Genomic DNA, 57,342 nt, shown 5'->3' on the forward strand with positions numbered 1-57,342 from the left:
GGGGTCGGCATTGATGCGAATGCGCTCGATCCGGCTGCCGTATGGCCCCTTGCAGTCGAAGCCAATCCTTAGCGCAGATAGACGCGCCGGCTTGACGATCGCCGAGGTCGGGATGGGCAACGAGACGCCCGCTTCCCGACACTGTGCCGGGGTCCGCCTTCCAACCTTTGCCGAAGCTGGACACGTCCGCTTCCAGGCAACTCGGCTGACGATGGCCTACGACTGGGTTGGGTGGATTTCCGCCGGTCCGCTTCGGGGATGCAAGCCAGCCGAAGCGGACATGCTACAACAAATGTAGCGAGACTAGATTTGGCGCATTCCGCCATCGACGCACAACTCGGCCCCCGCGACGAAGCTCGCTTCGTCACTCAGCAGGAACAGCGTGGCCGCCGCCACCTCTTCCGGACGCGCCATGCGGCCGAGCGGGATCGGCGCGATTAGCGCGGCTCGACCTTCCTCCGGCACGCTCGCCATCATGGCGGTGTCGGTCGGGCCAGGGGCCACCACGTTCACGCGGATGCCCTGCGGAGCGAGTTCCGCTGTCCACGTGCGCGCGTAGGAACGCAGCGCCGCCTTCGTGGCAGCGTAGGTACCGTAGGGCGTGAAGCCTGCAGCGTCAGCGATCGACCCCATCAGCACGACGGACCCGCCTCGCCCCATCGCGCCAAGAGCCGCCTGCAACCCGAAGACAGCCCCACGGACGTTGACTGCGAAGTGCCGGTCGAAATGCTCGTGCGTCCCGTCCCGCAGGGTCGCGGGTTCCGAGATGCCCGCGTTGAGGACCAATGCATCGATCCGGCCATGCGTCTCCCGCACTGTCGCCACGACGCGGTACAAATCTTCTTGGAGGGCTGCGTCTGCGACGAGACCCCGCGCCCCGCGGCCGATCCTCGCAGCGGCTGCCTCGACCTCTTCGGCGCGACGTCCGGTGAGGACGACCGACGCGCCCTCGATCGCCAGCCGCTCGGCGACCGCAAGGCCGATGCCCTTCGCTCCGCCGACGACGAGCGCAACCTTGTCCATCATCCTAGCCATCGCGGCTTCCTTCATCTGCAACATCTCACGAGGTACACGTCTTATATCTGCTATCAAGAACGCACTTAGGTTAGCCTAGATATGGCCGATGATACCGATGCAGCGTCCGCGTGCGCGCTCGCCAACATGGCGCGGGTCCGCCCGGTGTTGGACAAGATCGCCGACAAGTGGACGATCCTGATCCTCACGGTGCTGTGCCCGCGGCCGGCGCGGTTCAACGCGATCAAACGGCGGCTCGATGGCATCACGCACAAGGCGCTGGCGGACGCGCTGAAGCGGCTGGAGCGCAACGGCTTAGTGACCCGGACGGTGCTGCCGACCGCACCGATCGGCGTCGAGTATGCGATCACCCCGCTTGGCCATTCGCTGCGCCAGCCCTTCGAGGCGCTCTGCGCTTGGGCCCTCCACAACGGTGCGGCGATCGAGGCAGCCAACCACGAGCACGACAACACTCGGACGAAGCCGTGAGCGCAGCCCTCACACGGCTCATCGCATCACGTAACGCGCGCCAGTTCGCGGACTGTCTGAGCGTTCTCCACGTTGCCCGTATTGAGCGTGGTGTTGGGCTCCAGCAGTATGACGTGGCACTCGTCACCGAGCGCCTCGGGCAGATGCTCCACGCCGTGGGGCACGATGATGAACTCGCCGGGGTCGAGCTCCACCGCTGGCCGATCACGGAAGCCCATACGAAGACGACCTTTTACGACGAAGAATAGTTCATCTTCTCGATCATGATGATGCCAGTGGAATGCACCTTTGAACTTGGCGAGTTTGACCTGTAAGTAGCCTACATCGCCGGCCACCTTGGGGTTCCAGTGGTCCGAGAATTTCAAAAATGCGTCCGCCAGGTTGACCTTCTTCATCCCCGTGGTCCTCTTCTATCCGGTGCCGCGGCGCTCGCCGCCACTCCTATTCGCCCTATGTGGCGTCGGCCGGATGACCCAACCTGGTCGTGAAGTCGGATGGCCTTCTCGACCAGAGCCGCACTCGCTGGACGACTGACGGACTATCGCTTCGGGAAAGCCCCCGACGCATTTGGCACGGTCGCCTTTGACCGAAAACGGCATGGGCTGCGAGCCGAGTGGCTGCGACCATGTCCAACGCCACTGAGTTAGATAGAGAGAGCGGACATCGGCCCCGTGCCGCTACCATCCGAGCCATTGATAATGGGACGTCCTCCCTGCGGGACTCAATGCATGGGCCACGTATCACCAGTCGAGCGGGTATCGACCCGTGGCGCCGTGAAGACGTCCTCGATCAACCGAGTGAGACGCACGGCATGCTCGAAGTCCGTGACGTTCGAAGTGCCGTGTCCGATGTCGTCTCGCAAGGCAGCGTAGACGCCCGCGACATTGATTGCGGCATCCGACAGTACCGCGAACGGCCCCTCGTCGACGGCTTGCCGTTCGCCGTTCCGGATCAATCCGATCCGACCCGACTGAACGCCGCGCGTCGCGCCGCCATCGAGGCGCAGGCGCCCCTTCTCGCCTACGAGATCGAGATGGAACGGCGTCGCGCCCGTCCGTCCGCCCGCGACTTCCAACCCGAACGGCGCGCCCGTAACGTGACGGCCCTGCATGAGTAGGTGGTCGAAGGTGATGCGCTCGCGTGGCTGGCGTGGCTCCCCGACGTGGATCAGCGGAAACTGGCGCGAGCCGAGTGCGGTCATCAACTCCAGGGGGCCGGCCAGGGCGATGAGCAGGTCGACGGTGTGCGCGCCCTGGATCGTCACCATGTTGGCGAAGGTGGCCGGATCCTCCAGATAGGCGAACTGAGACGGAACGTCCGGCCCGAAGCCGGCGGTGGTCGACGACACGCTGACGCTCAGAACTCGGCCCAGTGCGCCCGAGCCCAGGATGTCCCGCGCCATCCGCACGGCGGGGCTCTCGCGCAACTGCAAGCCTATGGCGTGCCTGACCCCAGCTGACCGGGCTGCGTCGGCGATCTCGCGGGCTTGTCGCGTGCCCGCCCCGAGCGGCCACTCGCTGTAGACATGCTTGCCGGCGGCCAGAGCGGCCAGCAGCAAATCCCGGTGGCCCGGCACGCGCGTCGCCACCGTCACCACGTCGATGTCGGGATCGGCGATCAAGGCGAGGCCGTCTCCATACGCCTTCTCCACGCCGAAGGCTTGCGCGGCGGCGTCGGCGGCGGCTTTTGAGCCCGCCGCGATTGCCGTCAGACGGAGCCCGTCCACAGCCTGCACGGCGGGGACGTGGGCCTCGGCCGCCCAGCCACCTGAGGTGTTGACGCCGATGATGCCGGCCCTGAGTTCCGCAGCCATCGCTTCGATTTCCTGTCCATGCGCCTTCGCTGCCTCCCTGCGCTGGACGTAGTCGCAATCAGCCCCATCATTAAGCCGTATGCGTTTCCATCAGTCGAAACACCGAGTTTCGAATGACCGACCGCCTGACAAGCATGGCCGTATTCGTGAGGGCGACTGACCTGGGATCGCTGACGGCAGCGGCGACAGCCCTCGGGATGTCATCGCAGATGGCCGGCAAGCACGTCAGGGCCTTGGAGGACCGGCTCGGTACGCCGCTGATGCACCGGTCCACCCGGCGCCAGAGCCTCACCGACGCTGGACGGCTCTACTACGAGCGTTGTCGTCGCGTGCTGGCCGAGGTCGAGGCGGCGGAAGCGGTGATTGAGGATATCAGCGCCACGCCACGCGGCCGCCTACGCATCAGTGCCCCCGTAGGCTTCGGCGCGAGCCGCCTCGCGTCCGTGCTGATCGACTTCATGGCGCGCTACGACGGAATTGAGATCGAGTTGGTCCTGACGGATCGCTACGTCGACCTGGTAGACGAAGGCTACGACGCAGTGGTCCGGCTCGGCCCGATCGCGGAGACATCCCTAGTTGCGCGTGAACTCGTCTCCCATCGGCAGGTCGTCTGCGCGTCGCCCGCCTATCTCGCCGAGCATGGAGCGCCCGAGACACCGGAAAACCTCACCGATCACGCCTGCCTCGGCTTCGTCAATGCTTCGGGCCTGCCCTACGCGGTCTGGCGGTTCACAAAGAACGGCGCGGATCACACGGTCAGGATCCGAAGCCGCTTCCAAGTGAATGATGGCCGGGTGCTGTCCGCTGCGGCGGCAGCCGGCCACGGCATCATCCTACAGCCGGAGGCTGTTCTGCGGGATGCTATTGAGCGAGGATTTCTCGTGCCTGTACTCACGGACTATCAGGCGCCTAGCCGATCGATGTTCCTGATGTTCTTGGCTCGTCGACCTCAGCCCCCTAAGCTGCGCGCCCTCATCGATGATGTGGTCAAAGCGTTTCCCGCCAACGATGGCACGTCCGCTTTAGGGAAGAGCCGCACATGACCCATGTGTCCGAGTTGGGCGCGTCACTGCCAGAATAGCGATGGAATATACGTCCGCTTCCGGGAGCCACACGGCTGCGTGTGAACGACTGTGTTGGGTCGAGGGTGTGTAAAAACGCAGGCGCGTTCCGAAATTGCAGAACAATCTTCTCTGCACGAGAAATTCCCGCCCTCCAAATGGCGGCCCCGAGGCCAGTGGGGTGCTCTCTTCGACATCGGCCAGGGAGTTCGAGAGAAGGGCCTTCTACCGCCTCCGCGTTTTGACACAGCGTCGGCCCATTTCGGTCATTCGGAGTAACAGGGCAAGATCCCCGAAGCCGACATGAAGACCTCAGTCGCTTGCCATGGCTGTTCGCGCGGAAACGCAAATCCACTGGGGCCCTGCGCCTCCAGAGAGACCAGGAATCGGCAAGCACCTGCTGTATCGGTCTGGCCGCTCTCTCACTGGACTGCGACTAGCGTCGGCGTAGGCTTTGGCCCAGTGCTCGGCCCTGTCTGCGGACCCAGAGTCGCCTTCCGGCTATCAAGGGCGTGCCTCGCATGTGAAAGCGCGGTCGAGAACGCCGACAGCCGCTCGGCCCCAACAACCCCAGGCTGTCTGCCAAGCACGGACGAGGCGATCGTCTGGGTTTCACGCTCAAGGGCTTCCAATGCGAGCCGCTCCGCGCCGGGCGCCTCATCCGCGATCTCGACGAGCCTCCTGATCGGCCGCCAATCATCGTCGCATCGCCGCCGGCTCCAGTAGCTCGAAATTAGCGCGAACACCGATCCCATGATGCTGGTGCCGATACCGATCACGTAGAAATACTGCTGGAACTGATCGAGGAAGCTCTGGTCCCCGCCGCTCAGGTAGGCCGCCACGCCGGGGTGAACCGGCAGGATGGGGCTTTTGTCGTCAGGATCAGGGGCTTCGATCTGGTTGGCCAGCGGTGTTGCCGCCATGAGCTTGGTTTTCGTGGTCAGGATTGAACGCGCGATGGCAGCCGCCACGACGTTGGTCATCAGCTCCGAAGCGGCGAAGCGATAGGTGACGGCGAGGGTTGTGACGGTGTCGCTCGGCGTGGCTGGTCGGGCTCGAAACGCGCCAACGGGAACGTCGATCGACTCAAAGCCGGGGAAGCGTTTGCCAATGGCCTCCGCATCGTCGATCGCCAGGATCCCTGGCGTCCCCTTTGTCGCGCGCGCGAGGGCGGCCACAACGTCCACAACCTCACCCGGCGCCATAGGACCGACAGCGAGCACCGCCTCGATCTTCTTCTCCTGCACGGCCTGCCCGAGCTCCGCCACGGGTAGGAAAATCCGATGCACGTCCTTTGCTGGGACGTTGAAGAAGCTCAGAAGCGTGTCGAGAGCCTGGGCATTGTTCACCTGGACCGGACCAGCCACGATCCCGACCGTCTTGCCTGCCAAGCCTGCCACGGAGCTGATCTTGCTGTGGGGCGGCAGGACGAGGGCCACCACATCCCGGCGCAGGATTACAATGGTCTGGGCGTTCGACGGCGCGGCCGCATCGCTACGCACGATGGCCAGATCCGTCCGGCCGTCTTCCAGGGCCTTGGCACCCGCAGTGAGGTCAGGAACCTGCAAAAGTTCCAGGTGAACGCGGGGATGCTGGATCGCGGACACGGAGACGAAAGCTGCCATGAACCGCTGAAGAGCTCCGCCCTCCGGACCCGTGGTCACCCGGAGATTGGCATGCGGCGACCAAAAGTGGGCGAGCGCGAACCCGGCGGCGAGCAGGAGCAGCACTCCGACGCCAACGAGGAGGCGACCCCGTCGTCTGTGGCGCGGCTTGCGGGTTGTGGGGGGTACCGGACTTTTCAGCTCATGCTGAAGATCGATGGGTGTGGCGTTCGACATAATCGCAGCCCTCCCGCCGTTTCGGTCTCACAATGCTCGTCATCCCGCCAGTGCAGCTTTGTGTATTCGCGCCAAGTGCTCGTGGTCACCCGCGCACACCCCAATCCGGCTACGCATTGGCACCACCTACTCGGCGCTCGGGCTCAGTCCTGGCTTCAAGCCACCTCCTTCACGCCGTTCCTCTCATTGCTCCGGCCTGGAGCCGCTTCGCCAGCCTCTCCTAACAATGTGCTATATTGCTAAGCTTAAAAAGTTCTGGAATGCCATCCGGGGTAAGTAAGCGTTCATATTGATCCCGGCAGTATCACAATTGACAGCTTAAGTCACTGCGCCTACCGTAAACCAGCGCGCAGGATTCGAATCGCCACATTCGTATCTCGACGTTCGTAGGATTGTCTTGATCGCGCATATCTGAGCTCGAATCGTGGCGGAATTTGTTGCGCCACAACGATTTTGCGAGCCGGTATTGAAGTATGAGGTGTTAGCTGCTGTTCCGGATCGAATTCGATCATGACGGTAGCATGCCATGAGACACGTCACGGCCCTACGTCATACCTTTATCCTGCTCAGCATCCTCGCTGGCCTCGTTACCTTATCCGCAAGTCCGGCGAGCGCATTCGTCTGCGCCCGCGGCTTTTACCGGGCCGGCTGCGTCGGACCTTGGGGAGAGTCACCGTACGGCGAGGCTTCAATGGCCGACGTGCGGCCTTCGTGCGGCGAGGTTTCTATGGCCAGCGTGCGGTCGTCTACCGGCGTGGCGTCCGCCGCTGGTAGCCCACAGTCTGCGGAGCGGTGATCCTCCACGCCGCTGTCTGGTCAAGTACCATGCTGGAGGCCTGATAACTTGCGCGGGCGCCCCATGGCGGTCCGGCTGAGCAGGCCAGTTCCAGGAGGCAGGCATGGATGTCAGCAGACGGATCTTCGCAGCGGGAGCCGCCACGATCCCTTTCATTGGCATGAGCCGGCCGTCGGCGTGGGCGCAAAGTACGGCCCAGGATGCGCCGATCATCAGCAACACGGTGGCGGCCGATCCGCTGACATTGGCTACGGACGCCTACATCTACGGCTACCCGCTCGTCACCATGGAGATGACGCGGCGCGTGCTCACTAACGTCGCCGTGCCCGAGGGCAAGAACGCCCCGATGGGCCAGTTTGCTAATCTACGCGAATATCCAGATGCGAAGTTCCGTGCCGTCACCGCACCCAACGCCGACACGCTCTACTCCAGCGCCTTCATCGATGTCGGAGCTGAGCCGCACATTCTCAGCCTCCCGGAGGAGGACGGCCGTTACTACCTCATGCCGATGCTGAGCGCCTGGACGAACGTCTTCGCCGTCCCAGGCAAGCGCACGACGGGGACCGGGCCGCAGATCTACTTCATCGTCGGACCCGGCTGGAGCGGCAGCGTGCCGTCCGGCGCCAAGCTGATCCAGGCGCCGACCAACCTGGTCTGGATCCTCGGCCGGACCTACTGCACCGGCACACCTGAAGACTACAGGGCCGTGCACGCGCTTCAGGACCAGTACCGGCTCGTCCCGGCGAGCGCGGCCGGCAAGCCGTACACGCCGCCTCCGACCCGGGTCGATCCGAGCGTCGACACGAAGACGGCCGTGCGCGAGCAGGTCAACCGCATGGATGCGACGACCTACTTCAAACTGCTTGCTGCCCTGATGAAAAACAATCCACCGGCGCTCGCCGATGGAGTTCCGGTGGCCAAGATGGCCTCGCTCGGCGTCGTTCCTGGCCAGCCCTTCAATCCGGCAAATCAGTCGCTGGCGATCCAGGAGGCGATTGAGCGTGCGCCGAGGGAGGCCATCACGCGCATCATGGGCCACCTCAAAACGGCGGGCGCGGACGTGAACGGCTGGACCTTCACCACCAATGGCGGCGATTACGGCAAGGACTACCTGCAGCGCGCGCTCGTCACGGCGGTGGGGCTCGGCTGCAATCTGCCGCAGGATGCCGTCTATCCGCTGACCACCGTTGATGCTGCGGGCCGGCGCCTGTCCGGCGCCTCGAAGTACGTGATGCGGTTCCCGGCCGGCGAGCTTCCGCCTGTCGACGGTTTCTGGTCGCTGACGATGTATGATGCGGACTACTTCTTCGTCGAGAACCCGCTCAACCGCTACACGGTGAGCCCGCGCGACGACCTCAAGGCCAACCCGGACGGCTCGATTGATCTTCTGATCCAGCACGGGAGCCCCGGAGCGGAGCGCGAGTCGAACTGGCTTCCGGCCCCGGCCGGCCCTTTCATCCTGATGCTGCGCACCTACTGGCCGCAGGACGCCCTTCTGAGTGGTTCCTGGGCGCCGCCGCCAGTCAACCGAAGCTCCAGCGCCATGCCTTAGGATGCCTGACGGAATCCGTCCGGGTCAGGTGACGGGCGTCAGAACTTGGTGACGATCGCCTTTGGCTCGGGCGTGGACTTCGGTGGCGCAACCCAGAGCGGTGCCGAGAGGGTCAGGTATGTCGCTGTGCCTTGGAAGCGGTTCTTGACGTCGAACTCGCGGTAAACCCTGACGTTCGTCGAGATCGGAATCTCGCCAGCGTGAAAGGTGTAGCCGATCTGGCCGCCCAAGGACACGACACGGCCCTTAAAGGAGCCGACTTTATCGCCCGATCCACTGTCCCCCGTAAGCTGATCGTAGAAATAGCCAACGAGGCCAACCGACAAGTCCTTGCTCAGGTACTTCGATGCCGACCACTCGACGTGGAACTCGGTACCGGTGAGGTAGTGTGTTGCAGGGTTGATCCAGTTGACCGTGATGCCGGGCACGACGGAGAGTTCGTAGCCCAGCGCCGGGTCGAGATAGGTGAGCGCGCCGCTGAGATCGAGGGCCGGGCGATTCAGCGCGATGTTGGACAACTGGCCATTCTCGAATGAACCGGAGGGCACGACGCCGAGCACCGTCGCAGTCCAATGGAAATTGCCGGAATGCCAGCCCACGAAAGAGGCCAGATAGATGTCGCCGACGTTGAAGATGGCATCGTGCTCGCGACCGGCGACGATGCGATCGATCCGGGGCGAGGACAGCACCGCTGCGGCGGCGACGTCGGGCGTGCCGAACGGAATGGTGACAGAGAAGCCGAGATTGCCGCCCAGGATCTCGATCGGCGTGACCCAAATCGGCGATGCAAAATTAGCACTAAAATCAATCTTGACGTTCGCGGCCACGACACCACCGCCCTGGAATACACGGTTACCGCCAAGATAGCCTTGATAGAAGTAGGTTTCACTCTCGAAATAGAAGCCGGGCGGGGGTATCACCCCGGCGAGCGGGCCGCGATTGCCGAGCACGTAGATGCCTTGCGCATATTCAGCCGCTTGGACGTGCTCGGTTGCGGCAAAGGACAGGGCGCCCAACAAAGCTGCCGCAGCACATTGGCCCACCGCTCCGACGTTTCGCATCGCGTCAGACCCCAATATACGAAGCTCAGAGTCACTTGATTTCGAAGCAAAATTGGCATAGTGTTTATTTTCTATCAAGGGCCGGTTCGCCACGAATGCGTTTATATACTTGTAACTGATGTAAATTTGAGACACATACCGTTACGAAAATCGGATCATACGGTAAATGCGGTACGTTATATAGCAATAGCGCGATTAAAAAAGAAGGTCACAGAAGTTAGTATAAGGCTTAGCGAATTGGATTCGTGATACTATTCGAGGCTATTCTACGGTGGCGCGCTGAATAAGCCGCGTCTGTCCACTTTGATCAGGCAGGAGGCTGCATCTTCTTCATGGTAGCATTCGCTCCGGCAGGGTTCGCCCGGCAGCTGCAACGTTTGAGGACTTCAGGCGCGGTTTTGGCGTGCGCGATGGTGGCCACGGGCGCCAAAGCGGTCTGATTGTCCAACCGATGTATAAAACGCTTTCAGCAGCACAGTCCCTATAGGAGACGAAAGATGTTTAAGTCATCGATCCCGCCGATCTTGCTATTGATCGTTGCATCGTCCGTTAAAGCCGAGGAGGTGCCGCGCTTCAACATCAAGGCAATCTGCGGCGAGGCACCTTCACTCGGTCAGAGCGGCCAAACTACCGATAAGGGCTGCATACATGACGAGACTCTGGCTCGAACACAGCTTGAACAGCAATGGCCGGGCTTCAAAGCGAACCGTCGCAGCGCCTGCGTTCAGGAAGTAAGTATCGGTGGTCCGCCAAGTTACGTTGCATTACTAACCTGTCTTCAGATGTAATATTATCATAAGGTCATTCAGCGTTGGCGTGTTAGTCGCCGTGCTAGTTATGCAATAAAAAGGAATACAGTCGATTAAAGCTAGGAATGAGAGATGTCGGACGCTCCTTCTTTTGCGTTTGAGCGGCTCAGTCCCGAGCTATCTCGGAAGACGCGTGGGATGGAGTGGATTTCCAATGGAACGTTCTGTATGGGGTCGGATGGCCATTATCCTGAAGAAGCGCCGGCACACCGCGTCAGTGTAGACGGGTTCTGGATCGACGAGGCACCCGTCACCAATGGGCACTTCAAGGCGTTCGTTCGCGCGACCGGCTATCGAACGGTAGCGGAAAGCCTTCCGGAGCCGAAGGACTATCCAGGAGCGCAGCCGGGCATGCTCTACGCTGGCTCACTCACCTTCTATCCGCCGCGAGAGCCCGGCGACAGGCGCGACTGGACTCGATGGTGGACTTTTCTGCAGGGCGCGAACTGGCGGCATCCCTACGGTCTCGGCAGTTCGATCAAAGGCCTCGACGATCATCCTGTCGTGCACGTCGCGCTACGCGACGCCGAGGCTTACGCTGCGTGGGTGGGCAAAGCTCTTCCGACCGAGGCTGAATGGGAGTTCGCGGCCCGCGGCGGTCTCGATGGTGCCGAGTACGCTTGGGGCGAAGAATTTACGCCTGCTGGGCGTTTGATGGCCAACACGTGGCAAGGCGATTTCCCACACCTCAACACGGCCCCGGACGCCTCCAAGCGCACGACACCGGTCGGCTCGTTCCCCCCGAATGGCTACGGTCTGGTCGACATGATCGGCAATGTTTGGGAGTGGACCGCCGATTGGTACGGACCGACGCATCCGGTCGATGCCTCGAAGGCCTGTTGTATTCCTCGAAACCCGCAAGGCGGGCGCGAGCAGGACAGCGTCGACCCGCGCGATCCGCAGGTCGCAATCCCCTGCAAGGTCGTGAAGGGCGGCTCCCACCTGTGCGCGCCGAACTACTGCCGCCGCTATCGGCCAGCGGCGCGGCACGCGCAGCCCGTCGATACCTCCATGAGCCACGTCGGCTTCAGGTGTGTCCTGAGAGAGAGGGGTCAGTCATGACGCACGATGACGCGCACCAAACGGCTCAAACGAGCTCCGCGCCGGAAAGCGCACTCAGTCGTCGCAACATGCTCCTGGCCGGCACTTCGCTCCTGGCGGCCGCCGGACTGACATTGAATCGAGCAGAGACCGCTCGCGCTCAGCAGCCCACGACGCCGACGGGGCAGAAGCCGAACATCATCGTCATCATGGGCGATGACATCGGCATCTGGAACATCGGAGCCTATCATCGTGGCATGATGGCGGGACGGACGCCGCACCTCGACCGGCTGGCCTCCGAGGGCATGCTGTTTACCGACTACTACGCCGAGGCGAGCTGCACGGCCGGGCGCGCGGCCTTCATCACCGGCGAGCTGCCGATCCGCACCGGCATGACCACGGTTGGCCAAGCTGGCGCCTCCGTTGGATTGCCCGCCGAAGCTGTAACCATCGCTACGGTTTTGAAGGGGATGGGCTACGCGACTGGGCAGTTCGGCAAGAACCACCTAGGGGACAAGAACGAGTTCCTGCCCACGGTGCACGGCTTCGACGAGTTCTTTGGCTACCTCTACCATCTCGACGCGATGGAAGACCCGGCCCACCCAGGCTACCCGCAGGAGCTGCTGGGTCAGGTCGGCCCGCGCAACATGATTCACTCCTGGGCGACGAACGTGGCGGATCCCGCCGACGATCCGCGCTGGGGCGTCGTCGGCAAGCAGAGGATCGAGGACGCCGGGCCCCTCTATCCCAAACGGATGGAGACGGTGGACGACGAGATCCGCGACTTGGCGCTCGGCTTCATCGACCGGGCCAAGGCCGACGGCAAGCCCTTCTTCGTGTGGCTCAATCCGACCCGGATGCACGTCACCACCCACCTGTCACCGCAATATCAGGCCCTGCGCAACGCGAAGAACGGCTGGACCATCCATGAGGCCGGCATGGCGCAGCTCGACGACGTCGTCGGGGCGGTGATGAAGAAGCTGGCCGACCTGGGCGTGGACGACAACACCATCGTGGTCTTTACCACCGACAACGGCACCGAGGTCTTTACTTGGCCGGATGGCGGACAAACGCCGTTCGCGCAGTCGAAGGGCACGGTCATGGAGGGTGGCTTCCGGGCGCCGGCGATGATCCGGTGGCCCGGCAAAGTGCCCGCCGGGCAAATCCAGAACGGCGTCATTTCCGGCCTCGACTGGTTCCCCACCTTGGTCGCCGCAGCCGGCAACGCGGACATTGGTGAAGAACTGAAACGAGGCAAAAAGATCGGCGACGAGAATTATAAGGTACATCTCGACGGTTACAACCAGATGGATCTGATCTCCGGCAAGGGGCCGTCGAAGCGGAATGAGATCTGGTATTTCGGCGAAAGCGAACTCGGAGCGGTAAGGATCGGAGATTATAAATATCGTTTTATCGATCAACCCGCAGGTTGGCTTGGGGACAAGACCAAACCGGATGTTCCATACATTACGAACCTACGGCTCGATCCGTTTGAGCGTACAGGCTGGCCTGACAGCGGCACGAAGATCGGCACGCAGAACTACATGAACTGGTTTCTCTACGAGTTCTGGCGCTTCACCTTCGTCCAGCAGGAGGTGGAGAAACTTGCGATGACGGCCATTGAGTTCCCGCCGATGCAGAAGGGCGCGAGCTTCAACCTGGAAGCGGTCAAGGCGAAGATCCAGGCAGCCAGGGCGGCGATGGCGAAATGATGACGACTCCCCGGCCAAAGCCGAAATTGCCCGACGGCTGACGAACGGCCGCTACGGAGGAGCGGCAACAGCGGGCCAAACGACTGTCATCGGTCGGTAGAGAACCATCTGCTTTTCCGGCTGACCGTCTCCGAAGCGGACCGGCGGCTTTCGGCCAGACTACGTCATGCCGGATCACCATCGCGCGCAGAACCGGACATTCGGCTTGGCGCCCATCCGAGTGCACTGACGCGAAGGGAGGCTTCACGCATGGGGTGAGGCGTGCGAGTCTGCGCCAGGGCTCAGACGGTATGCGTGCTCCCGAAACCGACCTGATCCGCCCCCACTGGAGTGGTCCGCCCTGAGGTATGGCCTGCGGGCCAGGGTCACGGAAGCCAACGCCCAGATACCTAAGCCACGCAAATAGGCTCTGATGCCGTAACCCTCGAACGCCTCGACGCTGGCCGGGTCGGAGACGGCCGCACGATAGTCGCGCTTGTCCGGCGCGGGCTGGAGGCCTCGGGCGCAAAGAAACCCGCTCACGCATTCGGGGCCGGAACTCGATGATCAGGCTGGCCTGAACGCGCGCCGACAGACTTCGCGCGCCCAGGCCGACACACTACCCGCTCCTGCCGACAAACTTCCTGCGCTCGCACAATCAGTCGCGCACGATCACCTGGGTGCCGACCCGGACGCGGTCGTAGAGATCGACCACGTCCTTGTTGGTCATGCGGATGCAGCCCGAGGAGACCGCCGCGCCCATCGTCTCGGGCTCGTTGGAGCCGTGGATGCGGTAGAGCGACGAGCCGAGATAGAGGGCGCGCGCGCCGAGCGGGTTGTCCTGGCCGCCGGCCATGTAGCGCGGCAGGTCCGGGCGCCGGGCCAGCATCTGCTGCGGCGGGCGCCAGTCCGGCCATTCCTTCTTCATGGTGACCGTCTTGAGCCCGGACCACGAGAAGCCCTGCCGGCCGACGCCGACGCCGTAGCGGACCGCCGCACCGCCCCCGAGCACGTAGTAGAGCCGGCGCTGGCGGGTCGAGACCACGATGGTGCCGGGCTTCTCCCGGCCGGTCCACGCCACCGTCTCGCGGGGGATCGCTTGGCTGCGGAAGACGTTCAGGAAATCCGCGATCGGGCCCCGGTCCAGCGGGTTGGCCGAAGCGGGGGCGCTCGCGAGCAGCAACCCCGCGAGCCCGAGCAGCGCGATCCGTCTCGACATGGTCTCCATCCTCATTCGCCTCGGACGGCCGCCTCGGCGGCTCCGGCCCGGTCTTCGGGCGAGCCCGCCCGGACTTCGCGGCAAGGTTGAGGCTTCCGGGGCAGGGCGGTCACTTCCCGGCGCGCTGTCGATTCCGCGCAACACCGGCCCGGCCGTCCGGCGATGGGGGGCGATCCGCACGCGACGCCACGGGTGATTGAACCCGGCGACGGCCATGCTTATCTCGGGTTCGTGATCCGATCCGTCGCCTTCCTGGCCCGCCGCGCCGTGTGCTCGCCGCAGCGCCTCGCCCGCGGCCTTGCCGTTCTGGCGCTGCTCGTCCTCGCGGCGGCCGCGCTCGTCACGGCGCCGGCGCCCGCCCGGGCAGGGGCGGCGGAGGGGCCGTCCTGTTCGGTCGCCGGCCCGCGGGTCGCGGTCCTGTCGGGCGCGCCGGACGCGGCGCCCGAGGCCGCGCGGACCCTCTTCGACCAGACCGACCTGTGCGCCGCGGACAGCGAGATCCTCACCGAACTTGGGCTTCCGGATCCGCCCGCCGCGGCGCCGCGGCCGCGTCACACGGCGTCAGCCTCGTTCGGCTACACCTCCGATTCCCGGCCGCGCTCCGCCCCGGACGGCTCGCCGCACCGGCCGCCAAGGCTGGCCTGACGCGCCCCGGCCCCGCTGGCCGGGAAGACCGCGCGCCTCTAGCCTCGATCTTCGCCCATTGGCCCCGCGGCCGGTGACGAGATCCGCCCCGATGACGCGCGGCCTCCGTTCCGCGCCCGCCTCAGCAGACGCATGCTTCCAGGAGCGTCGGTAGCCGTGACCCGCAATTCGCCCACCCCATTCTTCCCCGCCCCGCGCCGTGCCCTGGCCGCGGGAGCCGTCGCCCTGCTCCTCCTCGGCCTCGCCGCCTGCAATCCGAAGCAGGCGGCCGCGCCGGCCCCGCCCGTGCCGGAGGTGGGCTACGTCAGCGTGACCCCGCAGGCGATCCCCTATCTGCGCGACCTGCCCGGGCGCGTCGCCCCGATGCGCATCGCCGAGGTCCGCTCCCGGGTCTCCGGCCTCGTGGTGAAACGCCTGTTCGAGCAGGGCAGCCAGGTCAAGGAAGGCGACATCCTCTACAAGATCGACCCCGCTCCCTTCGAGGTCGACTTGGCCAGCGCGGAAGCCGTGCTCGCCCGCCAGGAGGCCGCCCTCGTGCTGGCCCGCCAGCAGGCCGACCGGCTCGAGCAGCTCCTGTCCCGCGCCACCGCCAGCCAGGCGCAGTACGACGCCGCCTTCGCGGCCCGGAAGCAGGCCGAGGCCGAGGTCGCCGGCGCCAAGGCGGCCCGCGACCGGGCGCAGCTCAACCTCGGCTGGACCGACGTGCGCGCGCCGATCACCGGCCGGATCGGCCGGGCGCTGCTCACCGAGGGCACCCTGATCGAGCCGGGCTCCACGGGGGCGCTGGCCACGATCCAGCAGCTCGACCCGATCTACGTCGACATCACCCAGTCGGTGGGCGAGTTGAACCGCCTGCGCCGGGACCTCGCCAGCGGCGAGCTGGCGCGGCTGGAGGAGAACACCGCCAACGTCCACCTGATCATGGACGACAATTCCCTCTACCCGCTGGCCGGCCGCCTGCTGTTCTCGGACGTCACCGCCGACCCGAGCACCGGCCAGGTGACCCTGCGGGTGCAGTTCCCCAACCCGCACGACGAGCTGTTCCCCGGCATGTACGTGCGGGCGCGGATCAAGCAGGGCATCGATTCCGACGCCATCGCGGTGCCGCAGCAGGCGATCCAGCGCACCGACGACGGCCGCGCCGAGGTCTGGGTGGTGCGCGCCGACGAGACCGTGATGCGCCAGCCCGTCGAGGTCGGCCCCGTGGTCGGCCCGAGCTGGCTGATCCGCTCGGGCCTCAAGGCCGGCGAGCGGGTGGTGGTCGACGGCTTCCAGAAGATCACCGTGGGCGCCAAGGTGAAGCCCCTCGACCAGAATCCGGTCCACGGCGAGACCGGCCCCAAGCACGATTCCGACGAGGCCCCCGACGCGCCGGATGCCAAGAATGCGGGCTCCACGAATGCGGGCGACACGGCGGACGCCGCGCAGCGGGCTGCCGCTGCCCAGCGCCACTGACCGCGGAAGAACCCGACCATGGCACGCTTCTTCATCGACCGGCCGGTCTTCGCCTGGGTGGTGGCCCTGTTCATCTGCCTCGGCGGCGCGCTGGCGATCCCCAACCTGCCGGTGGCGCAGTACCCGGTGATCGCCCCGCCCTCCATCGCCCTGTCGACCGCCTATCCCGGCGCCTCGGTGGAGAGCCTGTACATCGGCACGACCCGGCTCATCGAGGACGAGCTGAACGGCGCGGCCAACATCATGAACTTCGAGTCGACCACCGACTCGTTCGGCTCGGTCAACATCACCGCGACCTTCCAGCCCGGCACCGATCCGGCGCTCGCCTCCGTGGAGGTGCAGAACCGGCTCAAGCGCGTGGAGGCGCGGCTTCCCGCGGAGGTGCGCCAGCAGGGCATCCTGGTCGAGGAGGCCTCCGCTGCCACCCTCAACATCATCACCCTCGTCTCCAAGGACGGGTCGATGGACGAGGTCGGCCTCGGCGACTTCCTGATCCGCAACGTGATCAACGAGATCCGGCGCATCCCCGGGGTCGGGCGCGCCACCCTCTACTCCACCGAGCGCTCGCTCCGGGTCTGGGTCGATCCCGACAAGCTGCGCGGCCTCTCGCTCAGCGCCTCCGACGTGACCGAGGCGATCCGCAACCAGAACGTCCAGGTCGCCTCCGGCTCGGTCGGCGCGCAGCCGAGCCCGACCCGGCAGGCACTGACGGTGCCGATCATCGTGAAGGGCCAGCTCGGCACGATCGAGGATTTCGGCGCCGTCGTGCTCCGGGCCAATTCCGACGGCTCCAACGTGCGCCTGCGCGACGTCGCCCGGATCGAGCTCGGCGGCGACGCCTACCAGTTCTCCACGCGCCTGAACGGCGGCCCGGCCGCCGGCATCTCGGTGACGCTGGCCCCCGACGGCAACGCCCTGGAGACGGCCCGGGCGATCCGCGCCAAGATGGTGGAATTGTCCCAGTTCTTCCCGCCGGACCTGAAGTGGGACATCCCCTACGACATCACCCCGGCGGTGGAGGCCTCCATCGAGAAGGTGCTGCACACGCTGGTCGAGGCGGTGGTGCTGGTCTTCCTCGTGATGTTCCTGTTCCTGCAGAACATCCGCTACACCCTGATCCCCACCATCGTGGTGCCGATCGCCCTGATGGGCACGGTCACGGTGATGTGGATCTCGGGCTTCTCGGTGAACGTGCTCACCATGTTCGGCATGGTGCTGGCCATCGGCATCCTGGTCGACGACGCCATCGTGGTGGTGGAGAACGTCGAGCGGATCATGAACGAGGAGGGTCTGCCCCCCAAGGAGGCCACCAAGAAGGCCATGGGGCAGATCACCGGGGCGATCATCGGCATTACCCTGGTGCTGATCGCCGTGTTCGTCCCGATGGCGTTCTTCCCTGGCTCGGTGGGCATCATCTACCGGCAGTTCTCGATCGCCATGGTCACCTCCATCGCGTTCTCGGCGCTGCTCGCCCTCTCGCTGACGCCGGCCCTGTGCGCCACCTTCCTGAAGCCGGTCGAGACGGGGCACGGACACGCCAAGGGCGGCGTGTTCGGTCTGTTCAACCGGTTCGTGGACCGGGAGACCGCCCGCTACGGCCGCGGCACCCGGTGGTTCATCCGGAAGTCCGGGCGGGTGATGCTGGTCTACCTCGCGCTGGTGGCCGGCACCGCCTACGCCTTCGTCAACCTGCCGGAGGGCTTCCTGCCCGTGGAGGACCAGGGCTTCTTCACGGTCGACATCCAGACCCCGCCGGGCGCCTCCTACAACCGCACCCAGGAGGCGGTGCGCAAGGTCGAGGAGCACCTGCTGGCCCAACCCGGCGTCGCCACCGTGACGATGCTGAACGGCTTCTCGTTCTCGGGACAGGCGCCGAGCACCAGCCAGGCCTTCGTGACCCTCAAGCCCTGGGGCGAGCGCGATGCCGGGAACTCGGCTGCCGCCCTGGTGGCGAAGACCAACGCGGCGCTGGCGAGCTACCGCGACGCCACGGTCGATGCCCAGGAGCCGCCGCCGGTGGACAACCTCGGCAACGCGGCGGGCTTCTCGTTCCGCCTTCAGGACCGGGCGAACCGCGGCTACGCGGCGCTGCTGTCGGCCCAGGAGCAGCTCCTCAAGCTCGCCGCGTCCAGTCCGATCCTCCAGAAGGTCAAGATCGAGGGCCTGCCCCCGACCCCGCAGGCCGAGCTGGTCATCGACCGCGAGAAGGCGGCGGCCCTGGGCGTGAAGTTCGAGGACATCAACGCCACGATCCAGCTCAACCTCGGCTCGGTCTATCCGAACGACTTCCCCAACCGGGGCAAGATGCAGCGGGTCTACGTCCAGGCCGAGCAGCTCCAGCGCATGAACGCCTCGGACATCCTCAACTACGCGGTGAAGAACGCCACGGGCACCATGGTGCCGATGTCGTCCTTCGCGGAGCTGAAATGGGGCATGGGGCCGAGCCAGATCGTCGGCTTCAACGGCTACCAGTCGGTGCGCTTCACCGGCGAGCCGAACCCCGGCTACACGTCGGGCGACGCCATCGCCGAGATGGAGCGGCTGATGCTCCAGCTGCCCAAGGGCTTCGGCTACGCCTGGACGGGTCAGTCCTACCAGGAGAAGCAGGCGGGCAGCCAGGCGACCCTGCTGCTCGCCCTCTCGGTGCTGATCGTGTTCCTGTGCCTCGCCGCGCTCTACGAGAGCTGGGCGATCCCGGTCTCGGTGCTGCTGGTGATCCCGCTCGGCGTGATCGGCGCGGTGGCGGCGGTGCACCTGCGCGGCATGCCCAACGACGTGTACTTCAAGATCGGGCTGATCACGATCATCGGGCTCTCGGCCAAGAACGCGATCCTGATCGTGGAGTTCGCGCGGGACCTCTGGAAGCCCGGGACCTCGGTGGTGCACTCGGCGGTCGAGGCGGCGACGCTCCGGTTCCGGCCGATCGTGATGACCTCGCTCGCCTTCATCTTCGGTGTGGTGCCGCTGGCGATCGCCACCGGAGCCGCCTCGAAGAGCCAGCAGGCGATCGGCACCGGCGTGATGGGCGGTATGATCACCGCCACCGTTCTGGCGGTGTTCTTCGTGCCGGTGTTTTTTGTCGTCGTGATGCGCGTGTTCCGGCGCCGGGCGGTGGCGGAGGGCGAGCGGGAGGCCGAGGTGCGGCACGCGCCGGCGCGGGTGGCGGCGGAGTGACGATTCCGGGACGCGTCTAGCGCCGCCTATCCACCACACGCCCTCCCTCCCCCGCAGGGGGGGGAGGGGACGCGCACGCAGCTTCGCGCCTAATCCTCGATAAGCCCCGGATCCAACGCCGATTGGTCCATCGACCAATCCCCCTGGTCCGAACCTTGCTGTGGGCGCGGCGTGCGTGCCGTTTGCCGACGCGCGGCACCGGGTCTAAGCCTCAACCACCGCTTCCGCGGGACGGCCTGCGCTCAACTTTCACGGTTCCGGAGATCCGATTGCCCCGTTCTGCCCTGAAGACCCTCGCCCGCGGCGTGTCCGTGGTCGCGGTCGCGACGTTTGCCTTCGCCGCGCTGCCCGCGCAGGCCGCCAACGTCTTCCGCTTCGCCTTCCAGGGTGATCTGAAATCCCTCGATCCCTACTCCCTCAAGGAGAGCTTTACCGAGGGCATGCAGGAGGCCGCCTACGAGCCCCTCGTCACCCTCGACAAGAACCTGAAATTCGCGCCGGCGCTCGCCGAATCCTGGGAGACGCCGGAGCCGACCCGCTGGCGCTTCCACCTGCGCAGGAACGTCAAGTTCCACGACGGCACGCCGTTCACCGCCGACGACGTGATCTTCTCCGCCCAGCGCGTCCGGGCCACGGGCTCGAACTTCACCACCAACGTCCCGGCCGACGCCGAGTTCGTGAAGGTCGACGACTACACCGTCGACATGGTGCTGAAGAAGCCGAACCCCATCGCCATCGCCCAGTTCCCGACCTGGGTGATCATGTCGAAGGCGTGGTCCGAGAAGAACGGCGTCGTCCAGCCGACGCCGCCGAGCGCCACCAGCCCGAGCTACGCCACCCTGCACGAGAACGGCACCGGCCCGTTCGTGATCGCCGAGCACCAGCCCGGCGTGAAGACCGTGTTCAAGAAGTTCGACGGCTACTGGGGCAAGGCCGAGTCGAACCTCGACGAGGCGGTGCTGACCACCATCGCCAACCCGGCGACCCGCGTCGCCGCGCTGCTCTCCGGCGAGGTCGACTGGATCGACCCCGTGCCGCTGCAGGACCAGCAGCGGGTCAACGCCAGCGGCACCGCCACCGTGATGGCCGGCCCCGAGCTGCGCACGATCTTCCTCGGCATGGACCAGGACCGGGACGAGCTGAAGGATTCCTCCGTCAAGGGCAAGAACCCGTTCAAGGACATCAAGGTGCGCGAGGCCTTCTACCTCGCCATCGACGAGGACACGATCGCCAAGCGCGTGATGCGCGGGCAGGCGGTGCCCTCCGCGCTGATGATCGCCCCGGCGCTCTACGACCGCGGGGCCGAGTTCAAGCGCCCGGCCACCGACCTCAAGAAGGCCAAGGACCTGATGGCCCAGGCCGGCTATCCGGACGGGTTCTCGCTCACCATGGATTGCCCCAACGATCGCTACGTCAACGACGAGGCGATCTGTCAGGCGGTGGTCTCGATGCTCGCGCGCATTAACGTCAAGGTGAACCTCAACGCCCAGCCGAAGGCCAAGTACTTCGCCAAGGTGCTGGCGCCGAACTACGACACCTCGTTCTACCTGCTCGGCTGGACGCCGTCGTCGCTGGACAGCCACAACATCCTCTACGAGATCGTCGGCTGCCGGAAGCCCGGCGACAAGTCGGGCCGGGGCGGCTGGAACCTCGCGGGCTACTGCGATCCGAAGATCGACGACATCGCCGACAAGGTCGAATCCGAGACCGACAAGACCAAGCGCGACGCCCTGATCAAGGAGGGCTTCGACGTCCTGAACACCGACTGGGGCTACATCCCGCTGCACCAGCAGGCGCTGGCCTGGGGCGTCTCCAAGAAGGTCCACCTGACCCAGCGCGCCGACAACCTGCTCCTGCTCTACTGGGTCTCGAAGGATCCCCAGTAGGGGCCCGGCGTGCTCGCCTTCCTGCTGCGCCGGGTGATCCAGGCGGCCGCGGTCCTCGCGGTCGTCGGGCTCATCGCCTTCGCGATGTTCCGGTTCGCGGGCGATCCCGTGAACCAGATCGTCGGCCCCGACACCACCGTGGCCGAGCGGGCCCAGATCCGGACGGATCTCGGCCTCGACGATCCGGTGCTGGTCCAGTTCGCCCGCTATGCCGGCAACGTGGTGCGGGGCCGGTTCGGCATCTCGTACCAGTTCCGGCAGCCGGTCTCGCAGCTCCTCGCCGAGCGCATGCCGGCGACGCTGGAGCTCGCCTTCTGCGCCACGATCTTCGCCCTGGTGGTGGGGATCCTGATGGGCGTCTACTGCGCGCTGTTCCGCGACTCCTGGCTCGCCGGGCTGTTCCAGGCGGTCTCGCTCATCGGGATCAGCCTGCCGACCTTCCTGATCGGCATCCTGCTGATCTACCTGTTCTCGGTGACGCTCGGCTGGCTGCCCTCCTACGGACGGGGCGACACGGTCCGCCTCGGCTGGTGGACCACGGGCTTCCTGACGGCCTCCGGGCTCAAGGCGCTGATCCTGCCCTCGGTGACGCTCGGCCTGTTCCAGATGACGCTGATCATGCGTCTGGTGCGCGCCGAGATGCTGGAGGTGCTGCGCACCGACTACATCCGCTTCGCCCGGGCGCGGGGGCTCACCACCCGGGCCGTCCACCTGCGCCACGCGCTCAAGAACACCCTGGTGCCGGTGATCACCATCGCGGGGCTGCAGCTCGGCTCGGTCATCGCCTTCTCGATCATCACCGAGACGGTGTTCCAGTGGCCCGGCATGGGTCTGCTCTTCGTCCAGGCGGTGCAGAACGTCGATATCCCGATCATGTCGGCGTATCTGCTGCTCGTCGCGCTGATCTTCGTGACCATCAACCTCGTGGTCGACATCCTCTACACGGTGGTCGATCCGCGCCTGCGGCTCTCGACCGGGCGGGCGGCGTGAGGCAAGTCCCTATGAAGATCTGCCGATGAGCGGATACGACCTCGACGCGGGCGACGCCCCGCCGGTGCCGCTGCCGGAGGCGGCGCCCTCCCGCCTCGCGCGCTGGCGGGATTCCGACCTGCTGGCGAGCTTCCTGGGCTCCAAGACCGCGATGGCGGCGCTGATCGCCACCGTGCTGATGGTGGGGCTCGCCTTCGCGTCCTCATGGATCGCCCCCCAGAACCCCTACGACCCGGCGCAGCTCGACCTGATCAACTCCAACCTGCCGCCGATCTGGCAGGCGGACGGCCAGGCCCCGTTCTACCTCGGCACCGACGACCAGGGCCGGGACGTGCTCTCGGCGGTACTCTACGGCCTGCGCCTGTCGCTGATCGTCGGGGTGCTCGGGGTGCTGACCTCCGGCGTCCTCGGCATCGCGCTCGGCCTGATCGCCGGCTACGCCGGCGGCGCCCTCGACACGCTGATCATGCGCGTCGCCGACGTGCAGCTCACCTTCCCGGCGATCCTGATCGCCCTGGTGGTGGACGGCGTGGCGCGGGCGAGCTTCGGCGGCGCACTCGATGTCGGGCCGCTGATCGGGCTGATCGTGGTGTCGATCGGCCTGTCCTTCTGGGTGCAGTACGCGCGGACCGTGCGCTCCTCCGTGATGGTCGAGAAGGGCAAGGACTACGTCCAGGCGGCACGGCTCATCGGGCTGTCGCCGCCGGTGATCCTGGTCCGCCACGTGCTGCCGAACGTCACCGGCCCGGTCTTCGTGATCGCGACGATCAACCTCGCGCTGGCGATCATCACCGAGGCGACGCTGTCGTTCCTCGGCACCGGCCTGCCCGAGACCATGCCGTCGCTCGGCACCCTGATCCGCACGGGCAACCGCTTCCTGTTCTCCGGCGAGTGGTGGATCGTCGCCTTCCCCGGGCTGGCGCTCGCCGGGCTCGTCATCGCCATCAACCTCCTGGGGGATTGGCTGCGCGACGCGCTCAATCCGAAGCTGCAATGATGGATTCGGCTGTGCGCGTTCCCCCGCCCTATCCCACCCTCCACCTCATCCTGAGGTGCCGGAGCGCAGCGGAGGCCTCGAAGGAGGGCTCCAGGGATCGCGCGCTGTCCGGAGGGCTCCTTCGAGGCGCGCTGCGCGCGCACCTCAGGATGAGGGCGCGGGTTGGAGAAAGCTCCGCCGTCGGAACCCGCAAGCCATGACGGAAAAAATCCTCTCCGTGCGCGACCTGACGGTCGCCTTCGACACCCGCCGCGGGCCGCTCACCGCCATCGACCGGGTCTCCTTCGACATCCACCGCGGCGAGATCCTGGGGGTCGTGGGCGAATCCGGGGCCGGCAAGTCGGTCACCGGCGCGGCGGTGATCGGGCTGATCGACCGGCCGGGCCGGATCGCCGGCGGCGAGATCCTCTTACGCGGCGAGCGCATCGACAACCTCTCCCCCGAGGCGATGCGGCGGGTGCGCGGCCGGCGCATCGGCATGATCTTCCAGGACCCGCTGACCTCGCTGGACCCGCTGTTCCGGGTCGGCGACCAGATCGTCGAGACCCTGCGCACCCACACCGACCTGTCGGGCCGGGCCGCGCGCACCCGCGCCATCGATCTGCTCGCCGAGGTCGGCATCCCGGCCCCCGAGCGGCGCATCGACGGCTACCCGCACGAATTCTCCGGCGGCATGCGCCAGCGGGTGGTGATCGCCCTGGCGCTCGCCGCCGAGCCCGAGCTGATCATCGCCGACGAGCCGACCACGGCCCTCGACGTCTCGGTCCAGGCCCAGATCATCACGCTGCTCAAGCGCCTGTGCCGCGAGCACGGCACCGCGGTGATGCTGGTCACCCACGACATGGGGGTGATCGCCGAGGCCGCCGACCGGGTGGCGGTGATGTATGCCGGGCGGGTCGCCGAGATCGGCCCGGTCGCCTCGGTGATCGCCAAGCCCCACCACCCCTACGCGGTCGGCCTGATGGGGGCGATCCCGACCCTGTCGCAGGAGGCCGCGAGGCTGAGCCAGATCCCCGGCTCGATGCCGCGGCTCACCGCGATCCCGAAGGGCTGCGCGTTCAACCCGCGCTGCCCGAAGGTCTTCTCGCGATGCCGCGTCGAGCGGCCGGAGCCGATCCCGGTCGATGCGAGCCGGGTGGCGTGTCATCTGTACGATGCAGCGGAGCGCGCAGCGTGAGCGCCTACGTCGAAGTCACCGACCTGCGCCGCCGGTTCGACGTCTCGAAGCCCTGGCTCAACCGGGTGCTCGAGCGCGAGCCCCGGAAATTCCTCACGGCGGTCGATCGGGTCGGCTTCGAGATCGCCAAGGGCGAGACCTTCGCGATCGTCGGCGAATCCGGCTCGGGCAAGTCGACGGTGGCCCGGATGGTGGTCGGCCTGCTGCCGCCCTCCGCCGGCGAGGTCCGCATCACCGGGATCTCGATGACCGATCCGCGCCAGGCTGCCGCACGGCGGCGGATGCGCTCGCGAATCCAGATGATCTTCCAGGACCCCTACGCGTCCATGAACCCGCGCTGGCGGGTGGGCAAGATCGTCGCCGAACCGATCCGGGCGTTCAACCTGATCCAGGGGGAAGGGGCGATCCGCGCCCGGGTGGCCGAGCTCCTCGGCCTCGTCGGGCTCCATGCCGACGATTCGAAAAAATACCCGCACGAATTCTCCGGCGGGCAGCGCCAGCGGGTGGCGATCGCCCGGGCGCTTGCCAGCCAGGCCGAGTTCCTGGTGGGCGACGAGCCGACCTCGGCGCTCGACGTCTCGGTGCAGGCGCAGATCCTCAACCTGATGCGCGACCTGCAGGACCGGCTCGGGCTGACCTACCTGTTCATCTCCCACAACCTCGCCGTGGTCCGCCACATGGCGACCCGGGTGGGGGTGATGTATCTCGGCCGGCTGGTGGAGGTGGCGGCCGCCCGGGACCTGTTCGCCCGACCGCGCCATCCCTACACGCGGATGCTGCTCGACGCGGTGCCCGACCTCGCCCATGTCGGCCGCGCCCGGGTGCCGGTCTCCGGCGAGATCCCGAACCCGATCGATCCGCCCCCGGGCTGCACCTTCAACCCGCGCTGCCCGCTGGCCAACGACCGCTGCCGCGCGGAGGTGCCCGCGCTCCTCGACGGCGTCGCCTGCCACGCCGTGCAGGAGGGGCGCGCCTAGCGCCTCGCCCCCGGCCGCTCCCGCGTCCCGGAGCGGCCCCGGACGGGCCGCCGGGTTCGCTCCCGCATCGCGGTCCGCGGACCCCGTCACGAGAGGCGTGGCCACGGCTCCGGTGCACGTGCGAGGGCCGCCACCGGTCTCGGGACGATGGCGTGAGCGGGCTGGACCCACCGACGCCGCCCGCGCAGCACGCGGTTACGTGGGCCGACGCCCCACATGGCCGAACGCATGGTCGCGGTGGGGATCGCTCTCATCGTCGCCTGCTTGGCCGGGCGCTTGGCGATGGAGGCGCCCGGAGCGCTCCACGGGACGCTGATCGTCCAGCGCGCCAAAGCACACGGCGTCGAGAACCTCGGCGACCCCGACCGCGATCCGGCGCAGGTCGCTGCCGCGGTGGGGGTGTCGTTGCGCCACCTGCAGGCGCTGTTCCGCGCGAACGGACGCAACATCGCCGCCTGGATCTGGCAGCGGCGGCTCGACAAGGCCGCACAGCGCCTGTCCGATCCGGGCGGCCTCAACGTCTCGATCAGCGAAGTGGCCTATCGCTGCGGGTTCGTCGACCAGGCTCACTTCTCGCGCCGCTTCCGGGACCGATACGGCACGAGTCCGCGCGAGTACCGCCGCGCCGCCCTGACTCAGGCCGCGCCGCCCTGACGAGAGATGGTGACCGGCCCGTCGGCCTCGCCTTCCCTCACGCGTCCCGCCATGCCGAGAACGTCGCCGCCTGGCCCAGGCTCACGCCGTCGCGGTCGAGCTGCCAGACCACCGCGTGCTCGATCCAGAACCGCCGGCCGTCCTTGGCGATCCGCAGGCCGCGGTAGCCGCGGGTGAACCCGTCCCGGGCGACGGCGTCGAGGAGCCTCTGACGCTCGGCGCGCTCCGGCGCCTCGGCCGAGAGCCGGGACGGCAGGCCGACGAGTTCCGCCCGCGCGTAGCCGAAGCAGGCCTGCGCGGCCCGGTTGGCGTAGACGAAGCGCGGGTCCGTGGCGCCGTCGTGGGCCAGCACCGCGAAGGGCGCCGCCTCGTAGAGCCAGGCGGCATCGGCGCCCGCCGGCACCAGGGTCTCGCCGAGCCGCCGCGCGTAGCTGCCGGTGAGGACGGCGAAGAAACTCGGATCGCGGGACAGGTCGGCCATGGCCGCCTAGATGACGGGATCCGCGTCGATTCGCATCCGCAGGATCGCGTAGGGCGGCTGCTGCAGATCCTGGCCGCCGTTGTATTCCGGCCGGCGGTTGACCTGCGCCGCCGAGATGTAGAGCCATCGGTCGGGCGTGATCCAGAACGTGTCGGCCCAGATCAGCCGGTCGTCGGCGGCGATCACCTCGATGGTGCCGTCCGGCAGGCGACGGCCGACGGCGTTGTGTTCCTGCAGGCTCAGATAGACCCGGTCCCGGGAATCGGCGATGAGGCCGCCGGTCATGCCCTTCTCGCCCAGATCCCGAACCGAGGCCGCCACGTCCGCCTCGGAGGCGTTCGGGTCCCGGAGTGCGGCGGTCTCCACCGCGTAGAGGCGTCGGCTCATCAGGGGCGCATAATACAGGCGGGCGCCGTCCGGGCTGAGCGCGATGCCGTTGGCGCCGCCTTTCGGGCTCTTCGGCGGCGCGTCGCCCGCGTCCTCCTTCCTGCGCTCCATCACGGGGCGGCGCTCCACGAACTTGACGAGGCCGTCCTCGGACCGCGTGCTGGCGTGATCCGCCAGCCGCCGCACCACCCGCCCGCCGTCGAGGTCGACCACGAGGATCGCGCCCTGGCCGGTCTGGCCCTGGTCGGTGATGTAGGCGAGCGCCCGCCCGTCGCGCCTGTCGACCCGCAGGTCGTTCAGCGAGGAATGCGGCATCACGCCGGCCCCGAGGGGGATCGACCGGCGGATCCTGTCCTGCGCGATGTCGATCGCCACGATCTTCGCGCCCCCCGGCACCGGCGTGCCCTTGCCGTCGGGCAGGCCGGCATCCAGCACCCAGAGGGTGTCGTCGCGGTCGAAGACGGCGTTGGGGACGTGGAACAGGCTGGCCTGCGGGGCGCTCCGATCGGGCCTGTTGGCCTCCGCATCCGGATAGGGCTTCACCGTGCCGTCGGGCATCACCTCCCCGAGCGTCACCGGCTCCGCTCCGGTGAAGCGCGGCATCATCACGAACATCCGCCCGTTTCCCGCGATCGCCAGCCCGGTCGGCGTGGACGGCGCGGCGGCGGCGATCGCGAGCTCCAGCGGACCGACGGGACGCGTCACGGGCGGCTGCGGGGCGGGCGACGGGGCCGCCTGAGCCCCCCGCGCCGCGAGGGCGAGGAGGCCCGATCCGATCAGGCGACGGCGGTGGAGGAACATGCGCGTCCTGGTGCTCGGGACTCGATCCGCGCGCCGGCATTCCGTCCGGCGGGCCTCGTTCCGCGACCCGTGCGGTCGGGAATCCCGGCCCAACGCGTGGCGGCCGCGACCGATCCCGCATCCCGGGATCCGGAGGGTCCACGTCCGTGTCGAAGCCGCCTGACAACCACGTTGTGGTCGCCCGATCTACTTAGGGAACGAACAGAAAACTGTGACGTCATAAATATCTGTATTTTAATATAATTGTACTCACAATCGAGATTTAAGCGACGATCAATAATAAAGACCGGCCTATCTGTGTGCTCGATCACTTGACCTCGGCCGGCGGATCACGTTATGGCCCCCACAATATCGAAATGAGGCCACATTGGTTTTTGATTTCATGCCGGCTGGCGATGCGCCGTACTCGATGATTGGAGACGGGATATCGCCTTTAATCAGTAGATGTTTGAAAATATTCGCTTCTGATCATGGACGTATCAGGCGGCGACGGTTTCCGGCGGTGGAAGGTCATGATCTGGCCGTCACGATGCCCGCTCTACAAGGACCGTCACGGGACCCGGGTGCGGGCTGCTCGCAGGGGCGGCGCTGGACCGGATTCCGGGCGGAGGTTTCCCGGATCGCCGACCCTGGCGCCGGTCGGCTTCGAGATTGACAGGCGGGAGGGGCATGGATCCCCAAGGATCCGAACGGGAGCCCGGGGCTCCGACCCGGGGGGACCGCGGGTCGCTGCGGATCCTGGCCGTCGCGGTTCAGAAGGGCGGCACCGGCAAGACCACGCTGGCGGCCTCCCTGGCGGTCGCGGCAGCCGAGGCCGGCGAGCGCGTGGCCGCCCTCGACCTCGACCCGCAGGGCTCGCTGGCGGGCTGGGGGGCGCTGCGCAGCGGCGATGCCGTCGCGGTGGACCGGATCCAGCCCTGGGAGATCGGGCAGCTGGCCGAGATCCTCGGCGTCCTCGCCGAGGAGGGGCGGACGCTGGCCGTTCTCGACACCGCGGGCAGCTCGGCCGGGCTCGCGCCGGCCCTGAAGGACGCCGACTTCGTGCTGATGCCGGTGCGGCCGTCCCGGCTCGACATCGTGGCGGCGCGTCCGACGCTCCAGATCCTGATGGATGTCGGCCTGCGCGGCCGGTTCGCCCTGGTGCTGAACCAGTGCCCGGCGCCGCCGTCGCCGCGCACCAGCGCCTACGCGTCGCAGCTGCGGGCCCTGGGGGTGCTGGCCGACCCCGGCATCATCCACCGGGTCGACCATCAGGACGCGCTCGCGACCGGCCTGGGCGTCACCGAATACGCCCCGGCGAGCCCCGCCGCCGACGAGATCCGGGCGCTCTGGACCTGGATCGACGCGAAGATGCGGGCGACGGAGGCCCGCTGAGCTCAGCCGTCCCCGAGGGCCGCCAGGATCCGCGCCCAGGAGCGCGTGCCCTTGTGGAAGCTCGTCAGGTCGTACTTCTCGTTGGGCGAGTGGATCCGGTCGTCGTCGAGGCCGAACCCGATCAGCAGGGTGTCGCGGTCCAGGATCCGCTTGAAGTCCCCGACGATCGGGATCGAGCCGCCGGCGCCCACCGTCACGGCCGGCACGCCCCACTCGTCCTGCAGCGCCGCCTTGGCGGCGCCGAGCTGCGGCATGTCGAAGGGCAGGCTGATCGCCCGCGAGCCCTTGTAGGTGATGACCTCGACCTTGCAGTCCGCCGGAACCCGCGCGCGCACGAAGGCCTCGAACGCTTCGGCCAGCCGCTTCGGGTCCTGGTCGTCCACGAGGCGGAACGAGACCTTGGCCGAGGCCGTGGAGGCGATCACCGTCTTGGTGCCCTCGCCGGTATAGCCGCCGATGATGCCGTTGGCGTCGCAGGAGGGGCGCGACTGCACCAGCTCGATCGGCATCCGCCCGCGCTCGCCTGCGGGCTCCTTCAGGCCGATCGGCCCGAGCAGCGTCTCCGGCGTCAGGCCGAGGCCGCGCCACTGCTCCAGCACCTCCGGCGGACGCTCGTGCACGCCGTCGTAGAAGCCCGGGATCGTCACCCGCCCGTCGGCATCGTGCAGGTCGGCGATGATCTTGGCCAGCACGTGGATCGGGTTGCGCGCCGCACCGCCGAAGAAGCCCGAATGCAGGTCGCGGTCGGCGCAGGTGACCTTCACCTCGAAATACGCGAGCCCGCGCAGGGATGAGGTGATGGCCGGAGTCTTCCGGTCCCACATGCCGGTGTCGCAGACCAGCACCACGTCGCAGCCCAGGCGCTCGCGGTTGGCCGCGACCCACTCGGGCAGGCCCTGCGAGCCGCTCTCCTCGGCGCCCTCGATCAGGATCGTGACGCCGCAGGGCAGCGCGCCGTTCATGGCGATGTACGCCCGGCAGGCCTCCACGAAGGTCATGACCTGGCCCTTGTCGTCGGAGGCCCCGCGCCCGACGATCGTCTTCCTGCCCTGGCCGTCGTCGGCGATGTGCGGCTCGAAGGGCGGCGTCGTCCAGAGATCCAGCGGGTCGACCGGCTGCACGTCGTAATGCCCGTAGAACAGGACGTGCGGCGCGCCCGGCTTCGGCTTGGTCGCGAGGACCACCGGATGCAGCGAGGTCTCCTCCACGGAGGTCTCGAAGCCCAGCGCGGTCAGGTCCTCGGCGAGCCACGCGGCGGCCTCGCGGCACGGTCCGGCATAGGCCGGGTCGGTGGAGATCGACGGGATCCGCAGGAAGGCGAACAGCCGCTCCAGGGCGTTCTCCAGGTCCGTGTCGATGTCGTTGAGGATCGCGTCGAGCGCGGCCATCGGGGGCTCCGGGGTGCGGCGGGGTTGGCTCGGGACGAGGGTTAGCCGAGGTCGGGCAGGGGCGGCAACACACGGTCGGCTCGACCGGCGCCGTCTGAAACTGCCCTCCGCTTACGCGACCCGCATTTACGCATGCCCTCCGGGCTTTATTTTGTGAAATTGCGAGCCTACGCTCGCCGGTGGCAGGGCAAAACGAAGCTGCGATGGGCAAAAGCATGGCCTCGGACGATTGGGCGGCGATGGCCGCCGAGGTGTACGGCTCCTTCAGCCCCGGCAGTCCTATCAAACTCCAAGGCGATCTTGCCGGCCGAGAGGACCAAGCCGGGAGGCTGCGCGGCATCGTTCTCAGCTCGGGAGAGCATGCGCTGATCTACGGCGAGCGAGGAGCAGGTAAAACCTCGATCGCGAACACGTTTCACCTCAGCCTGCACAGCGATACCAGGCGCATTCATTCGATTCACGTTAACTGCGGCGACAATGATTTCTCCGCAATCTGGCGGAAGGTCTTTCGTCGCGTAAAGGTAGAAAGCGACGCCGAGCGGCGATCTTTGGATCAATTCTATCCCGAAACGATCACGCCAGATGACGTGGAAATCGAGCTAAGTAATTTCAGAATCAACGATATTCCAATCATTATACTGGATGAATTCGATCAGATATCGGATCCGAGAACCAAAATCTTGATGACAGAGACGATCAAATCGTTTTCCGATCACACAATTCACGCCAAGATCATACTGGTTGGAATTGCTGGCAACGCTGGTGAGTTGATCGCGCAGCATGCTTCGATTTCAAGGGCGTTGAAGCAAGTTCAGATGCCCCGGCTGAGCTTGGCGGAATTGGAGGCTATCGTCACCACGCGGTATAAACGATGCGGTCTCAGAAGTGATGACGAAGCTCTCTTTCAAATGGCATTTCTGTCGCGCGGATTGCCGTATTATGCGCATCTGATCGGGCGGCATTCGGCGCTCGCCGCCATTCAGAAGAAGAAGGTTTTTGTCGATGTCGAGGATGTGTTCCTGGGGCTTCAGGAGGCAATAAAAGAAGTCGATCAAACAATTACTGAAGCATATCTTGCGGCAATCGTCAGTCAAAGGAACGAAGAAACGCTCTATGAGCCGGTGCTGACAGCCTGTGCTCCGGCAGAGTCGGACGATCTTGGGCAATTTCAGCAAGCGGCGGTGTCCGCGCCACTCTCGGAAATCGCCCCGCGGAAGCCCGCTTACACCCCGACCACCTTCGCGTTCCACATGAACGAGTTCTGCGAAGACAAGAGAGGCAGGATTCTGTCGCGTGTCGGGGAGGCGAGGAATTATCGCTACTCTTTCACGGATGCGATGATGCAGCCGTATGTCATCATCCGGGCGTTACAGAGCGGCCGCCTGAAGCGTGCGACATTTCAAAAATTTATTGCTCGACGGCAGCGATCACTCGCGGTTTAGGACTCTTCGGCGACCTGGAAGTTGCGTTCATCCTTGCGACGAGAGATCGGTATCGACGTCTGCTTGGGCGATCCATGCTCCGATGACGGAGGCCGATGCGTCGACGGCAAGATGCCGAAGGGTCGGCATCCGGCCCTGCAGCGTCGAACGGGCTGCCCCCCGGTACTGCGAGAAGCCGGGACGGCATCCGGCACACGCTGCGGCGCATGCCGGCGGATGACTACCCTGGCTGACTAACCTGGCTGACTGCCCTGGAAGACGCGAGCGGTTCGGTCCCGGTGCGCGGATCAGCTTCGGCGGATTTGGCGTCGAACCATGACAGCGCCGCAGTTCGCGCTGGGCCTCAGTCTCCCCTTTGAGACAGCATGCCCCGGAACAGGCGCAGATTGGAATGGTTATCGACGACATCCACCGGGCCCGTCCGGACCGCTCCGGTCCCGCCCGACCCCGCTGCCGCCCAGACCGTGGACACGCCATGCTTCTCGAGAAACAGCCGCCCGTGTCGGCGGATACGCCCATCGGCATCACGCTGACCATCAACGGGCAGCGCCGCGCGCTTCAGGTCGCCCCGTGGACCACGCTCCTCGACCTGCTGCGCGAACGGCTCGACCTCACCGGCACCAAGAAGGGCTGCGACCACGGCCAGTGCGGCGCCTGCACGGTGCTGGTGAACGGCACACGGGTGAATGCCTGCCTGACGCTCGCCGTGATGAAGGACGGCGCCGAGATCACCACGGTCGAGGGCCTCGCCGGCCTCGGCGACCGCAAGGGCAGCAACGCCCTCCATCCGATCCAGGAGGCGTTCATCGAGCACGACGCCTTCCAGTGCGGCTACTGCACCCCGGGCCAGCTCTGCTCCTCGGTCGGCCTGCTGAACGAGGGCCACGCGCACACCCGCGACGAGATCCGCGAGGCGATGAGCGGCAACATCTGCCGCTGCGGCGCCTACACCAACATCGTCGACGCCATCGAGGACGTCATGCAGGGAGACGCCCGATGAACCGCTTCGACTACGTCCGCGCCGGCACGGTGGCGGAGGCGGTGCAGGCCTTCGGGGTCGGGGCGCGCTTCATCGCCGGCGGCACCAACCTGATCGACCTGATGAAGTACGAGGTCGAGAAGCCGGGCCGGCTGATCGACATCACCCGCCTGCCGCTGGACCGGATCGAGGACCATGCCGGCGGCCTGCGGATCGGGGCGCTCGCCACCAACGCCAAGGTCGCCTACGACGACCGCGTCGCGGAGCGCTACCCGCTCCTGCGCAACGCCATCCTGGCCGGCGCCTCGGCGCAGCTGCGCAACGCGGCCTCGACCGGCGGCAACCTGCTGCAGCGGACCCGCTGCTACTACTTCTACGACGTGGCCACGCCCTGCAACAAGCGCGAGCCCGGCTCCGGCTGCACGGCGATCGGCGGGATGAACCGCATCCACGCGATCTTCGGGACGAGCGACAAGTGCATCGCCACCCATCCCTCGGACATGTGCATCGCGCTGGCCGCCCTGGAGGCGACCGTGCAGGTGAGCGGCCCGCAGGGCGAGCGGTCGATCCCGTTCGCGGAGTTCCACCGCCTGCCCGGCGACACGCCCGAGACGGACACCAACCTCGCCCCGGGCGAGATCATCGTGGCGGTGGACCTGCCGGAGAGCCGGTTCCCGCAGCACTTCACCTACCTGAAGCTGCGCGACCGGCTGTCCTACGCCTTCGCGCTGGTCTCGGTGGCCGCCGGCCTCGAGCTCGACGGCGACACGGTGAAGACCGCCCGGCTGGCGCTCGGCGGCGTCGCCCACAAGCCCTGGCGCAACCGTGAGGCCGAGGCCATGCTGGAGGGCAAGCCCGCCACCCGGGAGAGTTTTCAGGCGGCGGCCGACCTCATCGTCGCCGAGGCCAAGCCGCAATCGGAGAACGGCTTCAAGATCGATCTCGCCCGGCGCGCCATCGTGCGCGGCCTCGAACAGGCCGCCGCGGGCACGCCCCAGTCGCTCAGCGACAAGCGCATCCAGTAGGGCCCGCCATGACCGACACCGCCAGCCCCCAGACCTTCAGCTCCACCGGCCGCGATACCTTCGTCGGCACCCCGCGCAGCCGCATCGACGGTCCCGCCAAGGTCACCGGCCTCGCCAAGTACGCGGGCGAGTTCGCCGCCCCGGATCTCACCTACGGCGCCGTCGTGTCGAGTTCGATCGCCAAGGGCCGCATCGCCGCGATCGACTCGGCCGCGGCCGAGGCGGTACCGGGCGTCCTCAAGGTGATCACCCACGAGAACCGGCCCCGCACCGCGTGGCGCGACAAGAACTTCCAGGACGCGGTGGCGCCCCCCGGCTCGCCGTTCCGCGCCCTATACGACGACCTGATCGTGTTCAGCGGCCAGCCGGTCGCCCTGGTGGTGGCGGAGGATTTCGAGGCCGCGCGCTACGCGGCCTCGCTGGTCCAGGTCCGCTACGAGGCCCAGGAGCCCGTCACCGACCTCAAGGCCGCGCGGGGCGACGCCTACGATCCGCCCACCAAGCGCGAGGGCATCAAGCCGCCGCCGGCACCCTGGGGCGACGCCGACCAGGCGTTCGGCACCGCGCCGATCCGCGTGCAGGGCGGCTACACCCTGGCCAACGAGCACCACAACCCGATGGAGCCGCACGCCACCACGGTGGTGGTGGAAGAGGACGGGACCTACACGGTCTACGACAAGATCCAGGGCGTCTCGAACAGCCACCAGTACCTCGTCAACGTGTTCGGCCTGAAGCCCGATCAGGTGCGGGTGCTCAACCCCTATCTCGGCGGCGGCTTCGGCTCCGGCCTGCGCCCGCAATACCAGGCGTTCCTGGCGATGCTGGCCGCCCAGGAGCTGAAGCGCTCGGTCCGGGTCACCCTGACCCGCGACCAGATGTGGTCCTTCACCTACCGGGGCGAGGCGCTCCAGACCATCGCGCTCGGCGCCGAGCCCGACGGCACGCTCACGGCCCTGCGGCACGACGCCGTGCAGGGCACCTCGACCTTCGAGGATTACCAGGAGGTGATCGTCAACTGGTCGGGCGTGCTCTACCGCTGCGATAACGTCGCCCTGACCTACCGGATCGCCAAGCTCGACACCGCCACCCCGGGCGACATGCGCGCGCCCGGCGCGGTGACCGGCGTCTTCGCCATCGAGACCGCCATGGACGAGCTCGCCTACGCGACCGGGATGGACCCGATCGCGTTGCGGCTGAAGAACTACGCCGAATCCGACGCCACCGCGAAGGGCAAGCCCTTCGGCTCGAAGGCGCTGAAGAGCTGCTTCACGCAAGGCGCGGAGCGCTTCGGCTGGGCGAAGCGCAATCCCGAGCCCCGCTCCATGCGCGAGGGGCGGGAGCTGGTCGGCTGGGGCATGGCCACCGGCATCTGGGAGGCCATGATGATGCCGTCGAGCGCCATCGCGACCCTGACGCCGGACGGCCGCCTGACGGTGGGCAATTCCACCGGCGACATCGGCACCGGCACCTACACGATCCTGACCCAGATCGCCGCCGACACCCTCGGCCTGCCGATGGAATCGGTGACCACCAAGCTCGGCGACACCCGCCTGCCGGAGGCCCCGGTCGCGGGCGGCTCCTGGACGGCGGCCTCCTCGGGCACCGCCGTGATGAAGGCCTGCCGCAACGTCGGCGCGCAGGTGTTCAAGCTCGCCCGAGCGATGGAGAACTCGCCGCTGGCCAACGTCGATTTCGACCGCGCCGTGTTCGCGGACGGCCGCATCTCGGTGGCGGGCGACCCGAGCCGCAGCGTCTCGCTGGTCGAGGTGCTGCAGGCGGCCGGCGTCGACAAGGTCGAGGCGGTCGAGCAGGCCGGGCCCGACAAGGACTTCAACCAGAAATACGAGGCCTACACCCACTCGGCGATATTCGTGGAGGTGAAGGTCGACGAGGAACTGGGGCAGGTCCGGGTGACCCGCGTCGTCTCGGCGATCGCGGCCGGCAAGGTGCTGAATCCGAAGACCGCCCGCAGCCAGATCCTCGGCGGCGTGGTGATGGGGATCGGCTCGGCGCTGGAGGAGGAGTCGATGCTCGACCACCGCATCGGCCGGTTCATGAACCACAATCTCGGCGAGTACCACGTGCCGGTGAACGCCGACATCTACGACATCGACGTGATCTTCGTGGACGAGGAGGACAAGGCGAACCCGCTGGGCGTCAAGGGGCTCGGCGAGATCGGCATCGTCGGCACCGCGGCGGCGATCACCAATGCGGTGTTCCACGCCACCGGCAGGCGCGTGCGCGACCTGCCGATCACCATCGACAAGCTGCTCTGACATCGGGGCGTTTCGGGGCGGGCGGCAGCCAGTCTCGGGACCGGTGATCTTCGACGGGGAAGCCGCCGCGCGCACGGCGCGGCGGCTTCCTTGCGTGATAGGCATCCCCTCGGACCGCGTGGCCGATCCCGCCCGCTCCGTCATCGCGCGTGCAGCGAAGCGACCCGGGGCGGGCGACATCGGCAGGTGTCGCGCAACGGGCGTTCCCGGCTTCACGCGCGGGGACGGCGGTGCTTAAGGGGGTCGGAACGAAACGGCATGGGGTCCCCGTGAGTCATCTGCTCCAGTCCTGGCGCTTCTGGGCGCTCGCCGCGGCCGGGTTCGCGGCGCTCACCGCGATCCTCGCCAAGGTCGGCGTGACCGGCGTTCAGTCGGACGTCGCGACCCTCGTGCGCACGGCCGTGATCCTCGTCTTCGCGGGGGTCATCGTCCTGGCCTCCGGGCAGGCGGGCGGCCTCGCGCAGATCTCCGGCCGCAGCCTCGTCTTCCTCGTCCTGTCGGGGCTCGCCACCGGGGCGTCCTGGCTCTGCTACTTCCGGGCGCTGTCCCTGGGGGACGCCGCCCGGGTCGCGCCCCTCGACAAGCTCAGCGTCGTTCTCGTGGCGATCCTCGGCGCCGGGCTGCTCGGCGAGAGCCTGAGCCTCGCGGCCTGGACCGGCGTCGCGCTGATCGCCGCCGGGGCCGCCCTGGTCGCCTCGGGCTGGTGAGCGGACGAGCGGCGGCGCACCGATCCGTTAACCCGGCCGGCGCATCCTCCAGGTCCCTCGCGAAAGGGGACCGCCATGGATTGGGTCTACCGCGGCTTCGAGACCTCGCTGCTCGGTCTCGCCCTCTGTCTCGGCCTCGCGGCCTGCCTGATGCTCGGCGCCGACCGGTCATCGGCCCCGATGGTCTCCGTCACCCTTCCGATGCTGGCGGTGACGGCCCCCGCGCCCTGAGCGGGAGCCGGGGCCGCCCTCAGGCCGCGCTGCGCGTGGCCGGGAACATGATGCTCCGGGCCTCGTCGTCCATCTCCGCCTTGAAGGTGTGGCGGCCCTTCAGCGCCTCCGCCGCCTGGGCGGCCGGACGCGCGCTGACCGCGTCGAGGTGGCGCTTCACGTTCGGCAACTCCGCGAAGGCGGTCTCGCCGAGGACGAACGGCACCATCCGCGCCCAGCCCCAGACCGCCATGTCGACGATCGTGTACGCCTCGCCGAGCACATAGGCGCGGTCAGCGAGGCGCCGGTCCAGGATCCCCCAGTGGCGGCGCGCCTCGAACGCGTAGCGCTCGGTGGCGTAGGCGCCGCCGTCCCGCGCGAAGTGGCGGAAATGCACGCACTGGCCGGAGAAGGGCCCGATGCCGGTGGCCACGAACATCAGCCACGACAGCATCTCGCCCCGCACCGCCTCGCCCTCGGGCAGGAACCGGCCGGTCTTGCCCGCGAGGTAGAGCAGGATCGCGTTGGAATCGAACACGGTCACGTCGCCGTCGATCAGCGATGGCACCTTCGCATTTGGGTTGAGGGACGTGTAGGCGGGGTCGAACTGCTCGCCCCTGCGGGTATCCACCGGCACCGGCTCGTAGGGCAGGCCCATCTCCTCCAGGCAGAGGGCCACCTTCATGGGGTTGGGGCTGAGATTGTAGAAGAATCGAATCACGGCACTCTCCCTGAACGATCCCGGAAAGATGTCCGGGGCTGGTGCCCGTGCAAGCCGCGGCCGTGCAGGGCGGCTATTCCGCGACGATCTTGTAGCTGCGTCCGGGCACCAGGGCTGCGCCCCGCTCCAGCCCGTTGAGGACGAGGAACCGGTCGAGCGCCCGGTCCGGCACCGCCATGCGGCGGGCGAGCTCCTCGGCGCTGGCCGAGGTCGCCTGCACCACCTGCAGCCGCAGGGGACGCAGGGCCGTCTCGTCGGGCGAGACGGCGCCCAGCGTCGCGGTCCAGCGGCGGAAGGCCGGGTCTGGATCGGTGGCGCCCTTGGCAGCCATGATCATCCGGTAGGTCGAATCGCCGATCCGGATCGCCGCGAGGCGGAAGGTCCAGTCCTTGCCCCGCGAGAGCGCGAAGGCCGCCGGGTGGCCGCCGACGTCCCGGGTCTCGAAGCCGGCCGGATCGAATGCGTCGTTCCAGCTCGCCTTCAGCACCGCCTCGAGGGACTGGCCCTCCTTGGCGTCGATCTGGTCGAACAGCAGGCGGCGGTTGCCGTCATGGGTCGTCCCCAGCACGGCCGCGCGGGTGTTCTCCAGGGCGAAGCCGTCCGGAACCTCGAAGGCGATGCCGAGGCCGGGATGGATGAAGCGGTGCCCGCGCACGGCACCGTCGCGCGGGTTGTCGCCGTAGGCGAGCCCGTCCACCGCGGCGAGGTAGGAGGCCCGGTCGTCGATGCCGATTCCCGGCGCCCCGATGCGGCGCGCCGCCCGCGTGACCTGGGTGATGCGCTCGGCGGTGCCCGGATGGGTCGCCAGCATGTCGGGCTCGGCGGCGCTGCCGGCCTTCAGGCCCGTCGAGCGGTTGAGGGCGGTGAGGAAGCGGCCGGCCGCGAACGGGTCGTAGCCGGCCTTGGCCAGCGTCCGCACGCCGGTGGCGTCCGCCTCCAGCTCCTGCTCGCGGGAGAAGCGGGCCAGGGCGAAACGCGACTGGCTCTGCAGCTGCGCCCCGGTGGTCGGATCGTTCAGCACGTCGGCCACCACGCGGCTGACGAGCGCCGAGCGCAACTCCAGCTCGCTGCGGGCCGTGGCGTGGTTGAGGGTCACGTGGGCCATCTCGTGGGCCAGCACGGCCGCGACCTCGGAGGTATCGCTCGCCAGTGCCACCAGGCCCCGGGTCGCGTAGAGGCGCCCGTTCGGCAGCGCGAAGGCGTTGACCACGGGGCTGTCGAGGAGCGTCACCGCGTAGGCCTGATCGGGCCGGTCGCTCGCCTTCACGAGACGGTCGGTCACCTCGGTCAGCATCCGCGTCACGCCGGGGGCGCGCGCCTCGCCGCCGAAGGACGCCACGAGCTTGAGGTGGTCGGCGTCGGCGACGCGCTCGCGGCCGGTGGTCCGCGGCGCCTCCGCGGGCACGCGCACCACGGCCGGCCGAACGGTCGCGTCGCCCTGGTCGGCCACGCAGGCGCCGAGCAGGCCGGCCAGCAGGAGACCGGACGCCGTCACGCTGCCCGCGCGCCGCGCCGCCGACCGAAATTGCCCCGTGATCCCGCCCATCGCGATCAGCGCCGCAGCTCCCGTTCCCCCTCCGGCCCGGCCTCCGGCCGGTCCGACTCGCCCAGGACCTCGATGGCGTCGGCGCCGGCTTCCAGGGTCGGGCCGCGCCAGACCTCCAGGATGCCGCGCACGCGCACGCGCTGGCCCTCGGACGAGGCCGCACTCAAACCACGGGCGTGCACCATTCGCCAAGTGCGTTTCGATACGGTGACCGTGAGCGCGTCCGCGCCGGGGGGCGCGAAGTCCAGATAGGTGCGGGCGCCGCGCTCGCCGACGTGGCGCACGCGACCCTCCACGATCACGAAGCGTCCGGCCAGCGCCCGGAGGGCCGGCCCGTCCTGCGCCGCCGGGAGGGGCTCGCGCCAGATGCCGAGCCTCCGCGCCCGGGCGGCCGCCTCCACGAGGCGCAGGGCCGGGCGGCAGAGCGAATCGGCCTCGTTCGCGTCGGCCAGGGCGAGACCCGCGCCGATCAGGCCGCCGGCCAGATCGTCGTCGCCGTCCGCGATCTGGATATCGGCGCGCGCCCGGTCCCAGCGGTCCGGCTGCCCGCGGGGGACCACCGTGACGGCGGAGCCGCGCCGGGCCACCAGCCAGGCCTGCGCCGCCGCGGCGGCCTCCGGCACATCCGGCCACCGCAGGGAATCCGGCACCACGCGGGCGCCCGACCCCAGCAGGATCTCGCCCCGAGGCCCGATGCCCGACAGGATCTCGGCGCGCGCCGGACCCGCCGCGCAGGCCGGCGCGCCGGTCCGCGGGGCGGCCCCGACCGGCCCCGCGAGCACCGTTGCGAGCGCCGCCATCAGCGCCGCCCCGCGCCACCCCCCGGCCGGTTCCATCGGTCCGCCCTTCGAACGCCCCGGCGCAGCATGGCGCGTCGGCGCCGCCTGTCCACCGGCGGCATTTGGCCTGGGGCGTGGAGGATGCTAAGGAGCCCGCGGTCGTCTCCGTAGCTCAGCTGGACAGAGCACAGGTTTCCTAGACAGGTTCAATTGGGCGTCGCGCCGGGAAACCGCGCGGCGGATCCGCTCAAAGTCGGGGAAAGCTCCCGGCACCGGCGCGCGTCGTCCGGAGCCCTGCCGATCCCGAGCCAAGCCCGCGCCCCGCGGGAAGGTGTAGAGACTAGACGGGCGGCACCTACCGGCCGGGCGCGAGCCCCGCCCAGGGTGAAGGGATAGTCCAGACCACGAACGCGTCCCGCGACGGATGCGGCGGCGAAAGTCGAAGTGGTATGAAACCTGGGGTCGCAGGTTCGAGCCCTGCCGGGGACACCACCCTCTCGATCTTGATCGTCCTCTGCCCCGGCGGCGGCGGAAATCGTTCACTGCGTGGCCGCAGTGCCGGTGACAAAATCCCGGGGCGGCGCTAAGCTTTGCCAGTGGGAATCACGGCGCGGGGGTGGACGAGCTCTTCATGGCGGGCCAGAAAACCGATCAGCGCGACGTCTATGTCGGGCAGCGCATCGCCGAGCAGAGGCGCAAGGCGTCCCTCACGCAGCGCCGCGTCGCGCAGAGCTTCGGTATGTCTGCGGCTCAGCTACAGAAGTACGAGAAGGGCACGAACCGGATCAGTGCCGTCCATCTCGACATCTTCTCCCGGATGACCGGGGTGCCGATGGACTACTTCTTCAAGGGCATGCCGCGCAACGACGACTTCATCGCGCCGGGCTTCAGCGAGCCGGAGCAGGCGTCCCTCGGGGAGGGGCGGCTGAAGGAACTGGCCGAGATCCTGGGGCGGCACATCACGGAGAATTTCTCCGAGGAGGCGCGGCGCGACGTGGCTGCGGCCATCCGGGCGCTGGAGAGCAAGCTCAACGGTTGAGACTACGTGGACGCCCGCCGGAGCGGCCGATTTTTCATCCGGCTCGTCCGTTATAGCGGAATCGTTCGGTGATCCGTCTTGACCGTGACTCGGGCGAGTGCGAGAACCCGGACCCCATGAAGGGTCAAACGCCGTGATCGCACCGGCGTGCCTGTGAAGCCGGGGCCGTCCGTCCGATGCCGCGTTCCAACTACCTCTTCACCAGCGAATCCGTGTCCGAGGGGCATCCGGACAAGGTCTGCGACCGGATCTCGGACACGGTGGTCGACGCTTACCTGGCGGCGATGCCCGAGGCGCGTCTCGGCGTCGAGACCCTGGCCACCACCAACCGCGTCGTCATCGCCGGCGAGGTGCGCGGGCCCGACTCGGTCACCTTCAAGGACCTCGAGGCCCTGACCCGCGAGGCCGTGAAGGACATCGGCTACGAGCAGTCGGGCTTCCACTGGAAGAACAACGACGTCGCCATCCACCTGCACGCCCAGTCGGCCGACATCGCGCAGGGCGTCGACGCCGCCGGCAACAAGGACGAGGGCGCGGGCGACCAGGGCATCATGTTCGGCTACGCCGCCGACGAGACCCCCGAGCTGATGCCGGCCCCGATCTTCTACGCCCACCGGATCCTCAAGGACCTCGCCGACGCCCGCCGGGCCAAGCAGGGTGACGCCGCCAAGCTCGGCCCCGACGCCAAGAGCCAGGTCACCGTCCGCTACGAGAACGGCCGCCCGGTCGAGGTCACGCAGATCGTGCTCTCGACCCAGCACCTCGACGAGTCCCTCGACTCCGCGGACGTGCGCGCCATCGTCGAGCCGTACATCCGCCGCGCCCTGCCGGAAGGCTGGGTCGGCGAGGGCACGGCCTGGCACGTGAACCCCACCGGCAAGTTCGTGATCGGCGGCCCGGACGGCGATGCCGGCCTCACCGGCCGCAAGATCATCGTGGACACCTACGGCGGCGCGGCGCCCCACGGCGGCGGCGCGTTCTCCGGCAAGGATCCGACCAAGGTCGACCGGTCGGCGGCCTACGCGGCGCGCTACCTCGCCAAGAACGTCGTGGCCGCAGGCCTCGCCCGCCGCGCCACGATCCAGCTCGCCTACGCGATCGGCGTCTCGAAGCCGCTCTCGATCTACGTGGACCTGCACGGCACCGGCCAGGTCGACGAGGCCAAGCTCGAGGGCGTGCTGATGGACGCCATGGACCTCTCGCCCCGCGGCATCCGCACGGCGCTCGGCCTGAACAAGCCGATCTACGCGCGCACCGCGGCCTACGGCCATTTCGGCCGCGCCCCCGAGGCCGACGGCGGCTTCTCCTGGGAGCGCATCGACCTCGCCGAGAAGCTGAAGTCGGCCCTCGCCTGAGGGCGGCTTCCGCCCCGCATCGTCCGGGAGCGCCGGCCGGGCTCCGGAGCGCGCCGGGCCTGGGGCAAACCGGGCGGGCGGTGCGTCCGGCGCCGCCCCCGTTCCCGGATGTACGAAGCGCCAGCGGAACGCGATCCGGGACGGCGCGACGCGTCCGACCGGAAGGCGGCGTTCCGCGGAGGCCGTGCGGCGGATCGTGCCGTTTCGCGCCGGGTCCGGGCCCCTTCCGGCGACGCTCCGGGCGCTGCCATTGGCAGGGCTCCGGGATAGGGTTGCGTCTCATCTCCAAGGTAGACTGAGCCGGTGGATACCGACACCCCTGGACCTCAGACGGCCGAGGAGCCGGAGCGCGCCTTCTTCGGGCGGCGCAAGGGCAAGCGCCTGCGCGGTCAGCAGGAGCGCCGTCTCGCCGACCTGCTGCCGGCCCTCCGCGTGGCCCTGCCGCCCGGCGACCGACCCCTCGACCCGCGCAGCCTGTTCCCCGCGATGGCGGCCCCGCCCGACGCGATCTGGATGGAGATCGGCTTCGGGGGCGGCGAGCATCTCGCGGCCCAGGCGGAGGCCCATCCCGGGATCGGCATCATCGGGGCCGAGCCCTTCGTCAACGGCGTGGTCAAGCTGCTCGCCGCGATCGAGGCGCGGGGCCTGCGCAACGTCCGCATCCGCGACGAGGACGTCACCGCGCTGCTGGCGCGCCTGCCGGATGCGTGCCTGGAGCGCGTCTACCTGCTCTACCCCGACCCCTGGCCCAAGCGGCGCCAGCGCAAGCGCCGCTTCGTCTCGGAGGCGTCGCTGGCCGAGATCGGCCGGGTCCTGAAGGAGGGCGGCCTGTTCCGCTTCGCCAGCGACATCGACGATTACGCCGGCTGGACGCTGGCGCGGGCCGCGCGCTGCCCGGCCCTGCGGTGGACGGCGCGGAGCGCGCGGGACTGGACGCAGCCCTTCCCGGGCTGGCCCGGCACGCGCTACGAGGCCAAGGCGCTGGAGGCGGGGCGCCGGCCGACCTACCTGGAGTTCGTCCGGCTGCCGCGGTGAGTCCGGACGGGCGGGTCGCCGCAACCAGGCGGAACACCTTGCAACGGTCATGCTCGGAGGCCATCCTGACATGCCGTCGCGGTCTCGGATCGCGCCGGGCAAGGGGGCTCACTCCTGCGGGGGCGCGCCACGGCGCGTTCGAGGGTTCTTCCGAGTGAACGAGCGGGTTGGGCAGGATCCGGCGGCGGACGATCCGTATCGCACCGGCTTCGACGATGCCGCCATCGGTCTCGTCGTGCTGTCGTCCGACGAGACCGTCATCACCGCCGCCAACCGGGCCGCGCACGATCTCGTCGGCTGGGCGCCGGGCACGTTGCCCGGCCGGCCGGCCGCCGAACTCCTGCATGGGGAGGGGGAGGGCCTTCGCGACGGCCTCCAGATCTGGCGCCGGGCCGATGGCGGCGCCCTCGACGTGCGGGTGCGCCGCTCCGGCAGAACCCTCGCGGTCGAGTCCGTCGACGTCGACGCGGCGGCCCACTCCGAGGCGAACCGCGAGGCGCTCGCGGCGGCGGGCCTCGGGGAATGGCGCTGGGATCGGGCGACGGGCCTCCTCACGCTCTCGCGGCGAGCCGCCCGGATCCTGGGCCGGCCGCCGGGCCGCTCCGTGTCGTGGGACGAGCTGAAGACCGGCCTGTCGGAGGTGGAGCTCGCGCGCCTGAGCGCGGCCGTCGCCGAGGCGGCCCGCACCGGCGAGCCCTACCAGTTCGACACGCCTACGACGGTGGCCGGGCGCACGGTGATCCTGCGGGTGCGGGGTCAGGCCATCCCGGGGCCCGACGGCGCCCCCGCCGTCACGGTGGGGGTGATCCAGGACATCACCACGCGGGTCGAGGCCCGGGACGAGATCCTGTCCCGCGACCAGCGCCTGCGGGTCGCGACCACGATCGCCAAGCTCGGCATCTTCGAGTGGCACATGCTCGAGGACCAGGCGATCTGGGAGAACGAGCACATGTACGAGATCTTCGGGCACGCCCCCGAGGACGGCACCATCGGTAAGACCGAGTTCCTCAACGACATCCTCCACCCGGACGACCGCGCGGCCGTGCGCCGGGCGATCTCCCAGGCGCTGCGGGAAGACGGGATCCTGCACATCGGCGGCCGGATCCGCCGCAAGTCCGACGGGGCGTGGCGGATGATCGACATGGCCGGCCGGTTCGAGCGCGACGCCCCGGACCGCCTGCCGCGCCGCCTGATCGGGGTGGTGGCCGACGTGACCGACCGGCGCCACGCGGAGGAGCGCCAGAGCCTGCTGATCCGCGAATTGCATCACCGGGTGAAGAACACCCTGGCCACCGTGCAGGCGATCGTGGGGTCCACCGCCCGGACGGCGTCGAGCATCGAGAGTTTCTACGAGGCCTTCGTCGGCCGCATCAAATCCCTGGCCCACACCCACTCGGTGCTCACCGAGGACACGTGGCAGACGGCCTCGCTGTCGAACCTCCTGCTCAACGAGCTGAAGCCCTACGCCGAGGTGATGCCGGACGGCGGCGCCGAGGGCCGGATCAGCCTCGACGGGCCGGCGATCGACCTGCCCTCCGAGATTGCGGTGCCGATCGGGATGGCGATCCACGAACTCACCACCAACGCCGCCAAGTACGGGGCGCTGTCGAACCGCACGGGGCGGGTCGCGGTGGAATGGTCGCTGGAGCCGGGCGGCCCGGCCGGGATCCTGCGCTTCTCCTGGCGCGAGACCGGGGGCCCCCCGGTCGAGCCGCCGAGCCGGCAGGGCTTCGGCTCGCGCCTGCTGCAGCGGGTCCTGATCACGCAGGTCCAGGCCGAGGTGACGACCGATTACGCCGTCGGCGGCTTCTCCCTGACGATGCGGGCCCCGATCCCGCCGCGCAACGACAGCCTCAACCCGCTGGTCTGAGCCGGCGGCCGGCCGGACGACCCGGCGGCGGCACCGCGCGCTGTCGGACAGGTCAGGCCGCGCCGCGGGTGCCGGATTCGCCGCCGCCGTCCACGAAGGCCTTCAGCTCGTCCAGCGACGCGAAGGTGAAGCGACCCTGCGGCGTCTCCGCCTCGATCGAGCCGTCCTCGAACATCACGTAGGTGTTGCCGCCGGAGGCGTAGCGTCCGACCACGGTGCGGGTGGCCGAAGCCGACCCGGGCGCCGCGTCCAGGCTTGAACGCAGGGCCGGCGGCTCCTCCTTCGCGCCCGGAACCGCCTTGGGCCCGGCGAACAGGTCGTCCTCGGCGGTGCTCGCGTCCCGGGGCGCCGGCGCATCCGGCTTGGGCTGAACGCCCGGATCCCGCGCGACGACCGGCGGGGCCGGGACTCCCAGATCCGGCTCGGTCCGGTTGGGCTTCGATTGGGGGGATCGGGATCGCGCCGGCTCGGACGGAGCGGCCTCCGCCGGCAGCGTCGGGGGATCGTCCGTCCGGAGCTGCGGGTTCAGGTCGATCCGGGGCCGCTCGGGATCGAAGGGCGGCTCCACCACCGACGGGACGATGAAGGCCGGTGCGGAGGGCAGGACCGGCGGCAGCCGGGCTCGGCCAGCCTCGGCGGATTCCAGGTCGGGTCCGTCCGCCGCCCGCGCTCCGGAGGCGGGCCCCTGTCCGATCGCCCGTTCGACCCGGCGGACGCCGAGGGCGAGCGCGCCGAGCCCGAACAGGACCGCACCCGAGGAGGCCGCCACCGAGCCCGCGATGACCATCGCGAGGCCGCTCTCCAGGCGCACATACGGGAAACCCTGGACCACGGCGGCGCAGCCCCCGATGGCCATGGCGGCGGCGAGCGCGAACAGCGCAGCGATCATGATACTCTCTGGCACAGGCCGGCTCATCGCCGGCGCTTAAGGCGTGGCACACAGTAAGGCCTAGCCGTCATATTGCAAAACCCCCCGACGAGCCGATCCGGGATACCGGAATAGGCCGGTCATCCGCCGGCGGTCCCGGTGCGGCCCGGTCCGCCCTCCGCCGGTCGACATTCCCGGACCTTCGCGCCGGACCGGCCCGGAACGGCGTTGCCGTCCTGCGGCCGCCGACTTACCTAGCGGGCTCTCGACTCGGGAGCCCCCGCCGGGGACGAGGCCGTTCCCTGCCAAGCGGAGACAGATGCGATGACCTTCACCCTGCCGGAACTGCCCTACGCCTACGACGCGCTGGGGCCGTACATGTCGAAGGAAACACTCGAGTTCCACCACGACAAGCACCACAAGGCCTATGTCGATACGGGCAACAAGCTGCTCGAGGGCACGGATCTCCAGGGCAAGAGCGTCGAGGAGATCGTCAAGGCCGCCTACAACACGAATCAGCCGCTCTTCAACAACGCCGGCCAGCACTACAACCACATCCACTTCTGGCAGTGGATGAAGCCGAACGGCGGCGGCGCGATCCCCGGCGCGCTCGCGAAGAAGATCGACGAGGATCTGGGCGGGCCTGAGAAGTTCAAGGCGGACTTCATCCAGGCGGGCATCGGCCAGTTCGGCTCCGGCTGGGCGTGGCTCGCCGTCAAGGACGGCAAGCTGGCGATCATGAAGACCCCGAACGGCGAGAACCCCCTGGTCCACGGCGCCAAGCCGATCCTCGGCGTCGACGTGTGGGAGCACTCCTACTACATCGATTACCGCAACCGCCGGCCCGACTACCTGAAGGCGTTCATCGAGAACCTCGTGAACTGGGAGCACGTGGAGAAGATGTACGGCGAGGCGACCGCCTGATCCGGTATCCGTGAGTCGGCACCGCGGACCCTGTGTCCGCGGTGCCCTTGAGGTGGCCGCCGAAACCGGCTCTTGATGCGCCGGATCGGGCCGACCCGGTCTGTGCCGGGGTCCCGGGTCATTTCCAGCCTGTTCCGCAGGATCGCATCGGGTCGCAGGACGCTCTCGACACCCCGAGCCCTCTCCCCCCTCGCAGAGGCTTCCGGCTTCGACATCTGGCTGGACCGCGCGTGCCGGATGAAGCGCGGCTTCCCTCTCCCGTGCGGGAGTGGGAGGGCGGCGCGCCTTGCCCAGGTCGGCGTTTGAACACCCTAGCCTACAGAGTGAAAAGGGCGGTTTGCCTCCGATGATCCGCTCCATCCTCTCGGTCGGCGGCTGGACCCTGGTCTCGCGCGTCACCGGCTTCGCCCGCGACGTGGTGATGGCCGCCGTGATGGGCGCTGGGCCGATGGCGGACGCCTTCGTGGTGGCGTTCCGGCTGCCCAACCATTTCCGCGCGATCTTCGGCGAGGGCGCGTTCAACACCGCCTTCGTGCCGGCCTATGCCGGGCTCGCCGAGAGCGGCGCCCCCGGTGCGGCTCACCGGTTCGCCGACCGCGTCTTCACCCTGATGCTGATCGTTCAGCTCGTGCTGCTGAACCTCGCCCTGCCGGCGATGCCCTGGGTGGTGCACGCCCTGGCGCCGGGCTTCGCCGAGGACGGCGAGCGCTTCCAGCTCGCGGTGGCGCTGACCCGCATCACCTTCCCGTACCTGCTGTTCATGACCCTGGTGACGCTGCTGTCGGGCATCCTCAACGCCCACCGGCACTTCGCCGTGGCGGCCGGCGCCCCGGTCCTGCTCAACCTCGCCATGCTGGCGGCCCTGTCGGCGAGCTTCCTGTTCCCGAACGCCGCCTACGCGGCCGCCTGGGGCGTCGCGGTCTCGGGTGTGCTGCAGTTCGGCCTGCTGTGGTGGGGCTGCCGCCGGGCGCGCGTGATGCCCGACCTCGCGGTGCCGCGGCTCGATCCGGCGCTGAAGCGGTTCTTCGCGGTGCTGGGGCCCGCGGTGATCGGCTCCGCGGGTTTTCAGATCGCCGCCTTCGCCGACACGATCATCGCCAGCTGGCTGCCCACCGGGGCGGTCTCGGCGCTCTACTACGCCGACCGGCTCTATCAGCTGCCCTTCGGGGTGATCGCGATTGCGGCCGGCACCGTGCTGCTGCCCGAGATGAGCCGGCGGATCGCCGCCGGCGACGTTGCCGGCGCACACGCGGCGCAGAACCGGGCGGCGGGCTTCTCCCTCGCCCTGTCGGCCCCGTTCACCGTCGCGTTCCTCACGATCCCGGACCTGATCATGGCGGCGCTGTTCCAGCGCGGCGCCTTCGGCGCCGAGGACGCGGCCCGGGCCGCCTCGGTGCTGGCGGCCTACGGGTTCGCGTTGCCCGCCGTCGTGCTGGTGCGCAGCGCGACGGCGAGCTTCTACGCCCGCCAGGACACCAAGACCCCGCTCTGGGCCTCGTTGACAGCGATCGGGGTCAACGTCGCCCTCAAGCTCTGGCTCACCGGACCGTACGGCGTCACCGGGCTGGCGCTGGCCACCGCGGTCAGCCAGTGGGTCAACCTGCTGCTGCTGCTGGCGCTCGCCAAGCGCCGCGGCTGGACGGCGCCGGGGCGCACCCTGGGCCTGACCGTCGCGGGCGTCGCGCTCGCCTGCCTGGGGCTCGCTGTGGTCGCCATATACGGCCAGGGCCTCGTGCAGGCTCTGGTGCCGGCCCTGCCGCACGGGCGCGAGATCGCCGTCCTGGCGGTGCTCGGCCTCGTCGGGGCTCTGGTCTATGGCGGCCTGCTCGCGGGCCTGCTGCACCTGTTCGGCCTGCGCCTGCGCCGGGCCTGAGAAGACCCGGCCGGGGTCGCCGCCATGCGATCCCGGCCCCAGATCGGGCGAGACCACCCAGTGAGGAACGCCATGACCGACGCACCAGGACCGCTCGCCGGCGTGAAGGCCGCGGTGTTCGACGCCTACGGGACCCTGTTCGACGTGAACGCGGCGGTGCAGCGCTACGCCGAGGCGGTCGGGCCGGACGCGAACCACCTCTCGGAGGTGTGGCGCAACAAGCAGCTCGAATACAGCTGGACGCTGTCGCTGATGGGGCACTACGCGGCCTTCTGGGACCTGACCGTGCGGGCCCTCGACTACGCCCTGGCGGTCCATCCGAACGTCGATCCCGGGCTGCGGGAGCAGCTCCTCGACGCCTACCGCGACCTCGACGCGTATCCCGAGGTCCCGAGCGTGCTGGCGGCCCTGCGCAAGCGCGGGATCCGCACGGCGGTGCTCACCAACGGCAACGCCGCCATGGTCGACCGGGCCGTGGCCTCGGCCGGCCTCGCCGACCACCTCGACGCGGTCCTCTCGGTGGACGACGCGCAGGTGTTCAAGACCCACCCCGACGCCTACCGGATCGTCCTGACCCGGCTGGCCGTCGGCCGGGGCGACGTGCTGTTCTGCTCCTCGAACCGCTGGGATGTCGCGGGGGCGGGGGCCTTCGGCTTCCGGACCGCCTGGGTGAACCGCAGGGGGCTGCCGGACGAATACGCCGACCTCGCCCCCACCGGGGTGGTCGGGTCCCTCGACGGGCTGCTCTGACAGTCGCGGCGACTTGGACTAAAGTCGATCTTGCAACGTGCAGTCCCTGCACTTGGTGTGCTCCTGACTCGGACGCCAGGAAGACGAGCGTCGAGCGCTAGGGAGCATCTGATGAAGCGCGTGCTGTTGGCCGCCGCCGTATTCGGCGTCGGCGTGGTGGGACCGGCCTGGGCCCTCGAAGTCACCAAGTCGGTCGATGTCGCCGCATCACCCGAGACCGTGTGGAAGACCATCGGCGGGTTCTGCGGGATCGGCGACTGGCATCCGGTGATCGAGAAATGCGCCCTGTCCAAGAAGGGCGGCAAGGACGTGCGGACGCTCAGCCTGAAGGGTGGCGGGACCATCGTCGAGGAGGAGGAGTCCCGCAGCGACAAGAAGATGGACTACACCTACACGATCCTGGAAGGCCCGCTGCCCGTGACGGATTATCACTCGACGCTCATGGTCGCGAAGGCCGGCGGCGGCTCGAAGGTGACCTGGAAGGGCACGTTCAAGGCCAAGGGCGCCCCCGACGCGAAGGCGGAAGAGGCCATCGCGGGCGTCTACGATGCCGGCCTGAAGGGGATCGCCGACAAGGCGAAATAGCCGTTCGGCGGAGGCGGCCCCGGCGCGCCTCCGCCGAACGGCCCCGGAACCGGTGCGGCCGCGCGATCCGGGACACGATGGCGTTACCGGACGGCAACGCCCGTCCGGGCCCCCGGTGAGACCCTATCCGGCACGCATTCGCCCCGGGCCGCTTCGGGGATTTTTAATCCTCCCGGTGTTGGATCAACCTCAACACGAACGGGAGATGTTTCGCGTGTCCTTCACCGGTTCCTTCACGATGATCCGCGCCGGGGTCGCCGCCCTCGCCGCGACCCTGCTGCTCGGGGCCGTCGCCCCGGCCACCGCCCGCGACCAGACCGGCGCCATCGTCGGCGGCCTGGCGGCCGGCGTCGTCGGCGGCGTGGTGGGCAGCGCCCTCGTCAACGGCGCGAACCCGCCGCCCCCGCCGCCGGAGTACCGCCCGCGCCGCGTCCTGGTCGAGGAGCCCGAGACCGTCGTGGTGCGCGAGCGCCGCGGCCCGATCTGCCATTACGAGCGCCGCAAGGAGTGGCTCGGCGACGGCGAGTTCACCTACCGCCGCGTCGAGGTCTGCGAGTAAATTCTTCGGACTTTCGTCCGGACCACAGCGAGGCATCGAGCGCCGCGCTCCTTTCGGGGCGCGGCGCATGTCATTTCACCACCAGCCAATCCTCGACCACCAGGGCGTCGAGGCCGGTGGTGTAGAACATCAGGATCGCGTCCTCCGCGCCGTGGAGGATCGGCTTGCCCATCACGTTGAAGCTGGTGTTGAGCAGGATCGGCACGCCGGTGATCGCCGCGAAGGCGCCGATCAGGGCCGCGTAGGCCGGGTTCCGCGCCGCCGTGACGCTCTGGAGCCGGCCGGTCCCGTCCGCATGGACAACCGCCGGGACCCGGGGGCGCACCGCCTCGCGCCAGACCAGGGTGCGCTCCATGTAGGGGCTGTCGGCGTAGTCCTCGAACCAGTCCGGACCGGCCTCCGCCAGGATCGACGGCGCGAAGGGCCGGAACGCCTCCCGGTACTTCACCTTGGCGTTGAGCGCGTCCTTGGCGCCCTCCGGCCGCGGATCGGCCAGGATCGAGCGGTTGCCGAGCGCCCTGGGCCCGAACTCCGCCGGGCCCTGCACCCAGCCGACGAGGCCCCCCGCGGCCAGGATCCGCGCCGCCGCGCGGGTCGCCTCCGCGTGGCCGACGCGGCGCGCGCGGGGCTCCTGCTCGGCCAGCCGCTCCATCGGGAGCGTCGAGACCCGCGAGCCCAGATAGGGCGTGAGCGGGCGCTGCGCGGGGGGCGGCCCGGCCCAGCCCGGATGGTCCTCCGCGTAGGCGAGCCAGGCGGCGCCCACGGCGTTGCCGTCGTCGGCCGGCGCCGACGGGACGTGCAGGCGGCGGAAGCCGGAGCGGCCGAGCACCCGGCCGTTGTAGGAGGAGTTGAGCGCGCAGCCGCCGCACAGGACGAGGTTCTCGGAGGGGCCGAGGGCGGCGGCCTCGGCCACCAGCGCGTCCATCAGGGTCGCGAACAGATCCTGGCCGCAGCGGGCGAGATCGGCCCAGCCGCTCTCCAGGGCGTCGGCGGGCCGGCGCCCGCGGATCTCCGCGGCGACCGCCCGGATCGTCTCTGCGTCGGCGAAGCGCAGGCGGCCGCCCGCGACCGTGCAGAGCCGGGCCAGCAGGGCGGCGAGGTCCGGATCGGGGCGCCCATAGGGGGCGAGCCCCATGATCTTCCACTCCTCGCCCTTCACCTGGTCGAAGCCGGCGAGATCGGTGATCAGCCCGTACAGGAAGCCCAGCGAGCCGCGCCCGCGGTGGCGGCGCAGCTCCGTGATCCCGCCGTCCTCCAGCCGGTAGATCGCCGCCGCGCCGGTCTCGCCCATGCCGTCGACCACCAGGGCGGTGGCCTCGTGGAAGGGGCTGCCCCAGAGGCCGTAGGCGGCGTGGCAGAGATGGTGCGGGTAGCGGCGCTGCCCGGCGATCGTGGCCCGGGGTGCCGCCCCGGTGATCCGCGCCTCCTGGTTGAGGGCCAGGAGCGTGCCGTGGCCGGCCCGCTCCTGGGCGCCGTGGAGGTCGGCGATGAACACCCGCTCGGCCTGCTCGGGGACGAAGGAGCGGTTGAGCGCGGTGGGATGGGCGGCGAGCGCCATCAGGTCGAAGGTCCCGGCCCCGGCTTGCCCGCGCAGGAACCCGGCGAATTGCGGTCCCCAGGTCGAGGCGACGACGAGTTCGGATCCGGGCGGGACGTGGTCCTTCAGCAGGGCGGCCATCCAGGCCGGGGCGTCGGGTTCGCAGTTCGGCGCGCGCTTGTACTGGAGAACGCGCTCCGCGGCCTCCGCGAACAGCAGGCCTCCGTCGGGCCCGACCAATGCGAGGGCGGGATCGTGAAAGGTTGTGGCGAGGCCGAGATAGAAGCGCATGCCGACGCGGGGTAGCGCATTTTTCCGCGCGGCGGACCCCGGGCGCGCTATCCCGGAGCGGTTCTGGGCGGCGCCAGCCGGAGAATCGCCGCGCCCGCCAGTCCCGACAGGGCCGAGCCCGCCAGGACGCCGAGCTTCACGGCGGTCTCGTGCTGCGGGTCCGCGAAGGCGAGACCGCCGATGAACAGGCTCATGGTGAAGCCGATCCCGCACAGCACCGCGATGCCGTAGACCTGCCCCCAGGCGGCCCCGGCCGGGCGCTTGGCCAGCCCGAGTGCGACGGCGAGCCGCAGGCTCGCGAACACACCGGCCTGCTTGCCGAGAAACAGGCCGGCGGCGACGCCCAGGGTCACGGGCTGGAGCAGCGCATCGCCGGTCAGGCCGGTCAGGTCCACGCCGGCATTGGCGAAGCCGAAGACCGGGACCACCACGTAGGTGATCCAGGGGGACAGGGCATGCTCCAGCCGATGGAGCGGCGAATCCGCCGCCTCCGGCCGGCCGGGACTGACCCGGATCGGGATGGTCAGCGCCAGGAGCACCCCCGCCACCGTGGCGTGGATCCCGGAGCGCAGCACCAGGACCCAGAGCACGAGGCCGAGGAACCCGTAAGCCGGCAGCCACGCGATGCCCGCCCGGTTGAGGCCGTAGAGGCCGGCGAGCACGAGGGCGGCCAAGCCCAGCATCGTGGCGTCGAGGCCGGCGCTGTAGAACAGCGCGATCACCAGCACGGCGCCGAGATCGTCCACGATGGCGACCGCGCTGAGGAAGATCTTCAGCGAGACCGGCACCCGCGCGCCGAGGAGCGCCAGCACGCCCAGCGCGAAGGCGATGTCGGTGGCCGCCGGGATCGCCCAGCCGCGCAGGGTGCCGGCGCCGGCATTGAACAGGGCATAGACCAGGGCCGGCACCGCCATGCCGCCGAGCGCCGCGAAGCCGGGCAGCACCCGGTCGGGCCAGGTGCGCAGCCGCCCGTCCAGCGCTTCGCGCTTGATCTCCAGCCCGACCAGCAGGAAGAACCCGGCCATCAGGCCGTCGTTGATCCAGTGCAGCACGCTCATCGGCCCGAGCGCGGCGTGGAGCGCGTGCGCGTAGGCCTCGGCCAGGGGCCCGTTGGCGACGATCAGCGCCAGCGCCGCCGCGGCCATCAGGATCAGGCCGCCGGCCGCCTCGCTCGTGAGCATCGCGCGGATAGCCGAGAGCGGGCGCGGGCCCCGGCCCGGCGGGGCGCGGCCGGGACTGGGGGACGGCTTCATCGGGGATAGGCCTTGCCGCGCTTTTAGGGGCTGGGCAAGGGGCTGGGGCGAAGAGCGTGGGCAAGCGGCTGGGCCCATCTGTCCGCGTACCGTCCCTTGCGCTATCCTTCCGCCATCGAGAGTCGGGGGTGCAGGAAGTGGCTGTGCCGAAAACCACATCCGCCCAACGGAAGCGCGCACCTCGGCTGGGAGCACGAATCCACGCCGCCGTTCTGGAGGAGGCCCGGCGTGCCGGGCTGCTCGACGGCGATACGTCCGAGCATGTGAGCTTCCGCGCGCCGTCCGCGCTCGTGGAGGCCGCCAAGCGCGAGGCGGGCATCACCTCGACGACCGAACTCGGAATGGTCGCCCTGGCGCTCCTCGCGCAGTCCGACCCGGTCGCGGATTTTCTCCACCGGACCGCGGGGCGCCTCGGGCCCGACCATGATCTCGACACCGGCTCGCATTGAGCGTGGACCTGCGTGGTGCGCTCCGGCGGCGGAAGCCGGATAAGCGAAGCATCCGTCTCGTCCCACGTCCGCAGCACGAAGCGGCGGATGACTGGACGGCCTTCGACGAAGCCGCGCCGCTCGCCCTCGTCCTCGATACGGGCGTCTATATCCACAGCGCGGCCGGTCGGCTGCCCGAGGATCTGCAGGGCCGCATCGAGCGCGCACTGCTGTTCCACTGCGCGGTCGCGCTGGCCGAACTGGCGGTCGGCGTCGCCGCCTCAGACCCGGTCGGGCCGAACTGGCCGGCGTTGCGCGATCACTACGCCGAACTTTTCGGACAGATACCGGACACACGCCTACTCACGCCCGACGCGCAGACATACGCGGATGCCGGCATCCTCGCGGGAACCCTCGCGCGCCTCCAGGGCTACCAGAGCCACCAGCGCACGGCCTGCCTCGCCGATGCGCTCATCTTCCTCACCGCCGCTCGGGCCGGTCTTCCGGTTCTGACGGCCAATCGCGACGATTTCGATCTCCTTCAGCAACTGGCACCGGAGGGACGGTTCCTCGCCTACGAGCGCGACTGACCTGCCGTGCCCGTCACGACACCCGCCCCAGCGCCGCCCGGATCAGCGCCAGCCCGTCGGGGCTCGACCAGGCGGCCGGGCCCTTCATCACCCCGAGGGTGCAGCCCTGTGCGTCGATCAGCAGCGTGGTCGGCAGCCCGGGGGACTGGGTGTCGCGCTGGATCGCCGGGAGCACGCGTCCGCCCGGATCGGCGTAGAAGGCGAGGTCGTGGATGCCGGCCTGCTTGAGCCAGTCCGGCGGCTTGTCGAGGTTGCGGGTGTCGACGTTGATCGCCACCACGGTGAAGTCGGGCCCGCCGAGCTGCGCCTGGAGGCGGTCGAGCGCCGGCATCTCGGCCTTGCAGGGAGCGCACCACGTCGCCCAGAGATTGACCAGCAGCAGCCGGCCCCTGAGGTCGCCGAGGCTCGTCTCGGCGCCGTCCGGACCCTTGAACCGGATCTCGGGCGCGGGCCGGGCCTGCGGCAGCGCCTGCATGCCGGCGACCGCGCCCTTGGCGGACGCGTCGACCCGGGCGAGCGCCGGCGCGGCACCCGCGCAGGGCTGAGGCGCCCCGCCCGTGTTGCCGGGCAGGAGACCGCTCCCGTATAGGGCGAGCCCGAGGGCGGCGAGCGCGGCGACGCCGACGCCGACCGCGATTGTGGTGCGGCGGGGCATCAGGCTTGCCTGCCGGGATGGTCAGGGCGCGGAAGGATCGACATGAGCAACCGGATGTGGGGCGGCCGCTTCGCGAGCGGCCCGGCGGAGATCATGGAGGAGATCAACGCCTCCATCGGATTCGACAAGCGCCTCGCGCCCCAGGACATCCGCGGCTCGCTGGCGCATGTGGCGATGCTCGGCCAGGCCGGCATCCTCCCGGCACAGGATGTGGCCGCGATCGAGGCCGGGCTCAAGTCCGTCCGCGACGAGATCGAGGCCGGGACCTTCGTGTTCAAGCGCGAACTCGAGGACATCCACATGTCGGTGGAGAGCCGGCTCACCGAGATCGTCGGCCCGGCCGCCGGGCGCCTGCACACGGCGCGCTCGCGCAACGACCAGGTTGCCACCGACATGAAGCTGTGGGTGCGCGATACCCTCGACTCCCTGGACCAGCAGGCCGCCGACCTTCAGCGCGCCCTGGCCGAGACCGCCCTCAAGCACGCCGGCACCGTGATGCCGGGCTTCACCCATCTCCAGTCGGCCCAGCCGGTGACCTTCGGCCACCATTGCCTCGCCTATGTCGAGATGCTGGCCCGGGACCGCGGCCGGTTCCGCGACGCGCGGGCCCGCCTCAACGAGTGCCCGCTGGGCGCCGCGGCTCTGGCCGGCACCTCCTTCCCGATCGACCGGCACGCCACCGCGGCGGCGCTGGGCTTCGACCGGCCGACCGCCAACTCGCTCGATTCGGTGGCCGACCGCGACTTCGCCCTGGAATCCCTCGCCGCGGCCTCGATCTGCGCCGTGCACCTGTCGCGCTTCGCCGAGGAGCTGGTGGTCTGGACCTCGGCGCAGTTCAATTTCGTCAAGCTGTCGGACGGCTACACCACCGGCTCGTCGATCATGCCGCAGAAGCGCAACCCCGACGCCGCCGAGCTGGTCCGGGCCAAGTCCGGCCGGATCATCGGCGCGCTCACCGGCCTGCTGATCGTCATGAAGGGCCTGCCGCTCGCCTATTCGAAAGACATGCAGGAGGACAAGGAGGGCACCTTCGACGCCCTCCAGGCGCTGTCCCTGTGCCTCGCCGCGCTGACCGGGATGGTCAAGGATCTGGAGCCCAACGCCGCGGTGCTCGCCCAAGCCGCCGGCTCCGGCTACGCCACCGCCACGGACCTCGCCGACTGGCTGGTGCGCGAGCTCGGCCTGCCGTTCCGCCAGGCCCACCACGTCACCGGCCGCCTGGTCGGCGCTGCCTCCGCCCGGGGCGTCGGGCTGGAAGAGCTGTCGCTGCCC

At 68.8% G+C, this 57,342-nt stretch carries 50 protein-coding genes (1 of these 50 only partly in view); 34 read left to right on the top strand and 16 right to left on the bottom strand.

Annotated elements, in window-relative coordinates; genetic code table 11:
* Positions 1-303: 303 nt before the first annotated feature.
* Entirely contained in the window at positions 304-1,035 is a 732-nt protein-coding gene (locus MKL01_RS10420; RefSeq protein WP_243905475.1) for an SDR family NAD(P)-dependent oxidoreductase, read from the bottom strand.
* A gap of 81 nt (positions 1,036-1,116) precedes the next feature.
* Between MKL01_RS10420 and MKL01_RS10425 the strand changes: the two genes are divergently transcribed.
* Positions 1,117-1,503, top strand: a complete 387-nt coding sequence (locus MKL01_RS10425; protein ID WP_243905144.1) for a winged helix-turn-helix transcriptional regulator — start codon at positions 1,117-1,119, stop codon at positions 1,501-1,503.
* Between the two features lie 26 nt (positions 1,504-1,529).
* Here the strand turns inward: MKL01_RS10425 and MKL01_RS10430 are convergent, their stop codons facing one another.
* Complete coding sequence (locus MKL01_RS10430) at positions 1,530-1,898, bottom strand: cupin domain-containing protein (protein ID WP_243905145.1); 369 nt, start codon at positions 1,896-1,898, stop codon at positions 1,530-1,532.
* A 326-nt stretch (positions 1,899-2,224) separates the two neighbouring features.
* Positions 2,225-3,316, bottom strand: coding sequence for a Gfo/Idh/MocA family protein (locus tag MKL01_RS10435; protein ID WP_243905146.1), 1,092 nt, complete (start codon positions 3,314-3,316; stop codon positions 2,225-2,227).
* A gap of 113 nt (positions 3,317-3,429) precedes the next feature.
* Here MKL01_RS10435 and MKL01_RS10440 point away from each other — a divergent pair, with 113 nt between their 5' ends.
* A complete protein-coding gene (locus MKL01_RS10440; protein WP_243905147.1) occupies positions 3,430-4,359 on the top strand; it encodes a LysR family transcriptional regulator in 930 nt (309 codons plus the stop codon).
* Between the two features lie 440 nt (positions 4,360-4,799).
* Here the strand turns inward: MKL01_RS10440 and MKL01_RS10445 are convergent, their stop codons facing one another.
* The gene (locus MKL01_RS10445; RefSeq protein ID WP_243905148.1) at positions 4,800-6,218 is read right to left on the bottom strand and encodes a TAXI family TRAP transporter solute-binding subunit; all 1,419 of its coding nucleotides are present in this window, start codon (positions 6,216-6,218) and stop codon (positions 4,800-4,802) included.
* An 899-nt stretch (positions 6,219-7,117) separates the two neighbouring features.
* Between MKL01_RS10445 and MKL01_RS10450 the strand changes: the two genes are divergently transcribed.
* Complete coding sequence (locus MKL01_RS10450) at positions 7,118-8,566, top strand: DUF1254 domain-containing protein (protein ID WP_243905149.1); 1,449 nt, start codon at positions 7,118-7,120, stop codon at positions 8,564-8,566.
* Positions 8,567-8,604: 38 nt separating this feature from the next.
* Here MKL01_RS10450 and MKL01_RS10455 read toward each other — a convergent pair whose 3' ends face one another.
* Positions 8,605-9,627 carry a transporter gene (locus tag MKL01_RS10455; protein ID WP_409566237.1) on the bottom strand — a complete coding sequence of 341 codons (1,023 nt, stop codon included), beginning with the start codon at positions 9,625-9,627 and terminating at the stop codon, positions 8,605-8,607.
* Positions 9,628-10,124: 497 nt separating this feature from the next.
* Between MKL01_RS10455 and MKL01_RS10460 the strand changes: the two genes are divergently transcribed.
* The 3 genes from MKL01_RS10460 (at position 10,125) to MKL01_RS10470 (ending at position 13,189) form a co-directional block, all read left to right on the top strand.
* The gene (locus MKL01_RS10460) at positions 10,125-10,415 is read left to right on the top strand and encodes a hypothetical protein (protein ID WP_243905151.1); all 291 of its coding nucleotides are present in this window, start codon (positions 10,125-10,127) and stop codon (positions 10,413-10,415) included.
* A gap of 159 nt (positions 10,416-10,574) precedes the next feature.
* Positions 10,575-11,498 (top strand): formylglycine-generating enzyme family protein, encoded by a 924-nt coding sequence (locus MKL01_RS10465; RefSeq protein ID WP_409566243.1) that lies wholly within the window; start codon positions 10,575-10,577, stop codon positions 11,496-11,498.
* On the top strand, positions 11,495-13,189 hold the full coding sequence (locus tag MKL01_RS10470) for an arylsulfatase (RefSeq protein ID WP_243905153.1): 1,695 nt from the start codon (positions 11,495-11,497) through the stop codon (positions 13,187-13,189). The genes MKL01_RS10465 and MKL01_RS10470 overlap by 4 nt, the downstream gene beginning before the upstream one ends.
* A 637-nt stretch (positions 13,190-13,826) precedes the next feature.
* On the opposite strand, the gene MKL01_RS10475 is transcribed toward MKL01_RS10470, so the two are convergent.
* Positions 13,827-14,387, bottom strand: coding sequence for a L,D-transpeptidase (locus tag MKL01_RS10475; RefSeq protein ID WP_243905154.1), 561 nt, complete (start codon positions 14,385-14,387; stop codon positions 13,827-13,829).
* A 192-nt stretch (positions 14,388-14,579) separates the two neighbouring features.
* Between MKL01_RS10475 and MKL01_RS10480 the strand changes: the two genes are divergently transcribed.
* The 9 genes from MKL01_RS10480 to MKL01_RS10520 all read left to right on the top strand — a co-directional run bounded on the left by MKL01_RS10480 (position 14,580) and on the right by MKL01_RS10520 (position 26,342).
* Positions 14,580-15,032, top strand: a complete 453-nt coding sequence (locus MKL01_RS10480; protein WP_243905155.1) for a hypothetical protein — start codon at positions 14,580-14,582, stop codon at positions 15,030-15,032.
* A 132-nt stretch (positions 15,033-15,164) separates the two neighbouring features.
* Positions 15,165-16,487, top strand: a complete 1,323-nt coding sequence (locus MKL01_RS10485; protein ID WP_279604532.1) for an efflux RND transporter periplasmic adaptor subunit — start codon at positions 15,165-15,167, stop codon at positions 16,485-16,487.
* 18 nt (positions 16,488-16,505) lie between these two features.
* On the top strand, positions 16,506-19,661 hold the full coding sequence (locus MKL01_RS10490) for an efflux RND transporter permease subunit (RefSeq protein ID WP_243905157.1): 3,156 nt from the start codon (positions 16,506-16,508) through the stop codon (positions 19,659-19,661).
* Positions 19,662-19,930: 269 nt separating this feature from the next.
* On the top strand, positions 19,931-21,547 hold the full coding sequence (locus MKL01_RS10495) for an ABC transporter substrate-binding protein (protein ID WP_243905158.1): 1,617 nt from the start codon (positions 19,931-19,933) through the stop codon (positions 21,545-21,547).
* Between the two features lie 9 nt (positions 21,548-21,556).
* Positions 21,557-22,537, top strand: a complete 981-nt coding sequence (locus MKL01_RS10500; protein WP_243905159.1) for an ABC transporter permease — start codon at positions 21,557-21,559, stop codon at positions 22,535-22,537.
* A gap of 25 nt (positions 22,538-22,562) precedes the next feature.
* Positions 22,563-23,534 carry an ABC transporter permease gene (locus MKL01_RS10505; RefSeq protein WP_243905160.1) on the top strand — a complete coding sequence of 324 codons (972 nt, stop codon included), beginning with the start codon at positions 22,563-22,565 and terminating at the stop codon, positions 23,532-23,534.
* Between the two features lie 196 nt (positions 23,535-23,730).
* Positions 23,731-24,711, top strand: a complete 981-nt coding sequence (locus tag MKL01_RS10510; RefSeq protein ID WP_243905161.1) for an ABC transporter ATP-binding protein — start codon at positions 23,731-23,733, stop codon at positions 24,709-24,711.
* On the top strand, positions 24,708-25,688 hold the full coding sequence (locus tag MKL01_RS10515) for an ABC transporter ATP-binding protein (protein WP_243905162.1): 981 nt from the start codon (positions 24,708-24,710) through the stop codon (positions 25,686-25,688). Before MKL01_RS10510 ends, MKL01_RS10515 begins: the two co-directional genes overlap by 4 nt.
* Positions 25,689-25,904: 216 nt before the next feature.
* Positions 25,905-26,342 (top strand): helix-turn-helix transcriptional regulator, encoded by a 438-nt coding sequence (locus MKL01_RS10520; protein ID WP_243905163.1) that lies wholly within the window; start codon positions 25,905-25,907, stop codon positions 26,340-26,342.
* Between the two features lie 37 nt (positions 26,343-26,379).
* On the opposite strand, the gene MKL01_RS10525 is transcribed toward MKL01_RS10520, so the two are convergent.
* Positions 26,380-26,823: an MEKHLA domain-containing protein gene (locus MKL01_RS10525; RefSeq protein WP_243905164.1), complete on the bottom strand. Its 444-nt coding sequence runs from the start codon at positions 26,821-26,823 to the stop codon at positions 26,380-26,382.
* 6 nt (positions 26,824-26,829) lie between these two features.
* The gene (locus MKL01_RS10530) at positions 26,830-28,011 is read right to left on the bottom strand and encodes an SMP-30/gluconolactonase/LRE family protein (protein WP_243905165.1); all 1,182 of its coding nucleotides are present in this window, start codon (positions 28,009-28,011) and stop codon (positions 26,830-26,832) included.
* Positions 28,012-28,680: 669 nt separating this feature from the next.
* Between MKL01_RS10530 and MKL01_RS10535 the strand changes: the two genes are divergently transcribed.
* Positions 28,681-29,385: a ParA family protein gene (locus tag MKL01_RS10535; RefSeq protein WP_243905166.1), complete on the top strand. Its 705-nt coding sequence runs from the start codon at positions 28,681-28,683 to the stop codon at positions 29,383-29,385.
* 2 nt (positions 29,386-29,387) lie between these two features.
* Here the strand turns inward: MKL01_RS10535 and MKL01_RS10540 are convergent, their stop codons facing one another.
* Positions 29,388-30,773 (bottom strand): M20/M25/M40 family metallo-hydrolase, encoded by a 1,386-nt coding sequence (locus MKL01_RS10540; RefSeq protein WP_243905167.1) that lies wholly within the window; start codon positions 30,771-30,773, stop codon positions 29,388-29,390.
* A gap of 203 nt (positions 30,774-30,976) precedes the next feature.
* On the opposite strand from MKL01_RS10540, the gene MKL01_RS10545 reads away from it, so the two are divergent.
* The 6 genes from MKL01_RS10545 (at position 30,977) to MKL01_RS10570 (ending at position 37,433) form a co-directional block, all read left to right on the top strand.
* The gene (locus MKL01_RS10545; protein ID WP_243905168.1) at positions 30,977-32,215 is read left to right on the top strand and encodes an ATP-binding protein; all 1,239 of its coding nucleotides are present in this window, start codon (positions 30,977-30,979) and stop codon (positions 32,213-32,215) included.
* 475 nt (positions 32,216-32,690) lie between these two features.
* The gene (locus tag MKL01_RS10550; RefSeq protein WP_243905169.1) at positions 32,691-33,215 is read left to right on the top strand and encodes a (2Fe-2S)-binding protein; all 525 of its coding nucleotides are present in this window, start codon (positions 32,691-32,693) and stop codon (positions 33,213-33,215) included.
* Positions 33,212-34,219, top strand: coding sequence for an FAD binding domain-containing protein (locus MKL01_RS10555; RefSeq protein WP_243905170.1), 1,008 nt, complete (start codon positions 33,212-33,214; stop codon positions 34,217-34,219). The genes MKL01_RS10550 and MKL01_RS10555 overlap by 4 nt, the downstream gene beginning before the upstream one ends.
* An 8-nt stretch (positions 34,220-34,227) precedes the next feature.
* Positions 34,228-36,495: a xanthine dehydrogenase family protein molybdopterin-binding subunit gene (locus tag MKL01_RS10560; RefSeq protein WP_243905171.1), complete on the top strand. Its 2,268-nt coding sequence runs from the start codon at positions 34,228-34,230 to the stop codon at positions 36,493-36,495.
* A 269-nt stretch (positions 36,496-36,764) separates the two neighbouring features.
* Complete coding sequence (locus tag MKL01_RS10565; protein WP_243905172.1) at positions 36,765-37,202, top strand: EamA family transporter; 438 nt, start codon at positions 36,765-36,767, stop codon at positions 37,200-37,202.
* Between the two features lie 75 nt (positions 37,203-37,277).
* Positions 37,278-37,433 (top strand): hypothetical protein, encoded by a 156-nt coding sequence (locus tag MKL01_RS10570; RefSeq protein ID WP_243905173.1) that lies wholly within the window; start codon positions 37,278-37,280, stop codon positions 37,431-37,433.
* 19 nt (positions 37,434-37,452) lie between these two features.
* On the opposite strand, the gene MKL01_RS10575 is transcribed toward MKL01_RS10570, so the two are convergent.
* From MKL01_RS10575 to MKL01_RS10585, 3 genes are all read right to left on the bottom strand, one after another.
* A complete protein-coding gene (locus tag MKL01_RS10575; protein ID WP_243905174.1) occupies positions 37,453-38,133 on the bottom strand; it encodes a glutathione S-transferase family protein in 681 nt (226 codons plus the stop codon).
* Between the two features lie 73 nt (positions 38,134-38,206).
* On the bottom strand, positions 38,207-39,679 hold the full coding sequence (locus MKL01_RS10580) for a M48 family metalloprotease (protein WP_243905175.1): 1,473 nt from the start codon (positions 39,677-39,679) through the stop codon (positions 38,207-38,209).
* A gap of 5 nt (positions 39,680-39,684) precedes the next feature.
* Positions 39,685-40,479: a thermonuclease family protein gene (locus MKL01_RS10585; protein ID WP_243905176.1), complete on the bottom strand. Its 795-nt coding sequence runs from the start codon at positions 40,477-40,479 to the stop codon at positions 39,685-39,687.
* A gap of 610 nt (positions 40,480-41,089) precedes the next feature.
* On the opposite strand from MKL01_RS10585, the gene MKL01_RS10590 reads away from it, so the two are divergent.
* From MKL01_RS10590 to MKL01_RS10605, 4 genes are all read left to right on the top strand, one after another.
* The gene (locus MKL01_RS10590; RefSeq protein WP_243905177.1) at positions 41,090-41,497 is read left to right on the top strand and encodes a helix-turn-helix domain-containing protein; all 408 of its coding nucleotides are present in this window, start codon (positions 41,090-41,092) and stop codon (positions 41,495-41,497) included.
* A 176-nt stretch (positions 41,498-41,673) separates the two neighbouring features.
* Positions 41,674-42,852 carry a methionine adenosyltransferase gene (gene metK / locus MKL01_RS10595; protein ID WP_243905178.1) on the top strand — a complete coding sequence of 393 codons (1,179 nt, stop codon included), beginning with the start codon at positions 41,674-41,676 and terminating at the stop codon, positions 42,850-42,852.
* Positions 42,853-43,155: 303 nt separating this feature from the next.
* On the top strand, positions 43,156-43,887 hold the full coding sequence (locus MKL01_RS10600) for a tRNA (guanine(46)-N(7))-methyltransferase TrmB (RefSeq protein WP_243905179.1): 732 nt from the start codon (positions 43,156-43,158) through the stop codon (positions 43,885-43,887).
* A 154-nt stretch (positions 43,888-44,041) separates the two neighbouring features.
* Complete coding sequence (locus MKL01_RS10605) at positions 44,042-45,757, top strand: HWE histidine kinase domain-containing protein (protein ID WP_243905180.1); 1,716 nt, start codon at positions 44,042-44,044, stop codon at positions 45,755-45,757.
* A gap of 52 nt (positions 45,758-45,809) precedes the next feature.
* On the opposite strand, the gene MKL01_RS10610 is transcribed toward MKL01_RS10605, so the two are convergent.
* Complete coding sequence (locus tag MKL01_RS10610) at positions 45,810-46,646, bottom strand: hypothetical protein (RefSeq protein ID WP_243905181.1); 837 nt, start codon at positions 46,644-46,646, stop codon at positions 45,810-45,812.
* A gap of 303 nt (positions 46,647-46,949) precedes the next feature.
* Here MKL01_RS10610 and MKL01_RS10615 point away from each other — a divergent pair, with 303 nt between their 5' ends.
* The 5 genes from MKL01_RS10615 (at position 46,950) to MKL01_RS10635 (ending at position 51,316) form a co-directional block, all read left to right on the top strand.
* Positions 46,950-47,549: a superoxide dismutase gene (locus MKL01_RS10615; protein ID WP_243905182.1), complete on the top strand. Its 600-nt coding sequence runs from the start codon at positions 46,950-46,952 to the stop codon at positions 47,547-47,549.
* A 346-nt stretch (positions 47,550-47,895) separates the two neighbouring features.
* Positions 47,896-49,422 carry a murein biosynthesis integral membrane protein MurJ gene (gene murJ / locus MKL01_RS10620; protein WP_243905183.1) on the top strand — a complete coding sequence of 509 codons (1,527 nt, stop codon included), beginning with the start codon at positions 47,896-47,898 and terminating at the stop codon, positions 49,420-49,422.
* 72 nt (positions 49,423-49,494) lie between these two features.
* Positions 49,495-50,172 carry a haloacid dehalogenase type II gene (locus MKL01_RS10625; protein WP_243905184.1) on the top strand — a complete coding sequence of 226 codons (678 nt, stop codon included), beginning with the start codon at positions 49,495-49,497 and terminating at the stop codon, positions 50,170-50,172.
* 111 nt (positions 50,173-50,283) lie between these two features.
* Complete coding sequence (locus tag MKL01_RS10630; protein WP_243905185.1) at positions 50,284-50,757, top strand: SRPBCC family protein; 474 nt, start codon at positions 50,284-50,286, stop codon at positions 50,755-50,757.
* 205 nt (positions 50,758-50,962) lie between these two features.
* Positions 50,963-51,316, top strand: coding sequence for a hypothetical protein (locus MKL01_RS10635; protein WP_243905186.1), 354 nt, complete (start codon positions 50,963-50,965; stop codon positions 51,314-51,316).
* A gap of 70 nt (positions 51,317-51,386) precedes the next feature.
* Here the strand turns inward: MKL01_RS10635 and MKL01_RS10640 are convergent, their stop codons facing one another.
* Together MKL01_RS10640 and nhaA are read right to left on the bottom strand one after the other, a co-directional pair.
* Positions 51,387-53,144, bottom strand: a complete 1,758-nt coding sequence (locus tag MKL01_RS10640) for a carbamoyltransferase (protein ID WP_243905187.1) — start codon at positions 53,142-53,144, stop codon at positions 51,387-51,389.
* A 47-nt stretch (positions 53,145-53,191) separates the two neighbouring features.
* The gene (nhaA, locus tag MKL01_RS10645) at positions 53,192-54,397 is read right to left on the bottom strand and encodes a Na+/H+ antiporter NhaA (protein ID WP_243905188.1); all 1,206 of its coding nucleotides are present in this window, start codon (positions 54,395-54,397) and stop codon (positions 53,192-53,194) included.
* 143 nt (positions 54,398-54,540) lie between these two features.
* On the opposite strand from nhaA, the gene MKL01_RS10650 reads away from it, so the two are divergent.
* Both MKL01_RS10650 and MKL01_RS10655 read left to right on the top strand, forming a co-directional pair.
* A complete protein-coding gene (locus MKL01_RS10650; protein ID WP_243905189.1) occupies positions 54,541-54,846 on the top strand; it encodes a hypothetical protein in 306 nt (101 codons plus the stop codon).
* A gap of 2 nt (positions 54,847-54,848) precedes the next feature.
* Entirely contained in the window at positions 54,849-55,415 is a 567-nt protein-coding gene (locus MKL01_RS10655) for a type II toxin-antitoxin system VapC family toxin (protein WP_243905190.1), read from the top strand.
* A gap of 13 nt (positions 55,416-55,428) precedes the next feature.
* Here the strand turns inward: MKL01_RS10655 and tlpA are convergent, their stop codons facing one another.
* Positions 55,429-56,070 (bottom strand): thiol:disulfide interchange protein TlpA, encoded by a 642-nt coding sequence (tlpA, locus tag MKL01_RS10660; RefSeq protein WP_243905191.1) that lies wholly within the window; start codon positions 56,068-56,070, stop codon positions 55,429-55,431.
* Between the two features lie 42 nt (positions 56,071-56,112).
* Between tlpA and argH the strand changes: the two genes are divergently transcribed.
* A protein-coding gene (gene argH, locus MKL01_RS10665) for an argininosuccinate lyase (protein WP_243905192.1) crosses the window boundary here: on the top strand, positions 56,113-57,342 show its 5' portion. It continues 150 nt past the right edge of the window; only the first 1,230 of its 1,380 coding nucleotides appear in the window; the start codon lies at positions 56,113-56,115; its stop codon lies off the right edge, out of view.

Source organism: Methylobacterium sp. J-070 (assembly GCF_022829385.1).
GTDB lineage: Bacteria > Pseudomonadota > Alphaproteobacteria > Rhizobiales > Beijerinckiaceae > Methylobacterium.

Coding starts and splice junctions, on each gene's coding strand:
- MKL01_RS10420 (WP_243905475.1), bottom strand. CDS start 1,035: ATGGCTAGGATGATGGACAAGGTTGCGCTCGTCGTCGGCGGAGCGAAG.
- MKL01_RS10425 (WP_243905144.1), top strand. CDS start 1,117: ATGGCCGATGATACCGATGCAGCGTCCGCGTGCGCGCTCGCCAACATG.
- MKL01_RS10430 (WP_243905145.1), bottom strand. CDS start 1,898: ATGAAGAAGGTCAACCTGGCGGACGCATTTTTGAAATTCTCGGACCAC.
- MKL01_RS10435 (WP_243905146.1), bottom strand. CDS start 3,316: ATGGCTGCGGAACTCAGGGCCGGCATCATCGGCGTCAACACCTCAGGT.
- MKL01_RS10440 (WP_243905147.1), top strand. CDS start 3,430: ATGACCGACCGCCTGACAAGCATGGCCGTATTCGTGAGGGCGACTGAC.
- MKL01_RS10445 (WP_243905148.1), bottom strand. CDS start 6,218: ATGTCGAACGCCACACCCATCGATCTTCAGCATGAGCTGAAAAGTCCG.
- MKL01_RS10450 (WP_243905149.1), top strand. CDS start 7,118: ATGGATGTCAGCAGACGGATCTTCGCAGCGGGAGCCGCCACGATCCCT.
- MKL01_RS10455 (WP_409566237.1), bottom strand. CDS start 9,627: ATGCGAAACGTCGGAGCGGTGGGCCAATGTGCTGCGGCAGCTTTGTTG.
- MKL01_RS10460 (WP_243905151.1), top strand. CDS start 10,125: ATGTTTAAGTCATCGATCCCGCCGATCTTGCTATTGATCGTTGCATCG.
- MKL01_RS10465 (WP_409566243.1), top strand. CDS start 10,575: ATGGAGTGGATTTCCAATGGAACGTTCTGTATGGGGTCGGATGGCCAT.
- MKL01_RS10470 (WP_243905153.1), top strand. CDS start 11,495: ATGACGCACGATGACGCGCACCAAACGGCTCAAACGAGCTCCGCGCCG.
- MKL01_RS10475 (WP_243905154.1), bottom strand. CDS start 14,387: ATGTCGAGACGGATCGCGCTGCTCGGGCTCGCGGGGTTGCTGCTCGCG.
- MKL01_RS10485 (WP_279604532.1), top strand. CDS start 15,165: ATGCTTCCAGGAGCGTCGGTAGCCGTGACCCGCAATTCGCCCACCCCA.
- MKL01_RS10490 (WP_243905157.1), top strand. CDS start 16,506: ATGGCACGCTTCTTCATCGACCGGCCGGTCTTCGCCTGGGTGGTGGCC.
- MKL01_RS10505 (WP_243905160.1), top strand. CDS start 22,563: ATGAGCGGATACGACCTCGACGCGGGCGACGCCCCGCCGGTGCCGCTG.
- MKL01_RS10510 (WP_243905161.1), top strand. CDS start 23,731: ATGACGGAAAAAATCCTCTCCGTGCGCGACCTGACGGTCGCCTTCGAC.
- MKL01_RS10520 (WP_243905163.1), top strand. CDS start 25,905: ATGGCCGAACGCATGGTCGCGGTGGGGATCGCTCTCATCGTCGCCTGC.
- MKL01_RS10525 (WP_243905164.1), bottom strand. CDS start 26,823: ATGGCCGACCTGTCCCGCGATCCGAGTTTCTTCGCCGTCCTCACCGGC.
- MKL01_RS10530 (WP_243905165.1), bottom strand. CDS start 28,011: ATGTTCCTCCACCGCCGTCGCCTGATCGGATCGGGCCTCCTCGCCCTC.
- MKL01_RS10535 (WP_243905166.1), top strand. CDS start 28,681: ATGGATCCCCAAGGATCCGAACGGGAGCCCGGGGCTCCGACCCGGGGG.
- MKL01_RS10540 (WP_243905167.1), bottom strand. CDS start 30,773: ATGGCCGCGCTCGACGCGATCCTCAACGACATCGACACGGACCTGGAG.
- MKL01_RS10545 (WP_243905168.1), top strand. CDS start 30,977: ATGGGCAAAAGCATGGCCTCGGACGATTGGGCGGCGATGGCCGCCGAG.
- MKL01_RS10550 (WP_243905169.1), top strand. CDS start 32,691: ATGCTTCTCGAGAAACAGCCGCCCGTGTCGGCGGATACGCCCATCGGC.
- MKL01_RS10555 (WP_243905170.1), top strand. CDS start 33,212: ATGAACCGCTTCGACTACGTCCGCGCCGGCACGGTGGCGGAGGCGGTG.
- MKL01_RS10560 (WP_243905171.1), top strand. CDS start 34,228: ATGACCGACACCGCCAGCCCCCAGACCTTCAGCTCCACCGGCCGCGAT.
- MKL01_RS10570 (WP_243905173.1), top strand. CDS start 37,278: ATGGATTGGGTCTACCGCGGCTTCGAGACCTCGCTGCTCGGTCTCGCC.
- MKL01_RS10580 (WP_243905175.1), bottom strand. CDS start 39,679: ATGGGCGGGATCACGGGGCAATTTCGGTCGGCGGCGCGGCGCGCGGGC.
- MKL01_RS10585 (WP_243905176.1), bottom strand. CDS start 40,479: ATGGCGGCGCTCGCAACGGTGCTCGCGGGGCCGGTCGGGGCCGCCCCG.
- MKL01_RS10590 (WP_243905177.1), top strand. CDS start 41,090: ATGGCGGGCCAGAAAACCGATCAGCGCGACGTCTATGTCGGGCAGCGC.
- metK (WP_243905178.1), top strand. CDS start 41,674: ATGCCGCGTTCCAACTACCTCTTCACCAGCGAATCCGTGTCCGAGGGG.
- MKL01_RS10610 (WP_243905181.1), bottom strand. CDS start 46,646: ATGATCGCTGCGCTGTTCGCGCTCGCCGCCGCCATGGCCATCGGGGGC.
- MKL01_RS10615 (WP_243905182.1), top strand. CDS start 46,950: ATGACCTTCACCCTGCCGGAACTGCCCTACGCCTACGACGCGCTGGGG.
- murJ (WP_243905183.1), top strand. CDS start 47,896: ATGATCCGCTCCATCCTCTCGGTCGGCGGCTGGACCCTGGTCTCGCGC.
- MKL01_RS10625 (WP_243905184.1), top strand. CDS start 49,495: ATGACCGACGCACCAGGACCGCTCGCCGGCGTGAAGGCCGCGGTGTTC.
- MKL01_RS10630 (WP_243905185.1), top strand. CDS start 50,284: ATGAAGCGCGTGCTGTTGGCCGCCGCCGTATTCGGCGTCGGCGTGGTG.
- MKL01_RS10635 (WP_243905186.1), top strand. CDS start 50,963: ATGTTTCGCGTGTCCTTCACCGGTTCCTTCACGATGATCCGCGCCGGG.
- MKL01_RS10640 (WP_243905187.1), bottom strand. CDS start 53,144: ATGCGCTTCTATCTCGGCCTCGCCACAACCTTTCACGATCCCGCCCTC.
- nhaA (WP_243905188.1), bottom strand. CDS start 54,397: ATGAAGCCGTCCCCCAGTCCCGGCCGCGCCCCGCCGGGCCGGGGCCCG.
- tlpA (WP_243905191.1), bottom strand. CDS start 56,070: ATGCCCCGCCGCACCACAATCGCGGTCGGCGTCGGCGTCGCCGCGCTC.